The organism is Pseudomonas sp. EL_65y_Pfl2_R96 (genome assembly GCF_963970905.1).
Lineage (GTDB): Bacteria > Pseudomonadota > Gammaproteobacteria > Pseudomonadales > Pseudomonadaceae > Aquipseudomonas.
In genome coordinates this window covers 1-57671 of record NZ_CAXAQH010000013.1, presented here as the reverse complement: position 1 = coordinate 57671, position 57671 = coordinate 1, and the positions used below count along the sequence as shown (strand labels likewise).

Sequence of the window (57671 nt, the reverse complement as noted above, 5' to 3'; positions counted from 1 at the left end):
CTCGACAGCACGGCACTGCCGCGGCTGGCGCATTTGAGTGGCAAGGTGATTGCCGTCGACTGCCGCAGCCCGACGTTGCAACTGTTCATCCTGCCCAGCGATGAAGGCCTGATGCTGGCGTCCCACTGGGAAACCGGCGCCGACTGCACCTTGCGCGCACCGGCCTCAAGCCTGCTGAAGCTGGCGACGAGCAAAGACAAGACGTCGGTCCTGCATACCCCGGAAGTCGAACTCGACGGCGACAGCGGCGTGCTGCTGGAACTGGCGGCGATCCTTCAGGACCTCGAGCTGGACTGGGAGTACGAACTCTCACGCTGGCTGGGTCCGGTGGCCACGCAACTGGTCGGCGGTCATCTACGCAGTCGCGCCCGCTGGTATCAACAAGGGTTCGCCAGCCTGAACCAGAACCTGGGCGAATACCTGGCCGAAGAATCGCGCGCCCTTGTCGGTCAGCGCGAAGCCGAAGCCCGTTTCAGTGAACTGGACCAGATCAAGCTCGATCTTGAACGACTCGAGGCGCGTTTCGAGCGCCTTTCCCGATCCCTCGACCCAAGCGATAACGCATGAAGCTGCTTGCCGTCCGCCGTTTGTTGCGCATCCAGCGCGTCGTGATCCGCTACCGCCTCGATGACCTGCTGTTCGCCCTGCCGCTGCCCTGGTTTCTGCTGGCGCTGCGCTATGCCTTGCCGTGGCGCTGGTTCCCGCGCAAGCCGCTGGACCTGAGCCGTGGCTCGCGACTGCGCCTGGCCTTGCAGGACCTGGGGCCGATTTTCATCAAGTTCGGCCAGATCCTCTCGACGCGCCGCGACCTGCTGCCCGAAGACATCGCCGATGAGCTGATGATGTTGCAGGACCGCGTGCCGCCGTTCGACTCGCAAGTGTCGGTCCGGCTGATCGAAGAGCAGCTCGGCAAAAAGATCAGCGAAGTTTTCTCCCGCTTCGACGTCGAACCGCTGGCCTCGGCCTCGGTGGCGCAAGTGCATGCCGCACAGTTGAAAACCGGTGAAGAAGTCGTCGTCAAAGTGATCCGCCCGGGCCTGAAACCGATCATTGCTCAGGATCTGGCATGGCTGTTTATCCTCGCCCGAGCAGCGGAAAGGCTCTCCGCCGACGCCCGCCTGCTGCACCCGGTGGACGTGGTCAGCGACTACGAAAAAACCATCTACGATGAACTCGACCTGCTGCGCGAGGCGGCCAACGCCAGTCAGTTGAAGCGTAACTTCGACGGTTCGCCACTGCTTTATGTGCCGCAAGTCTATTGGGACTGGTGCCGGCCGAAAGTGCTGGTGATGGAGCGCATCTACGGGATTCAGGTCACCGACCTCGCGACCCTGGCCGACCAGCGCACCGACATGAAAATGCTCGCCGAGCGTGGCGTGGAGATCTTCTTCACCCAGGTGTTCCGCGACAGTTTCTTCCACGCCGACATGCACCCCGGCAACATCTTCGTCAGCACCGTGCAGCCATGGAGCCCGCAGTACATCGCCATCGACTGCGGCATCGTCGGCAGCCTGACCCCGGAAGACCAGGACTATCTGGCACGCAACCTGTTCGCGTTCTTCAAGCGTGATTACCGTCGCGTTGCGCAGTTGCACATCGATTCGGGCTGGGTGCCGGCGGAAACCAAACTCAACGAATTCGAAGCGGCGATCCGCACGGTGTGCGAGCCGATTTTCGAAAAACCGTTAAAAGATATTTCCTTCGGTCAGGTGCTGATGCGCCTGTTCCAGACCGCCCGCCGCTTCAACATGGAAGTGCAACCGCAGTTGGTATTGCTGCAAAAAACCCTGTTGAACATTGAAGGCCTGGGTCGTCAGCTGTACCCGGACCTCGATCTGTGGAACACCGCCCAGCCGTTCCTCGAACGCTGGATGCGCGAGCGCGTCAGCCCCAAAGCCTTGATCGGCAATGTGCAGAGCCAGTTCGAGCAGATCCCGCACCTGGCCAACATGGCCCGCGACCTGCTCGAGCGCATGTCCCAACCCCACGCCAACGCCCCGCCCCCCCCTTGGCACAAGCGCAAGGACGACTGGTTCCTGCGCCTGCTCGGCACCGCTCACCTGGCGGGTGGCACGATACTCGCAGCCGGTGGCCCGTTGCACGAACTGGGGCATTGGCCCGCCGGAATCATGGTGGCGGTCGGTTTGTATCTGGTCGTTCGCCGATAGCCAGAGCCCCCCCACGCTGGCACACTGTTTCAACGCCTGGGCTTAGCTATTGAAGTAGAGCCCGCTGTCGGAGTCGAAGATGAAAAACTGGCTGGACGAGATCAAGTGGGACGCCGATGGCCTGGTGCCGGCGATTGCCCAGGATCACAAGACCGGACGCGTCCTGATGATGGCCTGGATGAACCGCGAAGCACTGCAATTGACCGCCGCCGAGAACCGTGCCATTTACTGGTCACGTTCCCGTGGCAAGCTGTGGCGCAAGGGCGAAGAGTCCGGCCACGTGCAAACCCTGCATGAGATGCGCCTGGACTGTGACGCTGACGTGATCATCCTGATGGTCGAGCAGATCGGCGACATCGCCTGCCATACCGGCCGTCAGAGCTGCTTCTACCGCGTCTTCGAGAACGGCGACTGGAAAACCGTCGACCCGGTTCTGAAAGACCCGCACGCTATCTACTCCGCAGGACATACCCATGAGTGACACCCTGACCCGTCTGGCCCAGGTGCTGGAAGAGCGCAAAGGCGCCGCCGCCGACAGCTCGTATGTTGCCAGCCTGTACCACAAAGGCTTGAACAAGATTCTGGAAAAAGTCGGCGAAGAGTCGGTCGAAACCATCATTGCCGCCAAGGATGCCGCCATCAGCGGCGACTGCAGCGATGTGATCTACGAGACCGCCGATTTGTGGTTCCACAGCATGGTCATGCTCGCCCAACTGGGGCAGCATCCACAGGCTGTACTCGATGAACTGGACCGTCGCTTCGGTCTGTCCGGACACGCCGAGAAAGCCTCTCGCCCGTCCGCCTGAACAACTATTAGAGAGGAACGCAACATGGGCATTTTTGACTGGAAACACTGGATCGTCATCCTGGTTGTCGTGGTGCTGGTGTTCGGTACCAAGAAACTGAAAAACCTCGGCACTGACGTCGGCGAGTCGATCAAGGGCTTTCGTAAAGCCATGAACGACGACGAGAAACCGGCTGACCCGACAGCAACCCCGGCCCAACCGGTTCCACCTGTTCAGCCACAGACCACTCAGTCCGTGAACCCGCCGCACACCATCGACGTGCAGGCGCAAAAAGTCGAAGAGCCGATCCGCAAAGACTCGTGAGCACTGACTAATGTTTGGTATCAGCTTCTCTGAACTGCTGCTCGTCGGCCTCGTCGCCTTGCTGGTGCTGGGCCCCGAGCGTCTGCCGGGTGCTGCGCGCACCGCCGGCCTGTGGGTCGGGCGGCTGAAGCGCAGCTTCAACGCGATCAAACAGGAAGTTGAACGTGAAATCGGTGCCGACGAGATTCGTCGGCAACTGCACAACGAGCACATTTTGTCGCTTGAGCAGGAGGCGCGGAAGATTTTCACGCCGACTCAGCAGGAGGCTACTGCGGTTCAACCGGTTGAGCCAGTGATGGAGCAGACGATTCATGCTCCGGTAGCTGCAGAACCTGTACCTGTTGTTGCAACGACGCCAATTGAACCTGTTGCTCCTGCCGCCGCGCCGACAACGCCGGCGCCTCACGACACCACTTTGCCGCCGCGAGCCCCATGAGCGATCTCCCTGAAAACGACCAGCACATGCCGCTGGTTTCGCACCTCACCGAGTTGCGTACCCGTCTGCTGCGCTGCGTAGCGGCGATCTTCATCATCTTCGCCGGGTTGTTCGCCTTCACCCAGCAGATCTACACCTTCGTCTCCACGCCGCTGCGCCAGTACCTGCCGGCCGGCGCGACGATGATCGCCACCGACGTGTCGTCGCCCTTCCTGACGCCGCTGAAACTGACCATGATGGTCTCGCTGTTTCTGGCGATCCCGGTGATCCTGCACCAGATCTGGGGCTTCATCGCGCCGGGCCTGTACAAGCATGAAAAGCGCATTGCGGTGCCGTTGCTGGTCTCCAGCATTTTGCTGTTTTACACCGGCATGGCCTTCGCCTATTTCCTGGTGTTCCCGCTGATCTTCAAATTCTTCGCCGCCGCCACCCCGGCCGGCGTGGAAATGATGACCGACATTACCAGCTACCTCGATTTCGTCATGACGCTGTTCTTCGCCTTCGGCGTGGCGTTCGAGATTCCGGTGGCGGTGGTCCTGCTGGTGTGGATCGGCGTGGTCAACGTCGCCTACCTGAAGAAGATCCGCCCGTATGTCGTCATCGGCTGCTTCGTGGTCGGCATGATCCTGACACCGCCGGACATCTTCTCGCAGACGCTGTTGGCCGTACCGATGTGGTTGCTGTTCGAGATCGGCATCCTGTTCGGCAGCCTGATCAGCAAGCGTGGTGAGCACCCGGACGATCAGCCGGCTGACGATCACAACGACCAGCCGCCAGCGACCCAAGCGTGAACCTGCTGCTCCTTGAAGAGGCCGACTTCATTGCGGCCGACCGGGCGATCCTGCGCGATCGACGGTTGACTCATATGCAGGAAGTCCACCGCTGCGTCGTTGGTGACAGCATGCGCGTTGGCCGTATCGGCGGGTTGATGGGGTCGGCCGAGGTGCTGCGCCTGGAGGCTACAGAAGCCGAACTGCGTGTCACCCTCGACCAGCCTCCACCAGCCAAGCTGCCACTGACTCTGATACTGGCCCTGCCACGACCGAAAATGCTCCGTCGGGTATTCCAGACCGTGGCCACCATGGGTGTGCCGCGAATCGTGCTGGTGAACAGCTACCGCGTCGAAAAAAGCTTCTGGCAAACCCCGTTCCTGGAGCCGGAAGCGATTCGCGAGCAATTGATCCTGGGGCTTGAACAAGCCCGGGACAGCGTGCTGCCAGAGGTTATTATCGAGAAGCGCTTCAAGCCCTTTGTCGAAGATCGCCTGCCAGCGATCACCGAAGGCACCCTCGGCCTGGTCGGCCATCCCGGCAACTACCCGCCCTGCCCCCGCGGCCTGAACGAACCCGTGACCCTGGCCATCGGCCCCGAAGGCGGCTGGATTCCCTACGAAATCGACCTGCTGGCCAAGGCCGGCCTGCAACCGGTTCAGCTTGGCGAGCGCATCCTGCGGGTCGAGACCGCCGTCACTGCGTTGCTCGCACGCCTCTTCTAACCCCAGACACTTACCCTGTGGCGAGGGAGCTTGCTCCCGCTCGGCTGCGAAGCAGTCGTAAACCGGTGAGTGCAGTCTTGCTGGAAAAAAGCGGTGCCCGCTTCGCGCCCAAACGGGAGCAAGCTCCCTCGCCACAAGTGTTGACTCGCCTACAGAATCTCGTCTACCTGCCGATACAGCCCCCATAAAACCGATTAATGGTCCGAGGGAGTAGCAGCATGTACCGATGGCTGGCCGAGAAACTGGGAAACGTAAGCGTCAATCGCAAGCTGGGTGTCGGCTTTGGCCTCGTGCTGCTCATGACTCTCCTGATCACCTTCACTGGCTGGAATAGCCTGAGCAGTGTGATCAGTCGCGCAGACAAGCAGAGTCACATCGCCAGTCTCAACGACTTGAGCAAGGATTTGCGAACCGCCCGTGTCGACTACGAAATGCGCCGTGGCGAACAAGGTCCGGCAGCCGTCAGCGAACTCCTGGGCAAGCTCAATGATGGCGTACAGGTCGGCCTCAAACTGCTTGTGCTCCCCTCGAACCAGGAAATGCTCAATCAGCAACTGGTCGCCATCGGTGAGTACAAACGCGCCTTTACCGACATGACTCAAGCGACGCAGAACCGCGAATCGGCCCGATCCAAGCTCGGCGCCACCGCCGACAACGCCGTGGCCAGGGTCGCAGAAGTCGAAAAGTCCTTGCTGCAAGGTGACAGCGTCGTTCAATTCAACAGCGTGGTCGAGCTGAGCAAACTGATCCAGCAAGCGCGCTTCCAGGTTCGCGGTTACACCTACAGCGGCAAGGTCGAAGCCGAGCAACCGGCACTGGACGCCATCGACAACGCCCTGAAAGACCTTGAAAGCCTGCCGGGCAAACTGCCGGAACAGCACATCGCCAACCTGCAACAAGCCACCGAATCGCTTAAGGGCTACCGCGCCGCTGTCAGCCAGTTCCGCGACTCGCAGGTGGCCAGCGCCACAGCCCTCAAGAAGATGGTGGATCAAGAGATCCGTTTGAATGACCTGAGCGCACAATTGATTCGCTCGCAAACCGAGAGCCGTGACCAAGAGACGGCCCAGGCGAAAAGCACGCTGATCATCGTGACCGTCCTAGCGTTAGCGTTTGGCCTGCTCGCCGCCTGGGTCATTACGCGGCAGATCGTCGTTCCACTGCAACAGACTTTAACAGCTGTCGAACGTGTCGCCTCGGGCGACCTGAGCCATAACCTGGAGGTCACTCGCCGCGACGAGCTGGGTCAATTACAAAGCACCCTGCAGCGGATGGTCGTCAGACTGCGGGAACTGATCGGCGGCATCAGCGATGGCGTGACGCAAATCGCCAGCGCCGCCGAAGAACTGTCCGCCGTCACCGAGCAAACCAGCGCCGGGGTCAACAGCCAGAAGGTCGAAACCGATCAGGTGGCCACCGCCATGCACGAAATGACCGCCACCGTGCAAGAAGTCGCGCGCAACGCCGAGGAAGCGTCCGAGGCCGCCGTCGCCGCCGACCAGCAGGCCCGCGAGGGCGACAAGGTCGTCGGCGAAGCCATCGCCCAGATCGAACGCCTGGCCCTCGAAGTTGGCAATTCCACTGCTGCCATGGCCGACCTGAAGCGCGAAAGCGACAAGATTGGCAGCGTGCTCGACGTGATCAAATCCGTGGCCCAGCAAACCAACCTGCTGGCCCTCAACGCCGCTATCGAAGCCGCCCGCGCCGGTGAGGCCGGACGCGGCTTTGCGGTGGTCGCTGACGAAGTCCGCAGCCTGGCCCAGCGTACCCAGAAGTCCACCGAAGAAATCGAAGAGTTGATCGTCGGCCTGCAAACCGGCACGCAGCAAGTCGCGACCATCATGGACAACAGCCGCACCCTGACCGACAGCAGTGTCGAGCTGACCCGCCGTGCCGGTGGCTCGCTGGAAAGCATCACCCGCACTGTGTCGGCGATCCAGGCGATGAACCAGCAGATCGCCGCCGCCGCCGAGCAACAGAGCTCGGTGGCCGGAGAAATCAACCGTAGCGTGCTGAACGTGCGTGATGTGTCCGAGCAGACCTCTGCCGCCAGTGAAGAGACCGCGGCCTCCAGCGTCGAGCTGGCGCGGTTGGGGACGCATTTGCAGATGCTGGTGGGCAGGTTCAAGGTTTGAGGTGATACGAGTGCCTCGGTTCGCTTTGGACCGAGGTGATGCCATCGCGAGCAGGCTCGCTCCCACATTGATCAGCGCTGAACACAACATTTGTGTATGACGCATAACCCCTGTGGGAGCGAGCCTGCTCGCGATGGCGGTTCGACAGGCGCTGAATCTATAGAACCTGCCGCAAAAACGCCTGCGCACGCGGATCTTTCGGCGCATCGAAGAACTCGGCCGGCGAGGCGTCTTCCAGCAGTTTGCCGTGATCGAAGAACAGCACCCGATCCGCCACTTCCCGGGCGAAGCCCATTTCGTGGGTGACGCAAACCATGGTCATGCCTTCCACGGCCAGGGTCTTCATTACATCCAGCACTTCACCGACCATTTCCGGGTCGAGCGCCGAAGTCGGCTCATCGAACAGCATGACCTTCGGCTCCATGGCCAATGCCCGGGCAATGGCCACACGCTGTTGCTGACCACCGGACAGGCGCGATGGAAACTCTAGGGCCTTCTGAGCGATACCGACCTTCTCCAGCAACGCCAGGGCCTTGGCCTCGCGTTCCTTCTTGCCGCGCTTGCGCACGACTTTCTGGGCCAGGCAGAGGTTCTCCAGCACGGTCATGTGCGGGAACAGATTGAAATGCTGGAACACCATGCCGACTTCACGGCGGTAGGCGTTGACGTCGGTTTTCGGGTCGGCCAGTTGCAGGCCGTCGATGCTCACCGAGCCGGAATCGAATTCTTCCAGACCATTCAGGCAACGCAGGAAGGTCGACTTGCCGGAGCCGGACGGACCGATCACCACCAGCACTTCGCCCTTGGCCACTTGGGTGGTGACGTTATCCACCGCGCGAACTACATGGCCGCGGGTGTCGAAGACTTTTATCAGATCGCGGACTTCAATCACTTTGCGCGAGCCTCCGCTCAAGCCGGCTGGCGATTTTCGACAGCGGGAGGTTGATCAACAGGTACAGCCCGGCCACGCAGAACAGGATTTCGAACGGCGAGAACGAGGTAGTGATGACTTCGCGGCCGCTTTTCAGCAGTTCGGTGATGGCAATCACCGACACCAGCGAGGTGTCCTTGACCAGACTGATGAACTGCCCGGCCAGCGGCGGCAGCACGCGCTTGAACGCTTGCGGCAGCACTACGTGGCGCATCGACTGGCCGGCACTCAGACCCAGCGAACGTGCGGCTTCGTTCTGGCCGCGTGCAATTGATTGCACGCCGGAACGGATGATCTCTGCCACGTAGGCGCCGGTGAACAGCGACAAGGCGGCGATCCCGGCGAACTCCCGGGAAAGGTTCATCACGGTACCGATGAAGAAGTAGAAAATGAAAATCTGCACCAGCAGCGGCGTGCCACGCACCAGTTCGACGTAGATCGTCGAGAGGTCGCGCAGGGTCGGGTTGTTCGACAAACGGCAAAGGCCGGTGGCCAGGCCGATCAGCAACCCGAGCACGCCAGATACCACCGACAACCACAACGTGGTCCAGAGCCCCCACATCAGCGGTCCTGCGGCCCAATGGCGGGTCACACCGATGACGTCGCCTTCAGCCACGTCATCGCCTTGGGCGACTTGCAGGCTGTTGTCGTCAACGATCACCCGCTGCTCGTCTCCGGCGTCATTGCGCAGAGTGACTTCGGCTTCATCGCCCTTGCGCACCAGTTCGCTGACGGTGGAGATGTCGGCGGCGCGCAGGGACTCTTCGGCGTGGTAGGCGAAGTACTGCGGCACGCGATTCCAGCGCCATTCGTAGGACATCAGCGAGGTGGCGTAGTACAGCGCACCGGCCAGGCCGATCAGCATCAGCACGGTTAATACGTGCCACGGCCATTGGGCTTTTTTCTGTTTCATTGGGTTTGCAGGTTCCGAGTTTTGTGTCGCCAGGAAGGCCGTCTTCGCGGGCAAGCCCGCTCCCACATTTGATCTTCAGTGAATACAGATTCTGTGTTCGACCGAGATCCAGTGTGTGCGGGCTTGCTCGCGAATGAGGCGACGCGGTCTATCTGACCGGTCGCCGTCCGTCAGCCTTATTCCATATCCTTGAGCCAGGCGGTGTCCTTGAACCACTTGTCATGGATGCGATCGTAGGTGCCGTCTTCGTGGATCTGGTGCAGGAAGTTGTTGATGAAATTGATGCTGTCGTAGTCACCCTTCTTCAGACCAAAGGCCAGCGGCTCGTAGGTGAACGGCTTGTCGAGGAACAGCAGTTTGCCGTTGCCGACCTTGTTCACCGCCACGACGTTGTACGGCGCGTCATAGATGAAGGCATCGGCCTTGCCGTTGACCACGTCGAGCACGGCTTCCTGCTCGTTGTCGTAACCGTGGTACTTGGCTTTGGAGATGAGTTTTTTGGCGACCATTTCACCGGTGGTGCCGAGCTTGGAGGTGATGCGGTAGTCGGCGGTGTTCAGGTCTTTATAGGACTTGATAGTGCCTTCCAGCTCCTTGCGGATCAGCAGTGTCTGGCCGACCACGATGAACGGTTCGCTGAAGTTCAGGCGCAGGTTGCGCTCCTGGGTCAGGGTCATGCCGCTGCCGATCATGTCGAACTTGTCGGTGAGCAGGGCCGGGATGATGCCGTCGTATCCGGTGGAAACCAGTTCCAGCTTGACGCCCATGGCCTTGGTCATGGCTTTGAGGATGTCGACTTCGAAGCCGATGATCTCGCCGCGCTTGTTGGTCATTTCGAACGGCATGTAGGTCGGGTCCATGCCGACTTTCAGCGTGCCGCGCTTGACCGCCTCATCGATGGCACCGGCCTGCGCCGCGCTGACTGCAACCAATGCCGTGACGCCGACCAGCAGCATCGCCAGATACTTCTTCATCATCAAGTCCCCAAAACCATCACGTTGTGAGGCACGCAAACCACGGGTTTCCCTCGGAAAACCGGCGGATACGAACAGAAAATTGTCCGGGCGCACCAATTCGGGGACGGATGCTAACGCACTCGGCCGTTTGCACAAGGGTTTTACAGAGGATTTTGATCAACACAAAAAAACCCCGCTTTCGCGGGGTTTTTCATTATGCCAACTGAGGCTGCGTGCTCACAGGCTTGAGCGGCAACAGCGGCGCATGGGGATCGGCATCCACCGATGTGCGCCAGGCTTGCAGCCACTCGGCGTGGCCTTCGCTCCAGACCTGCTCATGCAAGCGACCCAGCGCCACCGGATCACTCAGCAGGGCCACACGCTCGTTGTTGGTCAGCCCTGTTGGCCCGGCCTTCATCGCATGGCGAACCCGCTCGACCCGCAGCCATTCGATCGGCTCGGCCTGACGGTGACGGGACGTCGCCAGCGCGCACGCCAAGGCGTTCTGCTGTGGATCGACCACTGCCCGGATGAAGCCGTCGTTCAGCGCATGCCAACGGTTTTCGTGGGTGTACTGATCAGTTGCCAGCAACGCCTGTGGCGGATTGTATTCCTCAGGGATCAGGAACAGGCTTTCATCGCGGGACTTGAGGCCCAGACCCACACGACTGGAGATCACCGACACCGGGATCGACAGCATCAGCGAACCGACGATCGGCACCAGCCACCAAAGGAAGCTCGGGTTCAGCCAGATCACCAACAGCGCCCAGAAGAAGCCCAGCAAGGTTTGTGGACCGTGGCGCTTGACCGCTTCGCTCCACGGTGTGGAGTCGTCATCACGTTGCGGCGAGTTCCAGGTCGCGGCCCAGCCGAGGAACGCGGCGAGCACGAAACGGGTGTGGAAAATCATCCGCACCGGCGCCAGCAGCATGGAGAACAACATCTCCAGCAGCATCGACAGCGTCACCTTGAACCTGCCACCGAACTCTTTCGCGCCCTTGGCCCAGATCAGGATGATGCTCAGCAACTTCGGCAGGAACAGCAGCACGATGGTCGTCGAGAACAGCGCAATCGCCTTGTCCGGGTGCCATTGCGGCCACAGCGGATAGAGCTGACGCGGCTCCAGGAAGTATTGCGGCTCCATCAGTGTGTTGACCGCCAGCAGGGCCGTCGACAGCACGAGGAAGAAGAACCACAACGGCGCTGACAGATAAGACATCACGCCCGTCAGGAACACCGCACGGTGCACCGGGTGCATGCCTTTTACCAGGAACAGCCGGAAGTTCATCAGGTTGCCGTGGCACCAGCGACGGTCACGCTTGAGTTCGTCCAGCAAGTTCGGCGGCAGTTCTTCGTAGCTGCCCGGCAAGTCGTAGGCAATCCACACGCCCCAACCGGCACGGCGCATCAGCGCCGCTTCGACGAAGTCGTGGGACAGAATCGCACCGGCGAACGCGCCTTTACCGGGCAACGGCGCCAGGGCGCAGTGCTCGATAAACGGTTTCATGCGGATGATCGCGTTGTGGCCCCAGTAGTGGGATTCACCCAACTGCCAGAAGTGCAGGCCGGCGGTGAACAACGGACCGTACACACGGGTGGCGAACTGCTGCATGCGCGCATACAAAGTGTCCATGCCCGACGCACGTGGCGCGGTCTGGATGATCCCGGCGTCCGGCGTGGCTTCCATCAGGCGCACCAGACTGCTCAGGCATTCGCCGCTCATCACGCTGTCGGCGTCGAGCACGACCATGTATTTGTAGTCACCGCCCCAACGACGGCAGAAGTCGTCGAGGTTGCCGCTTTTACGTTTCACACGGCGACGGCGGCGGCGATAGAAGATCTTGCCGAAGCCCTTGGCTTCACGGCAGACGTCCAGCCAGGCCTGCTGTTCGGCGACGCAGATATCGGCGTCGTTACTGTCGCTGAGCACGAAAAAGTCGAAGCGATCCAGGTTACCCGAGGCCGCGACCGATTCGAAGGTCGCCCGCAAACCGGCGAACACCCGCGGCACGTCTTCGTTGCAGATCGGCATCACCAATGCGGTGCGCGCGTCCTTGGCGATCGGCTCGTTGCCGGCACTGGCGCCGGAAATGCGGTATTTGTCACGACCAGTGATCAGCTCGAGAAAGCCCATCAGCGCCGTCCAGAAACCGGCCGACACCCAGCAAAACAGAATCCCGAACATAATCAGGATGGTGGTTTGCAAGGCGTAAGGCAGCACCTGGGCCGCGGTTTGCAGGAGCGGTTGGTGCAGGACTTCTTCAAGATCGACGAACGACCAGCCCTGGTACGGCATGATGCCCTTCATGTACCAGCCGGCGACGATCGTTTGACCGAGCATCAGCACCAACAGAATGTAGCGACGGATCGAACCGACGGTGCGCCAGCGAGCGGCCGGCAGCACGTTCTCATCCTTCGGCGGGGCCGGCGGGTTGGTGCGCCCGGTCAGCCGACGCCAGCCACGCACCAGAATGTTGGTGCGCCACGGCTCGGGCACGACTTTGGTCCGACGGATCGGCGGGGTTGCCTTGAGGCAAACCCGACCACTGGCGTCGAGCACCAGCATTTCCGCATCCGCCAGCTCTTCGGCGGTGTTCAGGGTCAGGCGCCGGCCGACCGAGGCTTGAGCAGCCTCGGTCGGCGCGTCGAACGTCGAGGACGACAGACGTTCGTGCAGTTCACTGAAGGACTTGCAGCCCGCGAGTTCCGCGCGCTGCTCGTCGGTCATGGGCAAATGCGCCAGGTACTCGGCAAGCGTTTGTGGCTGTACGTGTGAATTACTCATCGGCAGGCAACTGATAGCTCCAGGTCTCGGTCAGGACTTGTTCAGTCGGTGCCGATTCCGGTGTGGCTGGGGCCGCTTCGGCAGCGACAGGCTGCTTGGCGTCTTTGTTGTCCTTGTCCTTGGTGTCCTTGACTTGCTGGGCTTGTGCTTCAGCCTGCTTGGCTTCCTTGTCCTTCTTCTCTTGCTGGCGGGCGGCGATCTTGTCGGCCTTGGCAACGGAAGAACTGGACGCTGGCGCCGCGGTCTTGATCGTCTCGGCAGGCGTGATGGTCTTGACCAGCGCAGCCCGCATTTCGGTAGCCTTGCTCGGATCCTTGATCTTCATCCGCAAAGTCAGGCGCCAGCCCTTGGTTTCAGGGTTGTAACGGACGCTGTTCTCGACCAGCTCCGCGTTGTCGCCAACGCTCACCTGGCTGCGCACTTCGGCATTTTCCGACAAGTCTTGCAAGGACGGACCTTCGAAATCCACCAGGTAGGCCACGCTGCCGTCCGGCTGACGAATCAGGTTCGACTGCTTCACGTCACCTGTGGAACGCAGGGTCTGTTGAACCCAGGCGCTGTCCGGCGAATGCAGGGAGGCTTCGTCGATGGTCCAGTGCATGCGGTAGGCAACGTCCAGGGACTGGCCAGGCTCAGGCAGTTTTTCCGGGCTCCAGAAAGCGACAATATTGTCGTTGGTTTCATCGGCGGTAGGAATCTCTACCAGATCGACGGAGCCTTTGCCCCAATCGCCTTTCGGTTCGATCCAGGCACTTGGGCGCTTGTCGTAGCGGTCATCGAGGTCTTCGTAGTGGCTGAAGTCACGGCCACGTTGCAGCAAGCCGAAACCGCGCGGGTTCTCGATCGAGAAGTTGCTCACGGCCAAGTGTTTCGGATTGTTCAGTGGGCGCCAGATCCATTCGCCGTTGCCGGCATGGATCGACAGGCCGCTGGAGTCATGCAGTTCACGACGGTAGTTCAGCACTTTCGACGGCTGGTTGGCGCCGAACAGGAACATGCTGGTCAGCGGCGCAACGCCGAGCTTGGTGACCTTGTCACGCAGATACATCTTGGCCTTGACGTCGACGACCGTGTCGCTGCCCGGACGCAGGGTCAGGCGATAGGCACCGGTGGCACGTGGCGAATCCAGCAGGGCGAAGATCACCAGATGCTTGTCGCCCGGCTTGGGCTGTTGAATCCAGAACTCGGTGAAGCGCGGGAACTCTTCGCCGGACGGCAACGCGGTATCAATGGCCATGCCGCGAGCGGACAAGCCATAGGTGTGCCCCTTGCCGATGACGCGGAAGTAACTCGCGCCGAGCATGGTCATGATTTCGTCTTGCTTGTCGGCCTTGTTGATCGGGTACAGCACACGGAAGCCGGCATAACCCAACTGTTCGGTGGCTTTAGGATCGAACTTCACGTCGCCGAAATCGAAACGACTCGGGTCGTATTTGATCTCTTCGACGGTGTTGGCCGTGATTTCGTTGATTTTCACCGGCGTATCGAAGTGCATACCCTGGTGATAGAAGGACAGCTTGAATGGGGTTTTCTGGTTCGCCCATTCGGCTTTTTCAGTGAGGAACCGGATTTTTTGATAGTCCGCGAATTTCATCTCGCGAAACTCATTCGGCAGGTTACTGCGCGGGGCTTCGTATTTTTGCCCGGCCAGCTCTTTTGCCTTGACCGATACGTCATCCAGATTGAATGCCCAAAGTTGGCCGGCGCTGAACAGGCAAAGCAGTGCAGAGCCTGCTACCAGAGCGCTTCGAAACCGTTTGGCAGACAATTTTGGTGCATTACAGGGACTAACAATCACGAGCAACCCTCGCCGAAAACAGATCAAAAAACCAACGGCCAGTTAAAGTGCCAGCACGGTGTGCGGTGGAAAAAAACCGACCCTGCGAACCACTCTTGCCAAGTTGGCGAGCATTGTTCCGACTCCTATGGGGCAAAATGATTCCCCAACAGGTTCCGGACAAGTCTCTACCTAAGTCAAAATGGACCAACGAACGCTGATCCCCGTAGCGCGCGATTATCTAGTAGGCCGCGTTACAACGCATCAGGGGAAACCAAGTATTTATCGGGAAAAGCCCCTGTTTTCAGCCGAAATGCCCTTAAAAACATGTTTCAAGCACTTTCACGTCTGTAACAGGAAGGTTACCGGGCCATCATTGACCAGGTGCACCTGCATATCCGCGCCGAATCTACCTGATGCCACAGTGCCATGCACCTGTTTCGCTTTGCCCAATAAATAGTCGAAAAGCGCCTCGCCCAAGGCCGGAGGGGCCGCCGTCGAAAAACTCGGACGCAATCCGTTTTTGGTATCAGCGGCCAGGGTGAATTGCGAGACCAGCAATAACCCGCCGCCCACATCCGCCAAGGACAGATTCATCTTGCCCTCGGCGTCACTGAATACTCGATAGTTAAGCAGTTTATGCAGAAGTTTGTCGGCGCTGGCCTGCGTGTCGTCGGGTTCGACCGCCACCAGCACCAGCAACCCCTGATCTATCGCACCAACCACCTCTCCCGCTACCTCGACTCGCGCGCCACGCACGCGTTGCAGCAGGCCCTTCATGCTTCGTCAGGCGACAAGTCGAGCAGTCGACGTGCCATCTGATCAGCGGCGCGTACCAATGCATCGGTGATGCCCGGCTCGGACGCGGCATGGCCAGCGTCGCGGATCACCTGCAATTCGCTGTTCGGCCAGGCCTGATGCAGTTCCCAGGCGTTGTCCAGCGGACAGATCACGTCATAACGACCATGGACGATGACACCGGGCAAATGGGCGATCTTGCCCATGTCGCGGATCAGCTGGTTCGGCTCCAGGAAAGCGTTATTGGTGAAGTAGTGGCATTCAATACGGGCGATGGACAACGCACGTTGAGGTTCGGAGAAACGGTCGACCACCAGCGGATTTGGACGCAGGGTCGCGGTACGGCCTTCCCAGATGGACCAGGCCTTGGCCGCATGCATCTGGGCGATCTGGTCGTTGCCGACCAGGCGTTTGTGGAATGCCGTGAGCAAGTCGTCGCGTTCGTCCAGCGGGATCGGCGCGATGTAGTCCTGCCAGTAATCGGGGAACAGACGACTGGCGCCACACTGGTAGAACCATTCGATTTCCTGGGGACGGCAGAGAAAAATCCCGCGCAGAATCAGACCGTGCACGCGCTCCGGATGGGTTTGCGCATAAGCCAGGGCCAGGGTCGAACCCCAGGAACCGCCGAACAGCACCCATTTGTCGATACCCAGGTGTTTGCGAATCCGCTCAAGGTCGGCGACCAGATCCCAGGTGGTGTTGTTTTCCAGGCTGGCGTGGGGCGTGGAGCGACCGCAACCGCGCTGGTCGAAAGTAACGATGCGATAAAGGTTCGGATCGAAATACCGGCGGCTCTGGGCATCACATCCGGCGCCAGGGCCGCCGTGAATGAACACCACCGGCAAACCTTCCGGCGAACCGCTTTCGTCGACATACAGCGTGTGGGTTTTATCGACAGCCAGATCGTGCCGGGCGTGGGGTTTGATCTGCGGGTACAAAGTCTGCATTGCGCGCTCCGTAAGGGGTCGAGGTCATCCCTGGGGGGACTTCTATTATTCTGCCGTCCGGCATCATAAACCCGAATTACGTCTATGAGCATGCCCCTCGCAGCGTCAGCGTTTGTCAGCCTGTCTTCTCAGCCAAATAGTCGAGCAGGGTTTCATAGAGTCGGTCGACCTCGGCGACCTGCCCCCGCGCGCGCAGACAGCCGTGAACCAGCCCCTCCCCGTAGTAAAGCGTTGCACCGACGCCGGCGGCGTTGAGTCGCTCGGCGTAAAGCACGCCGTCATCGCGCAGCGGGTCGAACTGCGCGACGGCGATCAACGCCGGGGGCAGACCGCTGAAATCGTCGGCAAGCAAGGGCATCGCATAGGCACCCGGTTGTCGGGTGCCGCGCAAGTACAGCGCCTGATAACAATCCAGATCGCTGCTGCTGAGTAACGGCGCGTCGGCGCATTCAGTACGTGACGGCAATCGGTGATCACCGCCCAGGCCCGGATAGATCAGAACCTGCGCGCAAGGCGCCGGTTCGCCGGCATCGCGCAAGGCGAGACACAACGCAGCGGCGAGGTTGCCGCCAGCGCTGTCCCCTGCCACCAGCGTCCGCGCAGGGTCTAGCTGAAACGGTCCGGTGCGCAGCGCGCGCCAGACACTCAGGCAGTCCTTGAACGCCGCCGGAAACGGGTGCTCCGGTGCCAGTCGATAATCAATGGCGATCACCAGCGAGCCAAGCACCGACGCCAGTTCGGCGCAGATAAAGGCGTGGGAATCCAGATCCCCCACCACCCAACCGCCGCCATGCAGATACACAATGCATGGCCAACCGTTGGTCGGCGGCGGAACCGAGGGTTGCCAGGCGCGCACCGCCACGCCCGCCAACTTGAGATCGATCACTTCAAGCCCTGCGGGACATGGCGGGGTAAACGCCCGGCACATCTCGCTGTAGGCCTGACGCAAACCGGGGAGGCTGCTGTCAGTGCTGTTGAAGCTGAGGGTTTTCTCGACGAAAGCCGCCATGTGTTCGGAAATCGAGTAAGGAGCCATGAGCCTGGAGCCAGTCAGTCAACGGTTTGGGATTGGAACTCAGTCCTGTGGCGAGGGAGCTTGCTCCCGCTGGGCTGCGTAGCAGCCCCAAAACCACTCACGACCAGCCGGGTTCACGACGGCTTCGCCGCCGAACGGGAGCAAGCTCCCTCGCCACAGACAGCATACTTTGCGAAGAAATGGTGATCAGTTTTTCAAACTGGCCTGAACGGTTGCCACACCCTCCTTGCCATCAACACTGCTGACACCCGCCAACCAGCGCTGAAGATCTTCGGGATGATCGCGCAGCCACTGTTTGGCAACGTCCTGCGGCGTCTTGCGCTCCATGATCGGCACCATCAACTGGCTTTCCTGAGCGGCGGTAAAGGTCAGGTTTTCCAGCAGGCGGTTCACGTTCGGGCAACGCTCGGCATAGTCCGGTGCGGTCACGGTGGAAACGGTCGCCGCGCCTTCGTTCGGGCCATAGACGTCTTCGCTGCCGGTCAGGTAGGCGATGTTCATGTTGATGTTCATCGGATGCGGGGTCCAGCCGACGAACACCACGAACTCCTTGCGATTGACCGCCCGTTGCACGGCGGCGAGCATCCCGGCCTCACCGGACTCGATCAGTTTGAAATCCTTCAAGCCAAAGCGGTTGGTCTCGATCATGGTCTTGATGGTGGTGTTGGCGCCGCTGCCCGGCTCGATACCGTAGATCTTGCCGCCGAGCTGGTCCTTGAATCTGGCGAGATCGGCGAAGGTTTTCAGGCCGGCGGCAGCCACGTAGTCAGGTACGGCGAGCGTTGCCTGGGCGTCGGCCAGGCTCGGTTTGTCCATGACCTTCACTTGATTGGCGGCCACGAACGGAGCGATGTTCTTGTCCATCGCCGGTTTCCAGTAACCGAGGAAGATATCCAGACGTTTGTCGCGGATGCCGGCGAAGACGATTTGCTGCACGGCACTGGTTTGCTTGCTTTCGTAGCCGAGGCCGTTGAGCAATACGTCAGCCATGCCGCTGGTGGCGATGACGTCGGTCCAGTTGACCACGCCCATACGCACAGTCTTGCAGGAAGCGGGGTCGTTGGCGAAAACGCTGGTGCTCAGAAGAGCAGTGCCACAGAGGATTGAGAGACAGCAGGTGCACAGTCTTTTCATCGGGAGAGTCTCGTGCGGCAGATTATTGTGGGGTTCGGTGTCTTCGTGCACCGTGCCCAGAACATTACGCAGCGTCGAGCGGGTAAAAGCGAACTGTAGCGACCGAGATTTGCACGGTGGCGACTGTCTCAACCGATCGTTCCCATGCTCTGCGTGGGAATGCAGCCCGTGACGCTCCGCGTCACTGGACGCGGAGCGTCCCTAGAGGCATTCCCACGCGGAGCGTGGGAACGATCAGTCAGCCGTAGTGCTTTGCGCCCCACGCCAACAGCCCTTGCAACAACTCCTTGAGCACCACTTGCGTCGGCTCAGCCAAATCCTGGCGGTAACGGAACGGCTCGAACTCTTCCATGTACGTGCACTGCCCCAACTCCAGCTGCACGGCATGAATGTTTTCGGCCGGGTTGCCGTAATGCCGGGTGATGTGCCCGCCCTTGAAGCGACCGTTCAGCACATGGCTGTAATCGAGGTGCTTCGCGCAGATCGCTTCCAGTTGAGTGGCCAACTGTGGATCGCAACTGGCGCCATTGAAGGTGCCGAGGTTGAAGTCCGGCAATTTGCCGTCGAACAGGTGCGGGATGATCGAGCGGATCGAGTGCGCATCGAACAGCAGCGCATAGCCGAACTCAGCCTTCAATCGTGCCAGCTCCTCCTGCAAGGTGCGGTGGTACGGCGTCCAGATTTGCTCCAGATAAGTCGCTCGTTCCGCCGCGGACGGCTCCATGCCCTCACGGAACAACGCAATACCGTCGAACAGCGTCGCCGGATACAGACCGGTGGTGGCGCCGACATACAACGGCTTGTCGTCGGACGGCCGGTTCAGATCGATGACAAACCGCGAGTACTCGGCCGCCAGGGTGCTGGCGCCCAGCTCGGCGGCGAATTCGTAAAGCCTTGGGATGTGCCAGTCGGTGTCCGGCAGGCTTTTCGCGTCGGGAATCAACCCGGCTTCGACCGCCGGGGTCAGGCGCAGGCCGGCGTGGGGCATGCTGATCAGCAGCGGCACACGGCCTTGTTTGAAGTTCAGAACCTTATCCACAACTGCTCTCCTAAACGCTTGTTTCGACGCCGTGACGCACGACGCGTTTTTCCAGGTCGCCGCCCAACCAGTACGACAGGTCGGCCGGTCGATCAATCTGCCAGGCGACGAAGTCTGCGACTTTGCCGGCTTCCAGCGAACCATGAGTCTCGCCCATGCCCAGCGCGGTAGCGGCATGAATAGTCGCGCCAGCCAGGGCCTCTTCCGGGGTCATGCGCAAACAGGTGCAGGCCATGTTCAGCATCAAGCGCAACGACAACGCCGGCGAAGTGCCCGGGTTGAGGTCGCTGGCGATGGCAATTTTTACGCCGTGTTTGCGCAAGGCTTCCATCGGCGGCAATTGGGTTTCCCGCAGGAAGTAGAACGCGCCGGGCAGTAATACCGCGACGGTGCCGGACTTGGCCATGGCGATGGCGTCGTCTTCGGTCATGAATTCCAGATGATCGGCGGACAGTGCATGGTAGCGCGCCGCCAGACTCGAACCGTGCAGCGACGACAATTGCTCGGCATGCAGCTTCACCGGCAAGCCGAGTTTCTGTGCGGTAATGAACACCCGCTCGACCTGCGCCGGCGAAAACGCCAGGTATTCGCAGAAAGCATCCACCGCATCCACCAGCCCTTCGGCGGCCAGGGCCGGGAGCATTTCGCTGCAGATATGATCGATGTAGTCGTCGGCCCGATCCGCGTATTCCGGTGGCAAGGCATGAGCGGCCAGGCAGGTGCTGCGCACGCTGAGCGGGAGCTCGACGCCGAGACGACGGATGACCCGCAGGATCTTGCGTTCACTGGCCAGGTCCAGGCCGTAGCCGGACTTCATCTCGACCGTGGTGACGCCATCACGCATCAGGCTTTTAAGACGCTTGGCGGCGCTGGCGAACAGCTCGTCTTCACTGGCGGCACGGGTGGCGCGCACGGTGCTGGCGATGCCACCGCCAGCCGCGGCGATTTCCGCGTAGCTGACGCCTTGCAGACGTTGCTCGAATTCGCCGCTGCGATTACCGCCGAACACCGTATGGGTGTGGCAGTCGATCAGGCCCGGGGTGACCCAGGCCCCGTTGAGGTCATTGACGGCCGGGTACTCGCCCGACGGCAGTTCGCCGCGCGGACCAAGCCACTCAATGTGCGCACCTGACGTCACAATGGCCGCGTCCTCGATGATCGAGTAGACGCCTTGCGCCATGGTTGCGACGTGGCAGTGTTGCCAGAGAGTTTTCATCCGTGGCCTCCGTTAGGTTATCGATGAGAAAAAGAAGGTTCCCGCTCCACCGGTACTGCCTTGCCCGCCGCCGGTTTCACCCACGTCAGGTAGGCCAGCACCAGCAATACAATCCAGACCACACCGACGATCAGAGCCGCCTGGGTGTCCGGGAAATAGCCCAGCACGCCAAAGATGAACAACATGAAGGCAATCGCCGCCATCGGCGCGTAGGGCCAGAACGGCACCGGGAATTTCAGTTGGGCAACCTGTTCGCGGCTCATGGAACGACGCATGGCCACTTGGGTGAACAAAATCATCAACCAGACCCACACCGTCGCAAAGGTGGCGATGGAGGCGATCAACAGAAAGACGTTTTCCGGAATCAGGTAGTTCAGCAGCACGCCCAGCAACAGCGCGGCACTCATGACCACCACGGTCATCCATGGCACGCCATTGCGCGACAAGCGGGCAAAGCCTTTGGGTGCGTGCCCTTGCTGAGCCAACCCGTACATCATCCGGCCAGCGCCGAAGATGTCACTGTTGATGGCCGACACCGCCGCCGAGATCACCACGATGTTGAGGATGGTAGCCGCCGAGCTGATACCCAGATTGTCGAAAATCTGCACGAACGGGCTGCCTTGGCTACCGATCTGCTGCCACGGGAAGATCGACATCAGCACCAGCATCGTCAGCACGTAGAACAGCAAGATACGCAACGGTACGGCATTGATCGCCCGCGGCAGCACGCGCTGTGGGTCTTTGGCTTCACCAGCCGTTACGCCGATGATTTCAATGCCGCCAAACGCAAACATCACCACGGCAAACGAAGCGATCAGGCCGCCCACGCCATTGGGCATGAAGCCGCCATGGCTCCAGAGATTGCTGATGTCGGTCGCCTGGGCGCCGGGCGCATTGCTGATGCCGAACAGCATGATGCCGAAACCGCCCAGGATCATCGCGACGATGGCTGCCACCTTGAGCAGCGACAGCCAGAACTCCATTTCACCGAATACTTTCACGTTGCACAGGTTCAAGCCGCCGACCACCGAAACGATACCCAGCACCCAGATCCAGCGGGAGACTTCCGGAAACCAGAAACCCATGTAAATACCGAACGCGGTCACGTCGGCCATGCCGACGATGACCATTTCGAACGCATAGGTCCAACCGAGGATGAAGCCCGCCATCGGCCCCAGATAAGTGCTGGCGTACTGGCCGAATGAGCCGGCCACCGGGTTATGCACCGCCATCTCGCCGAGGGCGCGCATGACCATGAACACCGCCGCGCCACCAATCAGATAAGCGAGCAGGACCGCCGGGCCGGCCATTTGAATGGCCGAGGCAGAACCGTAAAAAAGCCCGGTGCCGATAGCCGACCCCAGCGCCATGAAGCGAATATGTCGGGCAGAGAGCCCGCGTTTCAAACCTTTTGCTGGCTGTTGCATTTCTCGTCCTTAATTATTTTTATTGGCGACTGATCGTTCCCACGCTCCGCGTGGGAATGCCTCTGGGGACGCTCCGCGTCCAGTGACGCGGAGCGTCACGGGGCTGCGTTCCCACGCAGAGCGTGGGAACGATCATCAGAGAAGAAGCCGTTACAGGCTCGGCAGCAACTTCGCCGAGACCAGTTCGCTCAGGCAACGGGTCGCCAACAACTCGCTCGCTGCGTTGATATCAGGAGCGAAGAACCGGTCCTTCTCATAGAACGGCACTTCGGCACGCAGGATGGCGCGGGCCTTTTCCAGTTTTGGCGAAGTCTTCAGACCATCGCGCAGATCCAGACCTTGGACCGCAGCCAACCATTCCACCGCGAGAACGCCGCGAGTGTTTTCTGCCATTTCCCACAGACGCTTGCCTGCCGCCGGAGCCATGGACACGTGGTCTTCCTGGTTTGCCGATGTCGGCAAACTGTCCACTGAGTGCGGATGAGACAGCGCCTTGTTCTCGCTGGCCAATGCCGCCGCGGTCACCTGGGCGATCATGAAGCCGGAGTTCACGCCGCCATTGGCCACCAGGAATGGCGGCAGTTGCGACATGTGTTTGTCCATCATCAGCGAGATGCGGCGTTCACTCAGGGAGCCGATTTCGGCGATGGCCAACGCCATGTTGTCGGCGGCCATGGCCACCGGCTCGGCGTGGAAGTTACCGCCGGAGATCACGTCGCCTTCAGCGGCGAACACCAGCGGGTTGTCGGAGACAGCGTTGGCTTCGATCGCGAGTACTTCGGCGGCCTGACGGAACTGGGTCAGGCAGGCGCCCATGACTTGCGGCTGGCAGCGCAGGGAGTACGGATCCTGGACCTTTTCGCAGTTCTGGTGCGAGTCGGACACTTCGCTGCGCTCGCCCAACAGATCGCGGTAAGCGGCAGCGGCGTCGATCTGGCCTTTCTGGCCGCGAGCAGCATGAATGCGCGCGTCGAATGGCGAGCGCGAGCCCAGTACCGCTTCGACCGTCAGGCCGCCAAGGGCCAGAGCGCCGGCAAACAGATCTTCGCCTTCGAACAGGCCACGCAGGGCGTAGGCGGTGGAAACCTGTGTGCCGTTAAGCAGCGCCAGGCCTTCTTTCGCCGCCAGAGTCAGCGGCGTCAAACCGGCGACTTTCAGCGCTTCGGTGGCGGGCAGCCATTCGCCTTTGTAGCGCGCCTTGCCTTCGCCCAGCAACACCAGCGACATGTGCGCCAACGGCGCCAAATCGCCGGATGCACCGACCGAACCTTTCAAAGGAATGTGCGGGTAAACCTCGGCGTTGATCAGCGCGATCAGTGCGTCGATCACCTGGCGACGAATGCCGGAAAAACCACGGCTCAGGCTATTGACCTTGAGCACCATGACCAGCCGCACCAGGGCGTCGCTGATCGGCTCACCGACGCCAGCGGCGTGGGACAGCACCAGCGAGCGCTGCAGGTTTTCCAGGTCTTCGCTGGCGATACGGGTCGAAGCCAGCAGGCCGAAACCGGTGTTGATGCCGTAAGCCGTGCGGTTCTCGGCGAGGATCTGTTCCACGCAGGCAACGCTGGCTTCGATCTGGCTCGAGGCGCTGTTGTCGAGGGTGATTTTGACCGGTTGCTGATAAACATCACGCAGTTGGGCAAGGCTCAGTTGGCCGGGAATCAGGTTAAGTGCAGTCATTTTGTGCTCCTTTTGAGAGTTTGTTATTTAACTCACCAGACGCTCCGGAGATGTCCGTTGTCCGTCGCGTCTGCCTTTTGGGGAGCCGCGCCTTGGCACGCTGGTGTTGTGGAAATCAGTTCAATTCTGGAAAAGCCTTGTGCAACAAAATCGGGTCTTTCAAAACACTGGCAGCGGCAGCAATGTCCGGTGCCAGCCAGCGGTCCTGGTCGTAGGCCGGAACCCGCTCACGCAGCAGACGCCATGCGGCATCGGTGCCCGCGCCAAAGCGTTGCTCTTTGAGGAATTCAAAAGCCTGGGATGCCAGCAAATATTCAATCGCGAGAATCTGCGTGCAGTTTTCCAATGCGCGATGCAACTTCAGCGCCGCGTTGGTGCCCAGGCTCAGGTGATCTTCCTGCAAGCCCGAGGTGACGTAGTTGTCGAGCACCGCCGGTTGCGCCAGTTGACGATTTTCCGCACACAGGGAAGCGGCAACGTACTGGACGATCATCATCCCGGAATTCACCCCGGGATTGGCCACCAGAAACGCCGGCAGACCGCTGACGTGCGGGTTGATCAAGCGATCCAGGCGACGCTCGGCGATGGAACCGATTTCTGCCATGGCGATGGCGAGCAAGTCAGCGGCCAACGCAACCGATTGGCCGTGGGGGTTGGCCTGGGACACGACGCGGTAGTTGTCCGGCGTGCCCAGCAGCATCGGGTTGTCGGTGACAGCGTTGAGTTCGGTTTCGATCTGCTTTTTCGCGTGCTCAAGCTGATCGCGAGCCGCACCGTGAACTTGCGGGATCGAGCGGATGCTCAGCGCATCTTGAGTACGAATGCCCTTGCTGCTGGCAATCACTTCACTGCCGTCGAGCAACGCCCGCAGATTGATGCCGACTTGCTGCATGCCCGGGTGAGGCTTGAGCGCGATGATCTCGGCATCGAACGCGGCGATCTGACCACGCTGAGCTTCGAAGCTCATGGCACCGATCACATCGGCCCACTGCACCAGACGCGTCGCATCGGCAATTGCCAGACAGCTGAGACCGGTCATGCACGGCGTACCGTTGACCAGGCACAAACCATCTTTGGCGCCCAGTTGCACCGGCTGCAGACCTTCTTCGGCCAAGGCTTGCTGGGCGGAAACGATCTGCCCGCGATAGCTGACATTACCGACACCCAGCAGCGTGATTCCGATATGGGCCATGTGGGTCAGGTAGCCCACCGAACCCTGGGAAGGCACTTGCGGGGTGATGCCACGATTGAGCAGCGCCAGCAGGGCTTCGACCACTCGACGATGAATGCCGGATTTGCCATGGCTGTAATTCCGGATTGCCGCACACATGATCGCGCGGGTCTGTTCGTCGGCCAGTGGTGCGCCAACGCCACAGGCGTGACTGAGCAAGGTGTTGCGCGACAATTGGCTGAGTTGTTCACCTTTGAGCGAGACGTTGCACAAGGCGCCCAGGCCGGTGTTGACGCCGTAGGCGCGCTCGCCGCTGGTGACGATGCGCTGGACGATCGCCTGGGCATTCTCGATCCGCGCCCAGATCTGGGGCGACAGCTCGAGCTGTGCGCCGTGACGAGCGACTGCGTCCACATCCTGCCAACGCAATGGAGCGTCGGCGATAACGATTTTTTCAGCCTGGGACATCATTAACCTCTTGAACTTGATCGTTCCCACGCTCTGCGTGGGAATGCCGCCTGGGACGCTCCGCGTCCCGTTGTCAGCGCAAGGCTCTAGCCCTGCGCATGTGTGACGCGGAGCGTCACGGGATGCATTCCCACGCAGAGCGTGGGAACGATCGGCCTTTAAACCACCGCCGCCCGCCGCTGTACGAACCGGTCTACATACTCATCCGCCGGCGAATGCAGGATCTCTCGTGGCGTGCCGACCTGAATCAGCCGGCCATCCTTGAGGATCGCGATGCGATTGCCGATGCGCACGGCCTCGTCGAGGTCGTGGGTGATGAACACGATGGTCTTGTGCAGGGTCTTTTGCAGTTCCAGCAACTGGTCCTGCATTTCGGCGCGGATCAGCGGGTCGAGGGCGCTGAAGGCTTCGTCCATCAGGATGATGTCGGTATCCGCCGCCAGGGCGCGAGCCAGGCCCACACGCTGGCGCATGCCGCCCGAGAGCTGGTGCGGGTATTTGTTTTCGTAGCCCTTCAGGCCCACGGTGTTGATCCAGTGCAGCGCACGCTCGGCGCACATCTGCTTGCTCTCGCCACGCACTTTCAGGCCGTAAGCAACGTTATCCAGCACGGTCTTGTGGGGCAGCAGGCCGAAGCTCTGGAACACCATGCTGATCTTGTGCCGACGAAATTCGCGCAGGGCTTCCATGTCGTATTGCAGGATGTCCACGCCGTCCACCAGGATCGCGCCGCTGGTGGGGTCGATCAGGCGATTGAAGTGGCGCACCAAAGTCGACTTGCCAGAACCGGACAGACCCATGATCACGAAGATCTCGCCGGTGCTGATGCTCAGCGACAGGTCGTTCACACCGACCACGCAGCCGGTTTCAGCCAGCACCTGGTCTTTGGTTTTGCCCTGGCCAATCATGCCCAGCGCTTCCTTGGAGCGGTTGCCGAAAATCTTGAAGACGTTTTTGACTTCGATCTTGCTGATGGCTGCGTTGCTCATTTGCTCACCTCATGCCGTGCACGACCGTACGCCTGTGTAATGCGGTCGATCACCACTGCCAGAATCACGATCGCCAGACCGGCTTCAAGGCCACGTCCGACGTTGAGGGTCTGAATCCCCACCAACACGTCTTCACCCAAGCCACGGGCACCGATCATCGAGGCGATTACCACCATCGACAGGGCCATCATGGTGGTCTGGTTGATCCCGGCCATGATGCTCGGCAGGGCCAGCGGCAGTTGCACGCCGAACAGTTGCTGCCAGCGGTTGGCACCGAAGGCGTTGATCGCTTCCATCACTTCACCGTCGACCTGACGAATGCCCAGATCGGTCAGGCGGATCAGCGGCGGCGCGGCGTAGATCACCGTGGCAAAAATCGCCGGGACCTTGCCCAGACCGAACAGCATCAGCACCGGAATCAGGTACACGAAGCTCGGCATGGTCTGCATGATGTCCAGCAGCGGCATCAGCACCGAACGCAGGCGATTGCTGCGCGCCGAGAGAATGCCCAGCGGAATGCCGATCAGCACCGAGATGACCGTCGCCACCATCATCAGCGCCAGGGTCTGCATCAGCTTGTCCCAGAGACCGACCGCGCCCACCAGGAACAGCAAGCCGACGATAACCGCCGTGGTCACGACTTTGCGGGTCGCGTGCCAGGCCACGCCCGCCACGATCGCCAACATCAGCCACCAGGGCGCCGCGCGCAGCAGCCCTTCTAGATTGACGATGGCCCACAACAGGGTGTCGGAGATGCTGCGGAACACGTCGCCGTAGTTGGTGACCAGCGAATCGACCCAACCGTTGACCCAGTCGGCGATGGAAAAGGTAAAGCTTTCGGGAAACATAAGAGGCTCTCAATCAAGGGGTTGCGATCAAGCATCCGACTGCCGTCGCCGACAGTCGGAGAGGCTCAACCTACAAGGCCGCGTCGATTTTCTTGGCTGCGTCGTCGCTCACCCATGCGTGCCAGACTTCAGGATGTTCCTTCAAGAAGATCTTGGCCAGTTTTGGCGACTCGATCCGCTCCTTGGCCATACGCCCCAGGTTCTGGTTCAGCAGGTCGATTGGCAGGTTGACCTTTTCCAGCACAGCCACCAGTTCCGGGGCTTGCTCGTGGAAGGTCTTGGACAGGCCGACCTTGATGGTCACGCGCTTGTCCACGCCCGGTTTTTCTTCCAGTTTGACCACGTCGATCTGGCCCATCAGCGGGGTTGGCGACCAGTAGTAGAACAGGATCGGCTCGCCACGCTTGTAGCTCGACAGCACCGCCGCATCCAGCGCCGGGCCGGTGCCTGGACGGAAGTTGGTGTAGCTGTTTTCCAGGCCATAGCTTTTCAGCATTTCGCTGTTATCCAGCTCGCAAGTCCAGCCGGCCGGGCAGTTGTAGAAGCGGCCCTTGGAGGGTTCTTCCGCATCCTTGAACACAGCGGAATATTTGGCCAGATCGGCAATGTTTTTCAGGTCCGGTGCTTTGGCTTCCAACTTACGCTTGGCGTCGCCTTCAACCACATAGCGCGGCACGTACCAGCCTTCGACGGCACCCACCACCGGCGCACCGACACCGACGACTTTGCCGGCCTTCTCGGCCTTGTTCCAGACTTCGCTGCGGCCGACCCACTCTTCGGCGAACACTTGGATGTCGTTGCTGCTCAGGGCGTTTTCCATGGTGATGGAGTTGCCCGGCAGGCTGTCGGTCTTGCAGTCGTAGCCTTTCTCCAGCACGACTTGCAGCACGTCGGTCAGCAGCATGGCGCTTTCCCAGTTCAGGCCGGCGAATTTCACCGGTTTGCCCGATTCGCACCAGCCTGCCGCCTGAGTGGCGCCGGCACTGGCCAACAGGCCCATGGAAAGCAATGTGGTCAGCAGGGTCTTGTTCGATTTCATTGTGTGACGCTCCTAATCATGAATTGGCTTACGGCAGTCAAGAGGCATCCGGCCCTGTCCACGTCCAATCAGGTCTGCGCAACCGCGCGACCCGCCCTGCTTGTTGTTGGGTCTGCAACATCGTCCTGCTCGACCGGCAAGATCAAACACTCGGGTACTGCGCTATGGTTCAATCAGGAATTCGCTGTGAAACCGTTTTCCATGGAACTGCTTTTTTTGTGAGAGCGGGCTTGCTCGCGAAAGCGGCGTATCAGCCAGCACAGATGTTGAATGTGGCGGCCTCTTCGCGAGCAAGCCCGCTCCCACATAAAGCAGTTTCCACAGGTTCGTTTTATTTGCCGGTAATCATCGGCAGGTTCAGCCCCTGCTCCTTGGCGCAATCGATCGCGATCTGGTAACCGGCATCGGCGTGACGCATAACGCCAGTCGCCGGGTCGTTGTGCAGCACGCGAGCGATACGCTCGGCCGCTTCATCCGTACCGTCGCAGACAATCACCATGCCCGAGTGCTGGGAGAAGCCCATGCCGACGCCGCCGCCGTGGTGCAGGGAAACCCAGGTCGCGCCGCTCGCGGTGTTGAGCAAGGCGTTGAGCAGTGGCCAGTCGGACACGGCGTCGGAACCGTCCTGCATCGATTCGGTTTCGCGGTTCGGGCTGGCAACAGAGCCGGAGTCCAGGTGATCGCGACCGATCACGATTGGCGCGGACAATTCACCGCTGCGCACCATTTCGTTGAACGCCAGACCCAGCTTGGCGCGCAGGCCCAGGCCAACCCAGCAGATACGTGCCGGCAGACCCTGGAAGCTGATGCGCTCGCGGGCCATGTCCAGCCAGTTGTGCAGGTGGGCGTCGTCCGGGATCAGTTCTTTGACCTTGGCGTCGGTCTTGTAGATGTCCTGCGGGTCGCCCGACAGTGCAGCCCAACGGAACGGGCCGATGCCACGGCAGAACAGCGGACGGATGTAAGCTGGTACGAAGCCTGGGAAGTCGAATGCGTTCTCGACGCCTTCTTCCTGCGCCATCTGACGGATGTTGTTGCCGTAGTCGAAGGTCGGCACGCCCATTTTCTGGAAGTCCAACATCGCCTTGACGTGCACAGCCATCGATTGCTTGGCAGCTTTGATCACTGCGGCGGGTTCGGTCTTGGCGCGAGCACGGTACTGGTCCCAGGTCCAGCCGGCCGGCAGGTAGCCGTTGAGTGGGTCGTGGGCGCTGGTCTGGTCGGTGACCATGTCCGGGCGCACACCGCGCTTGACCAGTTCCGGCAGGATTTCTGCCGCGTTGCCCAGCAGGGCAATGGAAATCGCTTTGCCTTCCTTGGTGTATTTGGCGATGCGGGCCAGCGCGTCGTCGAGGTCGGTGGCTTGCTCGTCGACATAGCGGCTTTTCAGGCGGAAGTCGATGCTCACTTGCTGGCATTCGATGTTCAGCGAGCAAGCGCCGGCCAGGGTTGCGGCCAGAGGCTGGGCGCCGCCCATGCCGCCGAGGCCTGCGGTCAGGACCCAACGACCTTTCAGGTCATCGTTGTAGTGTTGGCGACCGGCTTCGACGAAGGTTTCGTAGGTGCCCTGAACGATGCCCTGGCTGCCGATGTAGATCCAGCTGCCGGCGGTCATCTGGCCGTACATGGCCAGGCCTTTGGCGTCCAGTTCGTTGAAGTGTTCCCAACTGGCCCAGTGTGGTACCAGGTTGGAGTTGGCGATCAGTACACGCGGGGCGTTGCTGTGGGTCTTGAATACGCCGACCGGCTTGCCGGATTGCACCAGCAGGGTCTCGTCGTCGTTCAGGTTGGTCAGGCTTTCGACGATCTTGTCGTAGCATTCCCAGTTACGTGCCGCACGACCGATACCACCGTAAACCACCAGTTCTTTAGGGTTCTCGGCAACTTCCGGGTCAAGGTTGTTCATCAGCATGCGCAGCGGCGCTTCAGTCAGCCAGCTCTTGGCGGTCAGCTTGTTACCGCGAGCAGCGCGGATTTCGACATTGCGGTATTTAGTAGGTTTCTGGGTGTTGTCAGTCACGAAAAAGACTCCTCAGCGATCAAATCCAAACCAACCCTGGCGGTGGGCGAGCCAGCCTGTGCGCATCGTTGCGCCACAAGCGAATCAGTGGACGTTACGAGGAGTCTCGATCGACTCATACGCATACGTCTTTACTTGTACATACAAGCATATGCAATCAAACGGCCAACTTGCCGGATAAGCATTCAAGAAAAATTCTGAAAGGGCTGGAAAGCGCCTGGATCAAGGGCTCTGGCGCAGATGAAATTTTTCGAGGGGATTTGGCGGAAGGGGCGAAGGCTGTTACTTGAGCGGGGTTTTGCGCCACGCTGGGGCGTTCGGTAACAAAGTGGTGCGCGATGGGAAACGAGGTTCAGGCCCTGAAAAGCATCGCGGGCAAGCCCGCTCCCACAAGTACGATGATGTCCCTGTGGGAGCGGGCTTGCCCGCGATAGAGGCGACTCGGTGCTGGATCAGCGTGCAATCAGCTCGATCACACAGCACTGACCCTTGATAGAGATATCCAGCAGCCCGGCGTTACCATCCAGTTGCAGGCAATCATGGCGACCGAGTTGCGATGCGCTGTTACCGACCTTCACTTCAAGCGCTTCACTGACACTGAATACCAGCAGAGTCCCGGCCTCACTAAAAAACCGCTGCTTACCTTCCAGCCACTGCAACCGCGCGCGGTAACGATCCGGCGCATAAATCAGGTTGAAATCGCGAATCGGTCCGCCGAGCAATGCGCAGAACACGTGACTCTCGCCACTGAAAGCAAACGGGTCCAGCGGTAACAACGCCCGCGTGTCCTGACCATCGACGCGCAAGGTCATGCCCTCGCCTTGCAGCACGGTGATCACCCGCTCATAACCGGCAAAAGTGGAAAACCCGCCCGACTCGCCGATGTCGGCAATCGACAGGCGCCAGCCAAAACCATCAAGCCCCACACCGGTATCGCGGGTGATTTCTTCGGTGCTGCCGCCGCCGTTTTTCCACGGCATGCGCGGGTAATCTTCAGCGCGTAAAACCTTCAACTGACCCATTTGTATCTCTTTGTTATTGATGGCTCTTTATTTATGAAACCGTCCTTCCAGACGATGACGGGAACCGGGGTGGATCAAACGGGCGGCGGTCACTGGCTGACGGCCAGACCAGGTGCGACGACGAATCAGCAGGCACGGCTCGCCCTTTTCAATCTGCAGCAACTTGCACTCGGATGGCTCAGCCAGAATCGCTTCGACCACGTGCTCGCCTTCGGTCAACGGCGCAACCTGATTCAGATAGGCGTAAGGCGTTTGCAGGGTAAAGTCTTGCTTGAGGTAGTCCGGTGCCACCAGCGCGTTGACGAAACGGTCTTCGATTTGCACCGGAATATCGTTTTCGAAATGCACGATCAGCGAGTGGAACACTTTCTGGCCTTCGCGCATGTCCAGGGCCAGGGCCCGCTCGGAACCGGCGGCCTCTTCTTCAAGGGTGATCACCTTGCAAGTGTGACGATGGCCACGGGAGGCGATCTCGTCGGCGATGTTGTGCACTTCAAACAAGGCAGACTGACTTTTCGGCTCGGCGACGAACGTACCGACACCCTGCATACGCACCAGCAGGCCATCGGCAGTCATCTCGCGCAGGGCGCGGTTGATGGTCATGCGACTGAAACCCAACTGGCTGACCAACTCGCTTTCCGACGGAACGCGGTAGTGCGGCGGCCAGTTTCCACTGTCGATTTGCTGGGTGATCATTTGTTTTACGCGGGCGTACAAGGGCGCCGGACTGTCGCCCAGATTGGCGCTCAGATTGGCATTCGGCGGCAATGTGGCAGAGGGAGTCGGCACGGTTAATCCTTGTTCATTCGTTAGAGGTTGCTAGCTTGCCGGAGTTTACCGAGCAGGCAAACGTCTGTATATGTATATACAAATAACACACGATGGGGTGCTGAACCATGTCCGCCTTCTTTGCCGAACGCGCGCTGCTGCCTAGTGGATGGGCCAACAATGTACGTCTTGAGGTCAGCGCCGATGGCGTACTGACCCATGTCCAGGCCGATTCCCACGCAGATGGCGCCGAACGGTTGAGCGGCCCGCTGCTGCCGGGGATGCCGAATTTACACTCCCACGCCTTCCAGCGGGCCATGGCCGGGCTGGCGGAAGTGGCGGGAAATCCGAACGACAGTTTCTGGACCTGGCGTGATTTGATGTACCGTCTCGTCGGAAAAATCAGCCCGGACCAACTCGGCGTCATCGCCCGTCAGCTGTACATCGAAATGCTCAAGGCCGGCTACACCTCGGTCGCGGAGTTTCATTACGTACATCACGACAATAACGGCCAGCCTTATGCAGACCCGGCCGAACTGGCGCTGCGCATCAGCCAGGCGGCCAGCTCTGCCGGTATCGGGTTGACCCTTTTGCCCGTGCTCTACAGCCACTCCGGTTTCGGTGGCCAGGCCCCGAATGAAGGCCAGCGCCGCTTTATCAACAGCACCGAAAACTACCTGAAACTTCAGTCGCGCTTGCAGCCGATCCTGGCGCAGCAACCGGCGCAGTCGCTCGGCCTGTGTTTCCACTCGTTACGCGCGGTCACACCGCAGCAGATCAGCGAAGTGCTGGCGGCCAGCGACAAGCAGTGCCCGGTACACATTCACATTGCCGAACAGCAGAAAGAAGTCGACGACTGCCTGAGCTGGAGCGGTCGTCGTCCGCTGCAATGGCTGTACGAAAACACCGAAGTCGATCAGCGCTGGTGCCTGGTCCACGCCACTCACGCCAACCCGGAAGAAGTCACGCTCATGGCCAAAAGCCGCGCCATCGCCGGCCTGTGCCTGACCACTGAAGCCAACCTCGGTGACGGGATTTTCCCGGCGGTGGACTTCCTGGCTCAGGGTGGGCGCATGGGCATCGGTTCCGACAGCCATGTGTCGTTGAGCGTGGTGGAAGAGTTGCGCTGGCTGGAATATGGCCAGCGTCTGCGCGATCAGCGGCGTAATCGGTTGTATGGCGCGGATCAGCCGATGGTCGGCCGCACGCTGTACGACGCGGCGCTGGATGGCGGTGCCCAGGCATTGGGCCAACCGATTGGTGGCCTGGAAGTCGGCAAACGTGCCGACTGGCTGGTGCTGGACGGCAACGATCCGTACCTGGCGACGGCCAGTGGCGACGGAATTCTCAATCGGTGGTTGTTTGCCGGCGGCGATCGCCAGGTGCGGGATGTGCTGGTCAACGGCCAATGGGTCGTGCGTGACGGGCGACATGCCGGTGAAGAAGAAAGCAACCGCGCATTCACCCAAGTCCTGCGCAACCTCTTGGGCTGACACAAAAAAATGTGGGAGCGAGCCTGCTCGCGATAGGGCCGTCAAATTCAACAGATATGTTGACTGACATTCCGCTATCGCGAGCAGGCTCGCTCCCACCATTTTTGATCTTCAGCGACAGCCTAATTCGAAGTCTTCGCCATCTTGGTATCCGACGTGCGCCAGATCAGCCGCGTCGTGTCATACCCCTGCTGACGCGCCTTGCTCAGCAGTTCTTCACGCACCACGCCATTGACCGTCGGGGTCCGTGACAGCAGCCAGAGATGATGGCGGCTCGGGTCGCCGACAATCGCGGTCTTGTAGTCATCGCTGACGTACAACACCCAGTATTCTCCCTTCGACACACCGGGTATCAGTCGCGAGAACCAGGTATCGAACTCGACCCACAGCTTGTCGGCCTTGCCGGGCACCTGTGGATAAGCCGTGCCTTTGGCCTCTTCCCATTGCCAATCCGACGTCAGACAGCGGTTCAGCACCGCCATTTCACCGTCAGGTTTGAGGCTGTAATGGGCTTCGGATTGCGCGCAGTTACGCTGGAAATACACCGGCAGACGCGCCAACTCGTACCAGGTTCCCTGGTAGCGCTTGAGATTGACCGTGTTGACGGTCTTGGGTGCCAACGGATCTACGCCAGAAGTGGCGCAGCCGGCCAATACCAGGCCGGCAAAAAGAACGATCAATAACCGCTTCATTATTTTTTTCTCCCGTGGGCGCGTAGCCCCGGTTTATTTCAGGCCTTGGCCAGAGAACATCAGCACTTTGTCACCGGCGTACTGCACGCTGATAAAGCTGTTTTTGTCACCCCAGGTGCAGCTGGACATGCCGAGCGCGCCCGAGCAGTCGGTGGGTTTGCCCAGCAAGGTTTCAACCTCGGCCTTGGGCATGCCGGTCGACAGCTTCGAGTAGTTTTCCTGATTGATCTTGCCGCACGCGGCCAACAACACGCAGAACGAGAGCAAGGCGATAGATCGCAGCGACATGGTGTAACTCCTGGTGCGAAGGGAATGGCATGGCTGCCAAGCTGAAGCTTAGAAGAGAAAACCCCTGTCTGGTTCCCTGACCCTCCGGCTATTTGTTCGGCCGCCCGTCAGGCTTTTGCCGATAAATCAGCCACTTTCTCGTGTCGTTGAGTATTTCGTCGGTTTTCGTCAAACCCGGCTAATCTTTGGCGCTGGCCAGTCGACATAAAAGCAGCGCCAAGCCTTCTACTGTGGCAAATTGACGCCTCTTTGCTGACCAGCCCCTGCGCGGTAGATCATTTAATGACCAGAAATATGAAATTCAGCCACAAGATCTTGCTGGCAGCCGCTCTCGTGGTGGCCGTCGCATTTGCCTGTTTCATCCTGTTCAACGATTACCGCCAGCGGCAGACCCTGCGCAGCAGTACCGAATCCTCGATGCAGGAACTCGGCAGCCTGACCACCAGCAACATCCAGACCTGGCTGGAAAGCCGCATCCAATTGCTGCAATCGCTGTCCCAGCAGATCGCGGTGGACGGCAGCGCCCAAGCCAACCTCAAGCGCGCCATCGACCTGCCGGCCTACACCAGCAACTTCCAGCTGAGCTACTTCGGCGGCACCGATGGCGTAATGTTCTCGGTCCCGGCCGGCAATCGCGCCGCGGACTACGACCCGCGTGCCCGTGGCTGGTACAAAGCGGCCAATAGCGCACAACAGACCATCGTCACCGAACCCTATATCGCGGCCTCGTCGGGCAAACTGGTGATCACCGTGGCCACGCCGGTGAAGCACCAGAGCCAGATGATTGGCGTCGCCGGCGCGGATATTGACCTGTCCAGCGTCAGCGCGATCATCAACTCGCTGAATTTCGGCGGTCATGGCCATGCGTTCATTGTCAGCGCCGACGGCAAAATCCTGATCCACCCCGACAGCAAACTGGTGCTCAAGAACCTGGCCGATGCCTACCCCAACGGCGCGCCAAAAATCAGCCCGGAGCTGAAAGAAGTCGAAGTGGACGGCAAAGCCCAGTTCATCTCCTTCACCCACATTAACGGTGTGCCTTCGGCGGACTGGTACGTAGCACTGGTGCTGGATCAGGAAACCGCCTTCTCGATGCTCAGCGAATTCCGTACTTCGGCGATTATTGCCATGGTCATCGCCGTGGTGATCATCATCGCGCTGCTGGGCATGTTGATCCGCGTACTGATGCAACCGCTGCTGATCATGGGCCGCGCCATGCATGACATCGCCGAGGGCGAAGGTGACCTGACCAAACGCCTGACCATCCACGGCCAGGACGAATTCGGTGCACTGGGCACCTCGTTCAACCGTTTCGTCGAGCGTATCCATACCTCGATCCGGGAAGTGTCCTCGGCCACCGGCCAGGTCAACGAAGTGGCCTTGCGGGTAGTGGCCGCCTCCAACTCGTCGATGTTCAACTCCGACCAGCAAGCTTCGCGCACCAGCAGCGTGGCAGCGGCGATCAACGAACTGGGCGCCGCCGCCCAGGAAATCGCCCAGAACGCCGCCCTCGCCTCCCAGCACTCCAGCGACGCGCGGGCCCTGGCCGAAGACGGTCAGCAAGTAGTGGATAAAACCATCGCCGCGATGCAGCAACTGTCAGCGAAGATCAGCGATTCGTGCGGCAACATCGAAACGCTCAACAGCAACACGGTGAACATCGGTCAGATTCTGGAAGTGATCACCAGCATCTCGCAACAGACCAACCTGCTGGCGCTCAATGCGGCCATCGAGGCGGCCCGTGCCGGTGAAGCCGGCCGTGGTTTTGCCGTGGTCGCCGATGAGGTGCGCAACCTCGCCCACCGCACTCAGGATTCGGCGCAGCAAGTGCAGAAGATGATCGAGGAGCTGCAAGTCGGCGCCCGAGAAGCGGTCAGCACCATGACCGACAGCCAGCACCAGAGCGAAAGCAGCGTCGGCATCGCCAACCAGGCCGGCGAACGCTTGGGCAGCGTGACGCAGCGCATCGGTGAGATTGACGGGATGAACCAGTCGGTGGCCACCGCGACCGAAGAGCAGACGGCCGTGGTTGAGTCGATCAACGTCGACATCACCGAAATCAATACGCTGAATCAGGAAGGTGTGGAGAACTTGCAGTCGACCTTGCGTGCGTGTGCCGACCTTGAGCAGCAGGCGGCGCGATTGAAGCAGTTGGTGGGTAGCTTCAGGATCTAAGGCGCTCTTGATGGCCTCATCGCGAGCAGGCTCGCTCCCACAGTGGATCTCCAGAGCGACAAAGATCCATGTGGGAGCGAGCCTGCTCGCGATGGCGGTATCAGCAACAACGAAAAGCTAGAAGCGGGATCCGGGACCTGAAAGAAACTCCAGCTCCTCAGCAGTAGACTCACGCCCCAACACCACATTGCGATGGGGAAACCGCCCAAACCGCGCAATGATCTTCTGATGCCGCTCGGCATAATCCAGGTTATCGGCAAACACCGCCCGATCCGCCTCCGGTTGCTGTTCAACCAGATCAAGAAACCGCGAAACCGCTTCGTTCTGCACGGCCAGATTTTCGCAATGCTCGAACACCAGGTAGATAAACACCCGCTGGATCGGTCGTAGTTGCCGATCGAAATCCGCGGCAATGCCCTGCGCTACCAGTGCCTGAGCCCTGAGATCGCCGGAAAAGGATTTGGGGGTATCGCGAAAGATCATACGCGGCAGTTGATCGAGCAACAGCACCAGAGCCAGCCAACCTTCGGGGCGTTGCGCCCACTCGGTCAATCCACCGGCCAGTGCCTGCTCGACCAGGTCCCCGAAACGCATCCGCGCTTCGAGGTCCTGACTGTCACGCTTGCCGAACCATAACTTGCCCTTGTCAGCCGCTATTTCGTTGGGTGATTCGAAAGATCCGAACCACCATTCGAGTAACGGCTGCCAGGGCGCGGTCATGGTTTATTCCTTGTGGTAAGCCGTGACGCGGGCAACTTCTTCTTTCGAACCGAGGAACACCGCAACACGCTGGTGCAGGCCTTCCGGCTGGATGTCGAGGATGCGCTGGTGGCCGTCGGTGGAGGCGCCGCCGGCTTGCTCCACCAGGAACGACATCGGGTTGGCTTCGTACATCAGACGCAGTTTGCCCGGCTTGGACGGCTCGCGGCTGTCGCGTGGGTACATGAACAGGCCACCACGGTTCAGGATGCGGTGCACGTCGGCGACCATCGCGGCAACCCAGCGCATGTTGTAGTTCTTTTTCAGCGGGCCTTCGTCGCCTGCCAGCAATTCGCCGACGTAGCGCTGTACCGGTGCCTCCCAGTGACGCTGGTTGGACGCGTTGATGGCAAATTCCTGGGTGGTTTCAGGAATGGTGATGTTTTCGTGGGTCAATACGAAGCTGCCCATTTCACGGTCCAGGGTGAAGCCTTTCACGCCGTCACCCAAAGTCAGGATCAGCATGGTCTGCGGACCGTAGATCGCATAACCGGCGGCCACTTGCTGGGTACCTGGCTGCAGGAAGGCCTTTTCATTCAAGGGTTCGTTCTGGGTCAGGTATTCGTTCGGGCAACGCAGTACCGAGAAGATGGTGCCGACCGGGGCGTTGATGTCGATGTTCGACGAACCGTCCAGCGGGTCGAATACCAGCAGGTACGCGCCTTTCGGGTATTTGCCCGGGATCTGGTAGGCATTGTCCATTTCTTCGGACGCCATGCCGGCCAGGTGACCGCCCCATTCGTTGGCTTCGAGCAGGATCTCGTTGGAGATTACGTCGAGCTTCTTCTGCACTTCGCCCTGGACGTTTTCAGTGCCCATGCTGCCCAGAACGCCACCCAGGGCGCCTTTGGACACGGCGTGGTTGATCTCCTTGCAGGCACGCGCCACCACTTCGATCAGGAAGCGCAGATCGGCAGGAGTGTTGTTGCTGCGGGTCTGCTCAATCAAATAGCGACTCAGGGTAACGCGGGACATGGAAGGCTCCGGAGGAATGGGGGGGCTAAAAACCCGTGCAGTTTAACGCGAGTCAGGGCGCATTTCCTCCTATCAGACGTGATACACCCAATAGAGTTCATGCGCGGGGTTGAGCGTAGTTCGAAAAGGGGCCGATGTGGCTTGTGGATCAGCGGCGGATTGAGGTTTTTTTGTGGCTGACAGACCGCTTTCGCGGGCTTGCTCGCGAATGGCGTGCAGCGCCAGCCATCCTCAGGGTTTAGCAGCAGGCTTGCGCAGCAAACTGAACGCCATGCCCCCCAGAAACAGCACACTGAGCAACAACACCGCCCACAACCCGAACTTCTTCCAGTTCATGCCCACCAGCGCGGGCGCTGTCGCCACCGGGGTCACCACTGCGGCTCCATCCACCGTCGCCTTGCCCAACGTCGCCAGCTTCGCCGCGCTGTAATCCGGAATCAGCGTCGACAACGGCAAGCTCGCCGCCTTCACCGTCGCACTCCCCAGCGCCAGCGTATAAGGCCCGGCCCCGCGCGCCAGGAACACCAGTTGCGTGGAGCGCACGGCAAACCGCACGGTTGGCGCTTCAGCGCCCAGGCCACCGCCGCGCTCATCCACCGTCAGCTTCAATTGCTGCACAGTCTGGCCCGACAACTGCAATTCGTTCTGCACCACGTCCTGGCCATTCTGGGTCAGGCGATACAGCAAACCGCTGGTCAGCGGTTGCCACGGCAGGCTGGTCTCCCGCCGCCCCGACAACGTCACCGGGGCCAGGCTGTTGGGCTGACTCAGCTCGATCTGCAGCCGCTGGACGTTCAATCCCATCGGCAATTGCCAGATGTACTCACCGGCCTTCACGCTGGTGCCGGCCAACGGTTGCGACCAGACCAACGGCAGCGGCAAGGTGCGCGGGCTGGCGCTTTCCAGTTGCGCCGACGTCAGCATCGGCGCCGACTGAGGCGAATTCCATAGCAAGCGCAAATAGCGCGCCGATTGCCCCGGCAGGCCGACTTCATGTTGCTCGACCCGTTCGTCGGCAAACGTCAGACGCGCCACCTGCCCTTCACCCCACGACTGCCAATGCTGCAAATCGTCGCTGGCTTCGATGCTGAAACGCTGGAAACCGTCGCGTTCGCTGGTCCAGTCGAGAATCAATTGCTGCAACGGCGCCTTGATGCTGCTGGCATCGAGCAACCAGCCGCGCAGCTCTTCTTCGCCCGCCTCCAACTGGCTGGACGGCTGCACTTCGATCAACGTGCCGTTGGTGTTCGATTGCACGCGCACACTCGGCGCATGTTCGGTGGCATCCGCCGAGTTATACAACGGGAACCACTTCACGTCGGTTTGCGTGCGGTTTTCGCGGGTCTGCGCGGGTTCCCGGGCCAGGGCGTACGCCTGAGCCTCACCGGCCGCATTGAAGACGCGTAGATCGCTGAGATCGGTCTGTCGCGCTTTCAATTGCACGCCCAAGGGCAATTCCAGGCGATACCACGGGCCCTCGCCACTCACGGACAACGGCACCTGTGCGGCAAAGTCCGCCGGTTTCTCCTGAGCGCCGGCCGACAGCGTCACACCCAGCACCACAGCACCCCACCAGCCCAGGTTCAGCTTCTGACTCAAGACGACACTCCTTCGGTTTCAGGGGCCGGTTTTTCAGCTTCCGGCACAGCCTCGGCACGCTTGGGTGGCAACGGGGCGAAATAGCCCACCACCAGCAGCAATACGCCAACGCCGATAAACGACACGATCCGCGCCAGCCCGCCGCGGTTACTCAATTCAACGAAGAACAATTTGGCGACCACCAGCGCGATCAACGCCGCGCCAATCAGCCAGACTTCGCGACGATGACGCAGATGCCCACCGATCATCAGACTCAAGGCCATCAGGGTCCAGACGATGGACAGGCCCGCCTGCACCAGCATCGATTCAAGCAGCAGATCCAGCGCGAACGGCACGCCGCCCCAATGGTGAGCCGCGCGCATCACCAGCGCGGTGAAGAAGGCGAACAGCGATACACCGGCAATCACTTGCGTGGCGTTATCGGCGTAATCCTTGCGGATCGCCAATTGCGTGACCGCGTTGCGGGACCACACGTACACCCCGAACAGGGCAAACAACAGGCCCAGCTCCAGAGGGTTGATCAGCGGCACATACGGCAACGGCTCGGCGGTGCCGTCACTGGCGATGTTCGCCAGCCAGAACCAGCCGAGCATCAACAACGCCAGAGGCGCAGCGGCATAGACCCGGTACTCGCGGGAATAAGCCGACACCGGCCATGGCCACGCGCGCGGTGCAGCCATCAGCACCAGATACAGGCTCGGCAGAATCGCCCAGCCCAACCAGCGCCAGGCGTTGTACTGTTCCGACAACAGCAGCAAGCCGTAACGCAACTCCAGGGCCAGCACGCCGATCAACAGCCAGCTGCCGAGCACATGGGCGGTGCTCAGGGCGCTTGCAGGCAGCATCGGCGCCAGACGCCGCAGGGAGAAGAAATGCACGACGAACACCGCAGCCCAAACCAGCCAGCCGAAGTTGCCTGCCGGGTGATATCGCGAATGCCAAGCGGCGAGTAATACCAGACCGGCAGCGGGAATCAGCAAGGTGCAGAGCAAGCCCAGCGACGACCACTTCAGACGCAGCGCCAATACCGCCCACAACGCAACACTTACGGCTGCGACTGCCAGCAACAACGTCGCTTGCAGATTCACCGGCGCAAAGCGCAGCACTTCGCTGACCCACGCCAGTGCCCACCAACCCGTGCCCCACACCAGCAACACTTCGGACAAGCGCTGCAAGCTCAACCTATCGAAGGCCGAAGCATGATTACCGAGCTGCAAACGCCAGGCGCCGACGAATGCGGCCAGACCCAGCACCAGCGGCGTCCAGAAACCGCTATGCGCCAGCGGTCGCAGCCCTTCGCTGAGCAGCGGCCCGAGCAAGTCCGGCCCGGCGAACAGGAACGCAGCGCCGCCGATCACCTGCAACAGCAGACCAAAGACAAAACTCACGCGCTGCTTCAGGTACAGGCTCAGCCAGATGATGAACAAACCACTGGCGGCCCACACCGCGCTCGCGGTTTGCCATGGCAACACGAACAGCACGGCGAGGTTGATCAGCACCAGACCGGCCAGTAACACCACTGACAAGCCACGCAGCAAACGCACGTCACTGCGCACCATTTCGTCGCGGGCCGCCAGCAACATCCCGGCAATCAATGCCAGCCCGATCAGGGACGCGCTGAGCAAGCCGCTCCAACCCGCGCTGAACACGGCGGCAGAATCACCGTTGGCCCCTTGCAGCCGCAACAGGAACAACACACCACCGAGCAACTGCACAGCGAACGCGGTGAACAGGAACGCCCGCGATTGCAGGCGCAGGCCAATGAACAGCGTCGCCAACCCGGCCAGCGCCCAACTGATCGCCGTGCCGTGGGTGAAGAAGAACAGCGGCGCCAGCAAATAGAGAAAAGTCAGCCCCAGGCAGGCCAGCACTGGCAACCCTTGGCGCTCCCACTTTGATGCCTGTTCGGGCAACGCTTTGCGCAATTGGTAGAAGCTGAACAACAGCGCCACGCCGAGCATCAACGCCCCCAGTGGCGCGCCATCGAGCAGGCTGCTCTCGCCGCTGCGCAGCTCACTGAGGAAGGCCAGGGCCGAGCCCAGTTGCAGCAGCAAGGCGAAGGCTCGCGCCAGCGGTCGCTGTTGACGCAGGCCGAGCCAGAAAATCCCCGCGCCTTCCACCGCCCAGGCTGCGGCGGTCCAACGTGCGTCGAGCCCCAAGGGGATCGCCAGGCTGGCGAAGATCACCCCCAGCGCCAGACAGGTTTCCGCCAACAACAGCGCTCGACCGCCCATCAACAACCGGGCCAGGCCCATGTAAATCATGCCCAGTGCCAAGGCGCTGAAGGCGGCGGCAAACTCCAGATGCTCCACCAACGCGAACTGCAAACCGAAGCCCACCAGCGGTGGCGCGAACAGCATCGTGCCATCGACGTAATCGCCCTTGCGCGCTGACCAGTGCAGCAGTGCATCGCGGCTGTCGTCCTCGGGTGCATCGCTCATTTCCAGCAGTTTGCGCCGGGCGAACAGCAGGCCGATGGCCAGGTACATCAGGAAAAACAGAATCAGGAACGGCTCGGTGCTCCACAGCAATTCGGGCTTGTAGGAACGCAGGCCCCAAGCCAACCCGATGCCGAAGGTGCCGACAAAACCGATCAGGTTGAGTAGCCGCCAGGCCTTGAACCATGCGATGGCGAGGATGCCGGCGTTGAGCAGGGCGAAATAGCTGAACAGCGCGACATGATTGCCAGCCCCGGTGGAGGTCAGGATCGGCGCGGCGAAACCGCCGAGCGCGGCAGCGGCGGCCAGGCCCATCGCGTTTTGGGTAATGGCGAGAATCGCCGAGAACACCGTCACCACCACCAGCAAGCCCAGCGCCGCCGTGGGGTCGAGCAATGGATGCAGACGCATCGCGGCAAATACCGTGAGGTACAACACCGCAATCCCGGTGCCTTGCAGCATCAAGGCGTAATTGCTGTTGCGCAATCGCAGCCACCAGCCCAGAGCGAGCAAGCCCAAGGCCGTCGCCGCGACACCGGCGTAACGCAGCTCGACCGGCACCACCATGCCTTCAGTGGCATAGCGCAACAGGAAGGCCAGGCCGAGGAACAACAGCACCACGCCGACCCGCAGCACGGTATTGCCGCCGAACAACCAGTTGCGCGCGCCGCTGATGGCCCGCTCGATGAAGTTCGGACCGCGAGGCGCCGCCGGTTGCTGTGGTTCGCGGGCGATCGGTTCGGGTTTCCACGCATCATCGGGCAGAGGACGACTAGCTTCGGTAGCGGCCGCCGTGATGGGTTCGAGTTCGGGCGGTAGTTCCCAGATCAGCTCCGGGGCTACGACAGGGGCTTGCTCGAGAATGATTTCAGGGGACGGAACGGGCTCGCTGGTCGCAGGTTCACTGGTTTCGGGCGTTTTGACGCCAGACACCTCCAGCAACGCCAGACGTTGCTGCACCGCGTTCAGCGCAACCTGCGTCTGCTCCAGCAGAAGGTGCTGTTCGGCAGCTTTTGAACCCAAACGGGCAATGCCAATGGCCTGGCCAATACCTAACCCAAGCAACGCACCCAACAGCGCATCGCTGAACGACTCGTCGAGTATCCAGCCCAGCACCAGCCCAATCAGCATGAAAATCCATTGCATGGTCGATATCCCTAAGCGGCCCATTGCCTTGTGGCGCCTGCACGGACGTCATCGCGGGCAAGCCACGCTCCCACAGGATTTACATGCGCCGTAAGAACGACATATGACCTGTGGGAGCGTGGCTTGCCCGCGATGGCGTCCGTGAAGCGCTCACAGAAACTGGCGCTTAGTATATCGGTCCGGCCCAACAACCGTCGGGCCTGACTCGCAATTATTGCTAAAAGTTACTCCAACGCCTTCCAAATATCCGTGGCGTACTCGCGAATGGTCCGGTCGGACGAGAACCAACCCATCCGCGCGCTGCTCAATACCGCCGAGCGCCACCACTCTTTGGAGTCGTGCCAGTGAGCTTCGACCCGCATCTGAGCGTTCCAGTAAGCGTCGAAATCGGCGCAGACCAGGAAGCGGTCGTAGTCCACCAGCGAATCGATCAGAGCGGTGTAACGGGACGGATCGTCTGGCGAGAACACCCCGCCGCGAATCGCTTGCAGCACGTCGTTGAGTCGATGGGAGGCGGCAATGTCCGGCGCCGCGCTGAATTCATGGTTGCGCTTGCGCGCTTCCACTTGCTCGGCGCTGAGACCGAAGATGAACATGTGCTCGGCGCCGATGCGCTCGCACATTTCCACGTTGGCGCCGTCCAGGGTGCCAATGGTCAGCGCGCCGTTGAGGCCGAATTTCATGTTGCTGGTGCCCGAAGCTTCAAAGCCTGCGGTGGAAATCTGCTCCGACAAATCCGCCGCCGGAATGATGCTTTCGGCCAGGCTCACGTTGTAGTTGGGCAGGAACACCACTTTGAGCAAACCACGCACGGTCGGGTCGTTGTTGACCACCCGGGCGATGTCGTTGGTCAGTTTGATGATCAGCTTGGCCTGGTGATAACTGGCCGCCGCCTTGCCGGCGAAGATTTTCACCCGTGGTACCCAGTCGATTTCCGGTTCGGCACGAATCGCCTGATACAGCGCGACGGTGTGCAGCAGGTTGAGCAACTGACGTTTGTATTCGTGGATCCGCTTGACCTGCACGTCGAACATCGCCGCCGGGTTGATCGCGATCCCCAGCCGCTCATGAATCAGGTACGCCAGGGCTTTCTTGCTGTGCAGCCGCTGTTCGGCGAACTGTTTGTGGAATGCAGTCTTCTCGGCAAACGGCTCCAGAGCCAGCAAACGCTCCTCGGGGTTGTCCAGCACACCCTGGCCGAGGGCATCGACCAGCATGGAGGTCAGCTCGGGGTTGGCCTGGTAGAGCCAGCGGCGGAAGGTAATGCCGTTGGTCTTGTTGTTGATCCGCTCCGGGTAGAGCTTGTGCAGTTCGGAGAACACCGTGCTGCGCATCAGTTGCGTGTGCAGACCGGACACACCATTGACGCTATGGGAGCCAAGGAATGCCAGGTTGCCCATACGCACACGACGCCCGTTGTCTTCCTCGATCAGCGACACCGCACGCAGCACGTCAAAATCGTGAATGCCCTTGGCCCGCAGCGAGTCGATGTGCTGGGCGTTGATCAAATAAATGATCTGCATGTGCCGTGGCAGCATTCGCTCCATCAAACCGACCGGCCAGGTCTCCAGCGCTTCCGGCAACAGCGTGTGGTTGGTGTACGACAGCGTGTCGACGGTGACCTGCCACGCCGCATCCCACGCCACGTCATAGACGTCGACCAACTGACGCATCAGCTCGGCCACGGCAATCGAGGGATGGGTGTCGTTCAGTTGAATGGCCGCGTGATCACCCAGGGTCAGCACCGAGGTGTGCATGTTGCGATGGCGACGCAGCAAATCCTGCAGGGACGCGGCGACGAAGAAGTATTCCTGGCGCAAACGCAGTTCCTGGCCGGCCTCGGTGCTGTCCGCCGGGTAGAGCACCCGGGAGATACTTTCGGCCCGGGCCACTTCAGCTACCGCGCCCAGGTGGTCGCCAGCGTTGAAGCGTTCCAGGTGCAACTCTTCCATGGCCCGGGCACGCCACAGCCGCAGCGTGTTGACACTCGCACCTTTCCAACCGACCACCGGGGTGTCATAGGCAATGGCCCGCACGGTTTCCGCCGGGGACCAGACTTGCCTGGACTTGCCGCTTTCATCGGTCACGGTTTCAACACTGCCGCCGAAGCCGATCGGGTAGGCGACCTCCGGCCGTTCGAACTCCCAGGGGTTGCCGAAATCCAGCCAGTGTTCGGTCTGCTCCTGCTGCCAACCATCGACGATGGCCTGGCGGAACAAACCGTGTTCGTAACGAATGCCGTAACCATGGCCGGCGATGCCCAGGGTCGACATGCTTTCCATGAAGCACGCCGCCAGACGCCCGAGGCCTCCGTTACCCAGTGCCGCATCGGGTTCCAGCAGACGGATGCGTTCCATGTCGACGCCGAGTTCGGTCATGGCCTCGCGGGCCACATCGAGCAGGCCGAGGTTGCTCAGGCTGTCGTAGAGCAAGCGGCCGATGAGGAATTCAAGGGAGAGGTAATAGACCCGTTTCTGGCCTTTGCGGTAAATCTGCCGGGTGTGGTCCATCCAGTGCTCGACCATGTGATCGCGCGCCGCCAGGGCAATGGCTTCGAACCAGTCGTGGTCGAAGGCGTGATCCGGGTCTTTGCCCACCGCGTAGGTGAGCTTGGTCAAGACGGCGTCGCGGAATGCGGCCACCTCTGCTTCGCGAACAAGTGGTTCTTGAGTCATCGATAGGACCTCGAGCGAGCGTGAAGTTGTCTGAGCCTAGTCGGTCTGACAGACCTTAGAGACTCTGGTTCGGCAGTTTTCCCTGTTAGTGCGAGATAGATCGACATTAGGTTATCGCGTGCCTGAAACAATGCAGGGGCCGTGCCGGACACAGTGCCTATTTTGCGACAAGCAAAAAAAATCTGGCGAAAGGTTGTTCAAAAATCCACCAGTCCCGGTATGATCGCGCGCCCTGATGCACACGCTGGTAACAACCGATGATGAAGCCCAACCTGATTGCCGCCGCGGAGATCGATCGCCTCGATACCTGGGCCAAGTACTCTGCCCCGATGTGCGGCGCCTGCGTGTCCAGCTGCTGCACCTTGCCGGTCGAGGTCAAGATCAAGGATCTGATCCGTATCGGCATCGTCGACGAATTCGAGCGTGGCGACCCGCCGAAGAACATCGCCAAGCGTTTGCAAAAGGAAGGGATCGTCGAGCGCTATAACCAGAAGTCCGAGATCTTCACCCTCCAGCGCATGAGCAACAACGATTGCCTCTACCTGGATCGTAAAAGCCGTCTGTGCACTATTTATGATAAGCGCCCGGACACCTGCCGCAACCACCCGAAGATCGGACCGCGGCCGGGGTATTGCGCGTACAAGCCCAAAGAAGTGGTGCGCGAGAACAATCCGCGGACGCTGGACAAGTTCTGATCCAGAATCCCGCTGTCTGACGGGGCCTCATCGCGGGCAAGCCCGCTCCCACAGGGTTCGGCGCTGAACACAGATTATGTGAACACCACAAATCCCTGTGGGAGCGGGCTTGCCCGCGATGGGGCCCGAACTGACACCGCAAAAAAACCCAGACAAACAAAAACGCCCCCGACCTTGCGGTCGGGGGCGTTTTTTTAGCTGCTAACTAAGTCGAAACTCAGTTACCGCTTTTCTTGGCAGCGCGGGTACGCTCGCTTTCGCCCAGGATCTTCTTGCGAAGACGGATGGACTTAGGAGTGACTTCACACAGCTCGTCTTCCTGTACGAACTCCAGAGCTTGCTCCAGAGTGAACTTGACAGGCGGAACCAGAGCGATGGTTTCGTCTTTACCCGAAGCACGCATGTTGTCGAGCTTCTTGCCTTTAGTCGGGTTAACACCCAGGTCGTTGTCGCGGCTGTTCAGACCAACGATTTGACCTTCATAGATGTCCTGGCCGTGTTCTACGAACAGCTTGCCACGCGCCTGCAGGGTTTCCAGCGAGTAAGTCAGTGCCTTACCGGTCGCTACCGACACCAGTACACCGTTCTGACGGCCGGACATGTCGCCGGACTTCATCACGTCGTAACGGTCGAAGATCGAGGTCAGGATGCCGCCACCGGAAGTGAGGGTCAGGAACTCGTTACGGAAACCGATCAGGCCACGTGCCGGGATGTTGTACTCAAGGCGCACACGGCCCTTGCCATCCGGAACCATGTTGGTCAGGTCGCCTTTACGCAGGCCCATTTGCTCCATGATCGCGCCCTGGGATTCTTCCGGCAGGTCGATGGTCACGTTTTCGTACGGTTCGTGCTTGACGCCGTCAACCATGCGGATGATCACTTCCGGACGACCAACACCCATTTCGAAGCCTTCGCGACGCATGGTTTCGATCAGTACCGAGAGGTGCAGCTCACCACGGCCGGAGACTTTGAACTTGTCAGCCGAGTCGCCTTCTTCAACACGCAGAGCAACGTTGTACAGCAGCTCTTTGTCCAGACGTTCCTTGATGTTACGGCTGGTCACGAACTTGCCTTCTTTACCGCAGAAAGGCGAGTCGTTTACCTGGAAGGTCATGGAAACGGTTGGCTCGTCGACGGTCAACGGCTTCATCGCTTCAACGTTCAGTGGGTCGCACAGCGTGTCGGAGATGAACAGTTGCTCGAAGCCGCTGATGCAGACGATGTCGCCGGCAGCTGCTTCTTCAACGTCGATACGGTGCAGACCGTGGTGACCCATCAGCTTCAGGATACGACCGTTGCGTTTTTTGCCGTCGGCGTCGATAGCGACAACCGGAGTGTTCGGCTTGATGCGGCCACGAGCGATACGGCCAACACCGATAACACCCAGGAAGCTGTTGTAGTCCAGAGCGGAGATCTGCATCTGGAACGGACCGTCACGGTCAACAGCCGGAGCTGGAACGTTGTCGACGATCGACTGGTACAGCGGGGTCATGTCTTCAGCCATGTCGGTGTGGTCCAGACCGGCAATACCGTTCAGGGCCGAGGCGTAGACGACTTTGAAGTCCAGCTGTTCTTCGGTGGCACCCAGGTTGTCGAACAGGTCGAAGATCTGGTCCAGAACCCAGTCCGGACGCGCGCCTGGACGGTCAACCTTGTTGATCACCACGATTGGACGCAGGCCGGCTTCGAAAGCCTTCTTGGTCACGAAACGGGTTTGCGGCATAGGGCCGTCTTGAGCGTCAACCAGCAGCAGAACGGAGTCGACCATCGACATAACGCGTTCAACTTCGCCGCCGAAGTCGGCGTGGCCCGGGGTGTCCACGATGTTGATGTGGTAGCCGTTCCAGTTGATGGCGGTGTTTTTCGCCAGAATGGTAATACCGCGCTCTTTCTCCTGGTCGTTGGAGTCCATCACGCGCTCGTCGTTGAGCTCGTTGCGCTCCAGGGTGCCGGATTGACGCAAGAGTTTGTCTACCAGGGTGGTTTTACCATGGTCAACGTGAGCAATGATGGCGATGTTGCGTAGATTTTCGATCACTTGTGTATCTCGATCAGAGGATTCGGTGTGCTGACAAGTCTTGGCAGCGATTTACAGTAGAGTCAGGCCTTGCCGTTACAGCTTGACGGCAGAGTCGGGGGGCCGGTGACGCAGGCCACAGGCAAACAGCCCCGGGCTCTTAGCTCGGTCGATAAACGCGCACATTGGCATGCCCCTCACTGAGCAAATGGTGAGCATGCAGGCGACTCATCACGCCTTTGTCGCAATACAGCAGGTACTGGCGAGTAGGGTCCAGTTCCTTGAAACGAGCGTTCAGTGCATAAAACGGCATCGCTTGTACCTCGATGCCAGCAAGCACCAGCGGGTCGTCTTCGGCGGCATCCGGGTGACGGATGTCAATGATGATCTGGCCCGCCAGCGCTTCGCTGACTTCTTCAATCTGCAAGTCCTGGCCCAATTCGTCGATCACGCGATCGATCGGCACCAGCTTGGCGTTCTCGAGCGCACGCTCGAGCACCGCCATGTCGAATTCTTTCTCTTCATGCTCCACGCGCGGACGCTTGGCGTGTGTCTTGGGGTTCACCGAGATGACCCCGCAGTATTCCGGCATGTGCTTGGCAAAGTCGGCGGTGCCGATTTCGTTGGCCAGGTCGATGATGTCCTGCTTGTGACTGGCGATCAGCGGACGCAACACCAGCTTGTCGGTCACACAGTCGATCACGGACAGGTTCGGCAGTGTCTGGCTCGACACCTGGGAAATCGCTTCGCCGGTGACCAGCGCTTCGATGTCCAGCCGATCGGCAATACGGGAAGCAGCGCGCAACATCATACGCTTCAAAACTACACCCATATGACTGTTATCGACTTTCCCGAGAATTTCTCCCAGTACTTCCTCGAACGGCACACTGACAAATAACACGCGTTGGGAGCTGCCGTACTTCTTCCAGATGAAGTGCGCGACTTCCATCACGCCCAGTTCGTGGGCACGTCCGCCCAGATTGAAGAAGCAGAAATGGCTCATCAGCCCGCGGCGCATGATCTGGTAGGCGGCGACGGTGGAATCGAAGCCGCCGGACATCAGCACAAGTGTCTGCTCCAGGGCACCCAGCGGATAACCACCGATGCTGTTGTGCTGGCTGTGGATCACGAACAACCGTTTGTCGCGAATTTCGATGCGAACTTCGATTTCAGGCTCTTTCAGGGAGATTCCGGCGGCGCCGCACTGACGACGCAACTGGCTGCCGACGTATTTCTCCACGTCCATGGAGCTGAATTCGTGCTTGCCGGCGCGCTTGCAGCGCACCGAAAAAATCTTCCCGGCCAGCGCATCGCCGAAGTGCAGCTTGCACTTCTCGACGATGTCGTCGAAGTCGCCCAACGGGTATTCATCCACCTGCAGGAAATGCGCGATGCCCGGCATGCAGCTCAGGCGCTCAGTCATCTCCTTCAGGGCTTTCGGGTCGCTGACGCGGGTTTCCAGCTCGAGATTGTCCCACACACCGTTCACCACCACGGCCGGGTCCAGATCGCGGAGCACGGTGCGGATGTTTTTGGCCAACTGGCGGATGAAACGCATCCGTACCGGGCGGCTCTTGATGGTGATCTCGGGGAAGACTTTTACGATTAGTTTCATGAAAACAACGCGCGCAGGGCCAGCCGAAAAAGGGGGGCGCGGATTATAGCGGAAATTGCTCAAGGTTTAACCAGTTAATGTGCAGAAGGTTTTGCGCGCACCAAAACAGGTCATTTACGGAGTTAGACGCTACATTACAGGGCGATATTTTGCGCTTTCTGGCGCCTTGCACCGTTATAAGCGCGATATAGGGGCAAAAAACCCATGGTGGGGCACTGGCATGCAATTTGCTCCCTTGTGAGGCAGGTTGCCATGGCAGAGTATTCGCGCCGGCATCACCCACATTCTAAGGGCATCCATTACTAAGCCCGAAGCCACCCGGAGGACACTATGTCGAAGTCGGTTCAACTCATCAAAGATCATGACGTCAAGTGGATTGATCTGCGCTTCACGGACACCAAAGGCACTCAGCACCACGTGACCATGCCGGCTCGCGATGCGCTGGATGAAGCTTTCTTCGAAGAAGGCAAAATGTTCGACGGTTCCTCCATCGCAGGCTGGAAAGGCATCGAAGCTTCCGACATGATCCTGATGCCGGACGACAGCACTGCCGTTCTCGACCCGTTCACCGAAGAGCCGACCCTGATCCTGGTTTGCGACGTGATCGAACCTTCGACCATGCAAGGCTACGACCGTGACCCACGTGCGATCGCCAAGCGTGCCGAGGAATACCTGAAGTCGACCGGTATTGGCGACACCGTATTTGTGGGCCCGGAGCCTGAGTTCTTCATCTTCGACGAAGTGAAGTTCAAGTCCGACATCTCCGGCTCGATGTTCAAAATCTACTCCGAACAAGGTTCGTGGATGTCCGACCAGGACGTGGAAGGCGGCAACAAAGGCCACCGTCCAGGCGTCAAAGGCGGCTACTTCCCTGTTCCGCCGTTCGATCACGACCACGAAATCCGTACCTCCATGTGCAACGCCATGGAAGAAATGGGCCTGACCATCGAAGTTCACCACCACGAAGTGGCGACTGCCGGTCAGAACGAAATCGGCGTGAAGTTCAACACTCTGGTTGCCAAGGCTGACGAAGTTCAGACCCTGAAGTACTGCGTACACAACGTTGCTGACGCCTACGGCCGCACCGCGACCTTCATGCCCAAGCCTCTGTACGGCGACAACGGCTCGGGTATGCACGTTCACCTGTCCATCGCCAAAGATGGCAAGAACACCTTCGCTGGCGAAGGCTATGCCGGCCTGTCCGATACCGCTCTGTACTTCATCGGCGGCATCATCAAGCACGGTAAGGCCCTGAACGGCTTCACCAACCCTTCGACCAACTCCTACAAGCGTCTGGTCCCAGGTTTCGAAGCTCCAGTGATGCTGGCCTACTCGGCTCGCAACCGTTCCGCTTCGATCCGTATTCCTTACGTGTCCAGCCCTCGCGCTCGCCGTATCGAAGCCCGCTTCCCGGATCCGGCAGCCAACCCGTACCTGGGCTTCGCTGCACTGCTGATGGCTGGCCTGGACGGCATCCAGAACAAGATCCACCCAGGCGACGCGGCTGACAAAAACCTGTACGACCTGCCGCCTGAAGAGGCGAAAGAGATCCCACAAGTTTGCGGCAGCCTGAAAGAAGCCCTGGAAGAGCTGGACAAAGGTCGTGCGTTCCTGACCAAAGGCGGCGTTTTCAGCGACGACTTCATCGACGCTTACATCGCCCTGAAAAGCGAAGAAGAAATCAAGGTTCGCACCTTCGTACACCCACTGGAATATGAGCTGTACTACAGCTGCTGATCCGGTAGCGCCGCGGTACGCGGCGTGACAAAAGAGAGGCCTCCTTCGGGAGGCCTTTTTTGTGGGCGAACGTCTGTCATCGGATACCCGGTTGCGTGCATCATGCCCTTCATCCGATAAAGCCGAGATCCCCCATGCGCCTACGCCCATGCCTTGCCTTGCTCACTGCCTTACTGACCAACAGCGCTTTTGCCGGCTCGGCACCTGCCGCCCTCGCCCCATTACTTGGCACCATCGAGGAGCGCCTGGCGATTGCCGATCAGGTCGCGTTGAGCAAATGGGACAGCGGCAAACCGGTCGAAGACCGTCAGCGCGAGCGCGAGGTAATTGCCGGTGCCGTCACCCTGGCACCTGCCTATAAATTGAGCAACGAAGCTGTCGAGCAATTTTTCTCGGCGCAGATCGAGGCCAATAAACTGGTGCAGTACGCGCACCTGTCTGACTGGCATGCCCAAGGCAAGGCACCCGACGCCCCTCGCCCCGATCTCGTCGGGCAGATCCGCCCACAACTTGATCGGTTACAAAAACGCCTGCTGCAACAACTGGCCGACTTCAGCCCTTATCGCAACGACCCGCAGTGCCCCTCCTGGCTGGCCAAGGCCAATAAAACCGGCGCCCAAGTGTCGCTGCGCGAACTCGCCAAGGTGCGCGCCACCGCTGAGTTGTGCAGCACCAGCCGCTGAGCCGGCCTGCCGACATGCGCTGATGTGCTCTATGCTCAGCGCTTAGTCGCCATGAACGGAACAGGGCCGGACACTTGCCCAACGGCCAATGGAAGCCTGCAATGCGCTCATTGTTGTTATGCCTGCTCGTACTGATCGCCCTGCCCGCCGCCGCGCAGATCTATAAGTACACCGATGCCAACGGCAACACTGCCTACAGCAATCAACCGCCCGATGGCGTTAAAGCTCAACCGGTCGAATTGCCACCGCTCAACAGTGTCGAGCGTCAGTCGCCAAGCGAGCCGGTAGCACCTGTACAAGCCAGTAGCCGCGACCAGCCCCACAGCGCCTATCAAGTGTTGGAGCTGACTGGCCTGCCCACCGAAGAAGCCTTGCGCGCCAACAACGGCACGTTCACCGTCAGCGTATTGATCAATCCGCGCCTGCAAGGCTCTCACCGATTGAGGCTGTTACTGGACGATCAACCCTACGGCCAGCCGAGCAACGTACCGATTCTGCAATTGGTGAACATCGACCGCGGCGAACACCGCTTTGCGGTTCAGGTGATCGATGGGCAAAACGTCGTACAGCAGAGCCCCACCGTGACTCTCACCGTACAACGGGTGCATAAGCCTTGAGGGCCTGGTTGTTGGCCGCGTGCCTGATCAGCCTGCCGGCAATAGCCGAGGTCTTCACCTACATCGACGCCCAGGGCAATCGGGTCTTCACCGATCAACCGGGCACCCGTAACGCCAAGCGTGTGCCACTGGCAACGAGCAATCGAATGTCGGCCAACCCGAGCGGCGCGGTGCCCATGACCGCCGCGAAACAGAACCCGGCCAAACCACTGTTTCATTACGACATGCTCCGTGTGCTGGTGCCAGAGCCGGATGCCACGATCCGTAGCAATGCCGGTGAACTGATCGCCAGCGTTACCAGCGAACCCGCCCTGCAACGGGGCCATCGTTACCGTTTGCTGCTGGACGGCCAGCCCACCGCCGAACCCGGTCCGAGCCCGGTGTTCGCCCTGAGCAACATCGACCGTGGCACCCATAACCTGTCGGTGGAAATCCTCGACGAACAGGGCCGTATCGTCGAACGCACGGCCAATCAACCGTTCCACATGCTGCGCATTTCCCTGGCACAGAAACGCCAGGCCAAACCCTGCGTGCTCACCGACTACGGCCAACGGCCGGAATGCCCTCTCAAAGACAAACCCGAAGAAGAAAAGAGCTTCTTTTAACTTCGTTCAGGCTCACGCACTATATTGGTGCAAATATCCGCACCGCACTCATGCCTTCAACCCATTTTGGTTCGAAAGCACGTGCAAAAACTGGCAGAGCGCCACGCAAACGAGCGTAAAACGCCTATTTCAGGCTCTAAACGCTTCTTTTCGGAGCCTTGGTTTGGTTTTTGCATTTTCCTCGTATCAGCGCGTTATCCACGCGCATGCCCTGCTCCAAAAGAGGTCCTGATGACCATTAGCGACGCACTACACCGCTTGCTACTCGACAACCTGACCACCGCAACCATTTTGCTCGACGCCGAACTGCGCCTCGAGTACATGAACCCCGCGGCGGAGATGCTCTTGGCCATCAGCGGCCAGCGAAGCCATGGGCAGTTCATCAGTGAGTTGTTCACCGAATCCACAGAAGCGCTGAACTCCCTGCGCCAGGCGGTCGAGCAGGCGCATCCGTTCACCAAGCGCGAAGCGATGCTCACCGCCCTCACCGGCCAGACCCTGACCGTCGATTACGCGGTGACGCCGATCCTGAGCAATGGCGACACGATGCTGCTGCTGGAGGTTCACCCTCGTGACCGCTTGCTGCGAATCACCAAGGAAGAGGCGCAGCTGTCGAAGCAGGAAACCAGCAAGATGCTGGTGCGCGGCCTCGCTCACGAGATCAAGAACCCTCTCGGAGGGATTCGCGGCGCAGCTCAGTTGCTCGCCCGTGAATTGCCGGAAGAAAGCCTGCGCGATTACACCAACGTGATCATTGAAGAGGCCGACCGCCTGCGCAATCTGGTGGATCGCATGCTCGGTTCCAATAAGTTGCCGTCACTGGCGATGTGCAACGTCCACGAAGTTCTGGAACGCGTTTGTCATCTGGTGGAGGCCGAAAGCCAGGGCTGCATCACTTTGGTGCGCGACTACGACCCAAGCATTCCCGACGTGTTGATCGACCGCGAACAAATGATTCAGGCGGTGCTGAACATTGTGCGCAACGCGATGCAGGCCATCAGCAGCCAAAACGAGCTGCGCCTTGGCCGCATCAGCCTGCGCACCCGCGCCATGCGCCAGTTCACCATCGGCCATGTGCGCCATCGCCTGGTGACCAAGATCGAAATCATCGACAACGGCCCGGGGATCCCCGCCGAGCTGCAGGAAACCATCTTCTTCCCCATGGTCAGCGGCCGCCCGGACGGTACCGGGCTGGGCCTGGCCATTACCCAGAACATCATCAGCCAGCACCAGGGCCTGATCGAATGTGACAGCCATCCAGGCCACACCACGTTCTCGATCTTTCTGCCACTGGAACAAGGAGCCACATCGACATGAGCCGTAGTGAAACCGTGTGGATCGTCGATGACGACCGTTCTATCCGTTGGGTCCTGGAAAAAGCCTTGCAGCAGGAAGGCATGACCACGCAAAGCTTCGACAGCGCCGATGGCGTGATGAGCCGCCTGGCGCGCCAGCAGCCGGACGTGATCATCTCCGACATCCGCATGCCGGGTGCCAGCGGTCTGGACCTTCTGGCGCGGATTCGCGAACAACACCCACGGCTGCCGGTCATCATCATGACTGCCCACTCTGACCTGGATAGCGCTGTCGCGTCCTATCAGGGCGGCGCATTCGAATATCTGCCCAAGCCGTTCGATGTCGACGAGGCTGTGTCGCTGGTCAAGCGCGCCAACCAGCACGCTCAGGAACAGCAAGGCCTGGAAGTCGTCCCGACGCTGACCCGCACCCCGGAAATCATCGGCGAAGCGCCGGCGATGCAGGAAGTGTTTCGCGCTATCGGGCGTTTGAGTCACTCCAACATCACCGTGCTGATCAACGGCGAATCCGGTACCGGTAAAGAACTGGTAGCCCACGCCCTGCACCGCCACAGCCCACGGGCGGCGTCGCCGTTCATTGCGTTGAACATGGCAGCGATCCCCAAGGATCTGATGGAGTCCGAGCTGTTCGGCCATGAGAAAGGCGCGTTCACCGGCGCGGCCAACCTGCGTCGCGGGCGTTTTGAACAGGCCGACGGCGGCACGCTGTTCCTCGATGAAATCGGCGACATGCCGGCGGATACTCAGACGCGCTTGCTGCGGGTACTGGCGGACGGTGAGTTTTACCGCGTCGGCGGTCATACGCCGGTGAAAGTCGATGTGCGCATCATCGCAGCGACTCACCAGAACCTGGAAACCCTGGTCCATGCCGGAAAATTCCGTGAGGACTTGTTCCACCGCCTCAACGTGATCCGCATCCACATTCCACGGATGTCTGACCGTCGCGAAGACATCCCGACCCTGGCCAAGCACTTCCTCAGCCGCGCCGCGCAAGAACTGGCGGTGGAACCGAAGCTGCTGAAAAGCGAAACCGAGGAATACCTGAAAAACCTGCCGTGGCCGGGCAACGTGCGTCAGTTGGAGAACACCTGCCGCTGGATCACCGTAATGGCTTCGGGTCGCGAAGTGCACATCAGCGACCTGCCACCCGAGCTGCTGAGCCTGCCGCAGGATTCGGCACCGGTGACCAACTGGGAGCAAGCGCTACGTCAGTGGGCCGATCAGGCGTTGGCGCGCGGTCAGTCGAGCCTGCTCGACAGCGCCGTGCCGGCTTTCGAGCGGATCATGATCGAAACCGCCCTCAAACACACCGCCGGCCGCCGCCGCGACGCCGCCGTGTTGCTGGGCTGGGGCCGTAATACCTTGACGCGCAAGATCAAGGAATTGGGGATGAAGGTAGATGGTGGGGATGATGATGAGGGGGATGAGGGTTAAACACCCTTTAGCTCTTCGTTGACCGCAAGATCCAATCGCGGGCAAGCCCGCTCCCACAGGATTTGTGCCAAGCCCATCTTTTGTGGCTGACCGAACCCATGTGGGAGATTCTATGGTTGAGGGGAAGCCCTCAACCGGCTTTTGGTTGGTATTCGCTCTGCCCTTTCAGCAGAGCGAATACGATCCGAGCAAGCTTGCGAGCCAGTATCACCAGCGCCTGAGTGGTGCTGAAGCCTCGAGCTCTTTGCTCTTCGTAAAAGCCTTTCCAGGCGGGCGTACGGCTGGCCGACATGGCTGCATTGTGCAAAAGCCGGCGGGCTTCCGGGTCACCTCGCTTGGTCAGACTCCGACGACCATCCTTTTGTCCTGACTTCGACACGCGCAGATCCATTCCCAGGA

General features: G+C 60.3%; 48 protein-coding genes and 2 pseudogenes (1 of these 50 running past the window's edge). 20 read left to right on the top strand and 30 right to left on the bottom strand.

Annotated elements, in window-relative coordinates; translation table 11 throughout:
• The 10 genes and pseudogenes from AACY49_RS15300 to AACY49_RS31855 form a co-directional block, all read left to right on the top strand.
• On the top strand, positions 1–567 hold the 3' portion of the coding sequence (locus tag AACY49_RS15300; protein ID WP_339524822.1) for a ubiquinone biosynthesis accessory factor UbiJ. The gene continues 57 nt to the left of window position 1, outside the view; the window shows 567 of its 624 coding nt (coding positions 58–624); its start codon lies beyond the left edge, outside the window; it ends in the stop codon at positions 565–567.
• A complete protein-coding gene (ubiB, locus tag AACY49_RS15295) occupies positions 564–2168 on the top strand; it encodes a ubiquinone biosynthesis regulatory protein kinase UbiB (protein ID WP_339524821.1) in 1605 nt (534 codons plus the stop codon). Before AACY49_RS15300 ends, ubiB begins: the two co-directional genes overlap by 4 nt.
• A 79-nt stretch (positions 2169–2247) precedes the next feature.
• On the top strand, positions 2248–2649 hold the full coding sequence (gene hisI, locus AACY49_RS15290; protein ID WP_007936797.1) for a phosphoribosyl-AMP cyclohydrolase: 402 nt from the start codon (positions 2248–2250) through the stop codon (positions 2647–2649).
• Entirely contained in the window at positions 2642–2974 is a 333-nt protein-coding gene (locus tag AACY49_RS15285; RefSeq protein ID WP_007899279.1) for a phosphoribosyl-ATP diphosphatase, read from the top strand. The genes hisI and AACY49_RS15285 overlap by 8 nt, the downstream gene beginning before the upstream one ends.
• Positions 2975–2998: 24 nt before the next feature.
• Positions 2999–3277, top strand: coding sequence for a twin-arginine translocase TatA/TatE family subunit (locus AACY49_RS15280; RefSeq protein WP_123358799.1), 279 nt, complete (start codon positions 2999–3001; stop codon positions 3275–3277).
• 10 nt (positions 3278–3287) lie between these two features.
• On the top strand, positions 3288–3713 hold the full coding sequence (gene tatB / locus AACY49_RS15275) for a Sec-independent protein translocase protein TatB (RefSeq protein WP_258697954.1): 426 nt from the start codon (positions 3288–3290) through the stop codon (positions 3711–3713).
• The gene (gene tatC / locus AACY49_RS15270; RefSeq protein WP_258697955.1) at positions 3710–4504 is read left to right on the top strand and encodes a twin-arginine translocase subunit TatC; all 795 of its coding nucleotides are present in this window, start codon (positions 3710–3712) and stop codon (positions 4502–4504) included. The genes tatB and tatC overlap by 4 nt, the downstream gene beginning before the upstream one ends.
• Positions 4501–5208 carry a 16S rRNA (uracil(1498)-N(3))-methyltransferase gene (locus tag AACY49_RS15265; protein ID WP_258697956.1) on the top strand — a complete coding sequence of 236 codons (708 nt, stop codon included), beginning with the start codon at positions 4501–4503 and terminating at the stop codon, positions 5206–5208. The genes tatC and AACY49_RS15265 overlap by 4 nt, the downstream gene beginning before the upstream one ends.
• 197 nt (positions 5209–5405) lie before the next feature.
• A pseudogene (locus tag AACY49_RS31860) lies at positions 5406–6488 on the top strand (methyl-accepting chemotaxis protein); the annotation flags it as partial.
• The gene (locus AACY49_RS31855) at positions 6480–7343 is read left to right on the top strand and encodes a methyl-accepting chemotaxis protein (RefSeq protein ID WP_408980648.1); all 864 of its coding nucleotides are present in this window, start codon (positions 6480–6482) and stop codon (positions 7341–7343) included. The pseudogene AACY49_RS31860 and the gene AACY49_RS31855, both read left to right, overlap by 9 nt.
• A 157-nt stretch (positions 7344–7500) precedes the next feature.
• Here the strand turns inward: AACY49_RS31855 and AACY49_RS15255 are convergent, their stop codons facing one another.
• The 20 genes from AACY49_RS15255 to hutC all read right to left on the bottom strand — a co-directional run bounded on the left by AACY49_RS15255 (position 7501) and on the right by hutC (position 32241).
• Positions 7501–8235 carry an amino acid ABC transporter ATP-binding protein gene (locus tag AACY49_RS15255; RefSeq protein WP_258697958.1) on the bottom strand — a complete coding sequence of 245 codons (735 nt, stop codon included), beginning with the start codon at positions 8233–8235 and terminating at the stop codon, positions 7501–7503.
• Positions 8228–9187: an amino acid ABC transporter permease gene (locus tag AACY49_RS15250; RefSeq protein WP_258697959.1), complete on the bottom strand. Its 960-nt coding sequence runs from the start codon at positions 9185–9187 to the stop codon at positions 8228–8230. Before AACY49_RS15250 ends, AACY49_RS15255 begins: the two co-directional genes overlap by 8 nt.
• A gap of 176 nt (positions 9188–9363) precedes the next feature.
• Positions 9364–10161, bottom strand: a complete 798-nt coding sequence (locus AACY49_RS15245) for a transporter substrate-binding domain-containing protein (protein WP_258700803.1) — start codon at positions 10159–10161, stop codon at positions 9364–9366.
• 196 nt (positions 10162–10357) lie between these two features.
• A complete protein-coding gene (mdoH, locus tag AACY49_RS15240; RefSeq protein ID WP_258697960.1) occupies positions 10358–12928 on the bottom strand; it encodes a glucans biosynthesis glucosyltransferase MdoH in 2571 nt (856 codons plus the stop codon).
• Entirely contained in the window at positions 12921–14726 is a 1806-nt protein-coding gene (locus AACY49_RS15235) for a glucan biosynthesis protein G (RefSeq protein WP_258697961.1), read from the bottom strand. Before AACY49_RS15235 ends, mdoH begins: the two co-directional genes overlap by 8 nt.
• A 321-nt stretch (positions 14727–15047) precedes the next feature.
• Entirely contained in the window at positions 15048–15485 is a 438-nt protein-coding gene (dtd, locus tag AACY49_RS15230) for a D-aminoacyl-tRNA deacylase (protein WP_253417173.1), read from the bottom strand.
• Complete coding sequence (gene pip / locus AACY49_RS15225; protein WP_018929173.1) at positions 15482–16453, bottom strand: prolyl aminopeptidase; 972 nt, start codon at positions 16451–16453, stop codon at positions 15482–15484. Before pip ends, dtd begins: the two co-directional genes overlap by 4 nt.
• A gap of 115 nt (positions 16454–16568) precedes the next feature.
• The gene (locus AACY49_RS15220) at positions 16569–17489 is read right to left on the bottom strand and encodes an alpha/beta hydrolase (RefSeq protein WP_339524799.1); all 921 of its coding nucleotides are present in this window, start codon (positions 17487–17489) and stop codon (positions 16569–16571) included.
• 186 nt (positions 17490–17675) lie between these two features.
• The gene (locus tag AACY49_RS15215; protein WP_339524797.1) at positions 17676–18623 is read right to left on the bottom strand and encodes a choline ABC transporter substrate-binding protein; all 948 of its coding nucleotides are present in this window, start codon (positions 18621–18623) and stop codon (positions 17676–17678) included.
• 238 nt (positions 18624–18861) lie between these two features.
• Positions 18862–19662, bottom strand: a complete 801-nt coding sequence (gene hutG, locus AACY49_RS15210; RefSeq protein WP_339524795.1) for an N-formylglutamate deformylase — start codon at positions 19660–19662, stop codon at positions 18862–18864.
• Positions 19663–19672: 10 nt separating this feature from the next.
• Positions 19673–20878 carry an imidazolonepropionase gene (gene hutI, locus AACY49_RS15205; protein WP_339524793.1) on the bottom strand — a complete coding sequence of 402 codons (1206 nt, stop codon included), beginning with the start codon at positions 20876–20878 and terminating at the stop codon, positions 19673–19675.
• Between the two features lie 17 nt (positions 20879–20895).
• The gene (locus AACY49_RS15200; protein WP_339524791.1) at positions 20896–22305 is read right to left on the bottom strand and encodes an amino acid permease; all 1410 of its coding nucleotides are present in this window, start codon (positions 22303–22305) and stop codon (positions 20896–20898) included.
• A gap of 150 nt (positions 22306–22455) precedes the next feature.
• On the bottom strand, positions 22456–23988 hold the full coding sequence (hutH, locus tag AACY49_RS15195; RefSeq protein ID WP_258697967.1) for a histidine ammonia-lyase: 1533 nt from the start codon (positions 23986–23988) through the stop codon (positions 22456–22458).
• 115 nt (positions 23989–24103) lie between these two features.
• Positions 24104–25627: a histidine ammonia-lyase gene (gene hutH, locus AACY49_RS15190; RefSeq protein ID WP_339524788.1), complete on the bottom strand. Its 1524-nt coding sequence runs from the start codon at positions 25625–25627 to the stop codon at positions 24104–24106.
• A gap of 158 nt (positions 25628–25785) precedes the next feature.
• A complete protein-coding gene (locus AACY49_RS15185) occupies positions 25786–26616 on the bottom strand; it encodes a quaternary amine ABC transporter ATP-binding protein (protein ID WP_258697969.1) in 831 nt (276 codons plus the stop codon).
• Positions 26613–27464, bottom strand: a complete 852-nt coding sequence (locus AACY49_RS15180) for an ABC transporter permease (protein ID WP_008058061.1) — start codon at positions 27462–27464, stop codon at positions 26613–26615. Before AACY49_RS15180 ends, AACY49_RS15185 begins: the two co-directional genes overlap by 4 nt.
• Positions 27465–27534: 70 nt before the next feature.
• Positions 27535–28503 carry an ABC transporter substrate-binding protein gene (locus AACY49_RS15175; protein WP_258697970.1) on the bottom strand — a complete coding sequence of 323 codons (969 nt, stop codon included), beginning with the start codon at positions 28501–28503 and terminating at the stop codon, positions 27535–27537.
• Positions 28504–28834: 331 nt separating this feature from the next.
• The gene (hutU, locus tag AACY49_RS15170; RefSeq protein WP_258697971.1) at positions 28835–30523 is read right to left on the bottom strand and encodes a urocanate hydratase; all 1689 of its coding nucleotides are present in this window, start codon (positions 30521–30523) and stop codon (positions 28835–28837) included.
• 452 nt (positions 30524–30975) lie between these two features.
• Positions 30976–31545 (bottom strand): HutD/Ves family protein, encoded by a 570-nt coding sequence (locus AACY49_RS15165; RefSeq protein ID WP_258697972.1) that lies wholly within the window; start codon positions 31543–31545, stop codon positions 30976–30978.
• A gap of 27 nt (positions 31546–31572) precedes the next feature.
• The gene (gene hutC, locus AACY49_RS15160; RefSeq protein ID WP_244858324.1) at positions 31573–32241 is read right to left on the bottom strand and encodes a histidine utilization repressor; all 669 of its coding nucleotides are present in this window, start codon (positions 32239–32241) and stop codon (positions 31573–31575) included.
• A gap of 200 nt (positions 32242–32441) precedes the next feature.
• Here hutC and AACY49_RS15155 point away from each other — a divergent pair, with 200 nt between their 5' ends.
• Positions 32442–33806, top strand: a complete 1365-nt coding sequence (locus tag AACY49_RS15155) for a formimidoylglutamate deiminase (RefSeq protein WP_339524783.1) — start codon at positions 32442–32444, stop codon at positions 33804–33806.
• A gap of 122 nt (positions 33807–33928) precedes the next feature.
• On the opposite strand, the gene AACY49_RS15150 is transcribed toward AACY49_RS15155, so the two are convergent.
• On the bottom strand, positions 33929–34498 hold the full coding sequence (locus tag AACY49_RS15150) for a lipocalin family protein (RefSeq protein WP_320392522.1): 570 nt from the start codon (positions 34496–34498) through the stop codon (positions 33929–33931).
• 33 nt (positions 34499–34531) lie between these two features.
• A complete protein-coding gene (locus AACY49_RS15145; protein ID WP_007907841.1) occupies positions 34532–34786 on the bottom strand; it encodes a hypothetical protein in 255 nt (84 codons plus the stop codon).
• A gap of 282 nt (positions 34787–35068) precedes the next feature.
• Here AACY49_RS15145 and AACY49_RS31850 point away from each other — a divergent pair.
• Positions 35069–36103 (top strand): annotated as a pseudogene (locus AACY49_RS31850) (HAMP domain-containing protein); the annotation flags it as partial.
• 93 nt (positions 36104–36196) lie between these two features.
• Complete coding sequence (locus AACY49_RS31845; RefSeq protein ID WP_408980649.1) at positions 36197–36961, top strand: methyl-accepting chemotaxis protein; 765 nt, start codon at positions 36197–36199, stop codon at positions 36959–36961.
• 117 nt (positions 36962–37078) lie between these two features.
• On the opposite strand, the gene AACY49_RS15135 is transcribed toward AACY49_RS31845, so the two are convergent.
• From AACY49_RS15135 to AACY49_RS15115, 5 genes are all read right to left on the bottom strand, one after another.
• Positions 37079–37681 carry a DUF924 family protein gene (locus tag AACY49_RS15135; RefSeq protein ID WP_320392523.1) on the bottom strand — a complete coding sequence of 201 codons (603 nt, stop codon included), beginning with the start codon at positions 37679–37681 and terminating at the stop codon, positions 37079–37081.
• Between the two features lie 3 nt (positions 37682–37684).
• Positions 37685–38695: a class 1 fructose-bisphosphatase gene (locus AACY49_RS15130; protein ID WP_038978569.1), complete on the bottom strand. Its 1011-nt coding sequence runs from the start codon at positions 38693–38695 to the stop codon at positions 37685–37687.
• Positions 38696–38926: 231 nt separating this feature from the next.
• Positions 38927–40294 carry a DUF3999 domain-containing protein gene (locus AACY49_RS15125; RefSeq protein WP_339524778.1) on the bottom strand — a complete coding sequence of 456 codons (1368 nt, stop codon included), beginning with the start codon at positions 40292–40294 and terminating at the stop codon, positions 38927–38929.
• Entirely contained in the window at positions 40291–43878 is a 3588-nt protein-coding gene (locus tag AACY49_RS15120) for a DUF2339 domain-containing protein (protein WP_339524776.1), read from the bottom strand. Before AACY49_RS15120 ends, AACY49_RS15125 begins: the two co-directional genes overlap by 4 nt.
• 224 nt (positions 43879–44102) lie before the next feature.
• Positions 44103–46553: a glycogen/starch/alpha-glucan phosphorylase gene (locus AACY49_RS15115; protein WP_258697979.1), complete on the bottom strand. Its 2451-nt coding sequence runs from the start codon at positions 46551–46553 to the stop codon at positions 44103–44105.
• Positions 46554–46810: 257 nt separating this feature from the next.
• On the opposite strand from AACY49_RS15115, the gene AACY49_RS15110 reads away from it, so the two are divergent.
• A complete protein-coding gene (locus AACY49_RS15110; RefSeq protein WP_258697980.1) occupies positions 46811–47248 on the top strand; it encodes a YkgJ family cysteine cluster protein in 438 nt (145 codons plus the stop codon).
• Between the two features lie 217 nt (positions 47249–47465).
• Here the strand turns inward: AACY49_RS15110 and typA are convergent, their stop codons facing one another.
• Together typA and thiI are read right to left on the bottom strand one after the other, a co-directional pair.
• The gene (typA, locus tag AACY49_RS15105) at positions 47466–49286 is read right to left on the bottom strand and encodes a translational GTPase TypA (RefSeq protein WP_258697981.1); all 1821 of its coding nucleotides are present in this window, start codon (positions 49284–49286) and stop codon (positions 47466–47468) included.
• A gap of 139 nt (positions 49287–49425) precedes the next feature.
• Positions 49426–50880, bottom strand: coding sequence for a tRNA uracil 4-sulfurtransferase ThiI (thiI, locus tag AACY49_RS15100; protein WP_258697982.1), 1455 nt, complete (start codon positions 50878–50880; stop codon positions 49426–49428).
• A 330-nt stretch (positions 50881–51210) separates the two neighbouring features.
• Here thiI and glnA point away from each other — a divergent pair, with 330 nt between their 5' ends.
• From glnA to ntrC, 6 genes are all read left to right on the top strand, one after another.
• Positions 51211–52617, top strand: a complete 1407-nt coding sequence (glnA, locus tag AACY49_RS15095; protein ID WP_258697983.1) for a glutamate--ammonia ligase — start codon at positions 51211–51213, stop codon at positions 52615–52617.
• A gap of 134 nt (positions 52618–52751) precedes the next feature.
• Positions 52752–53300 carry a chorismate mutase gene (locus AACY49_RS15090; protein ID WP_339524770.1) on the top strand — a complete coding sequence of 183 codons (549 nt, stop codon included), beginning with the start codon at positions 52752–52754 and terminating at the stop codon, positions 53298–53300.
• 101 nt (positions 53301–53401) lie between these two features.
• Complete coding sequence (locus AACY49_RS15085) at positions 53402–53917, top strand: DUF4124 domain-containing protein (RefSeq protein WP_258697985.1); 516 nt, start codon at positions 53402–53404, stop codon at positions 53915–53917.
• Complete coding sequence (locus tag AACY49_RS15080; protein ID WP_258697986.1) at positions 53914–54522, top strand: DUF4124 domain-containing protein; 609 nt, start codon at positions 53914–53916, stop codon at positions 54520–54522. The genes AACY49_RS15085 and AACY49_RS15080 overlap by 4 nt, the downstream gene beginning before the upstream one ends.
• Before the next feature lie 231 nt (positions 54523–54753).
• Positions 54754–55839 (top strand): nitrogen regulation protein NR(II), encoded by a 1086-nt coding sequence (gene glnL, locus AACY49_RS15075; RefSeq protein WP_057712404.1) that lies wholly within the window; start codon positions 54754–54756, stop codon positions 55837–55839.
• Positions 55836–57272: a nitrogen regulation protein NR(I) gene (gene ntrC, locus AACY49_RS15070; protein WP_258697987.1), complete on the top strand. Its 1437-nt coding sequence runs from the start codon at positions 55836–55838 to the stop codon at positions 57270–57272. The genes glnL and ntrC overlap by 4 nt, the downstream gene beginning before the upstream one ends.
• Before the next feature lie 130 nt (positions 57273–57402).
• Here ntrC and AACY49_RS15065 read toward each other — a convergent pair.
• Positions 57403–57671: transposase (locus AACY49_RS15065; RefSeq protein ID WP_339524759.1), on the bottom strand; the 269-nt coding region annotated here is incomplete at its 5' end.

What these genes read in the sequence shown, in the direction of transcription:
- AACY49_RS15155 (WP_339524783.1), top strand. Translation starts at nt 32,442, where the DNA reads ATGTCCGCCTTCTTTGCCGAACGCGCGCTGCTGCCTAGTGGATGGGCC.
- ntrC (WP_258697987.1), top strand. Translation starts at nt 55,836, where the DNA reads ATGAGCCGTAGTGAAACCGTGTGGATCGTCGATGACGACCGTTCTATC.
- AACY49_RS15250 (WP_258697959.1), bottom strand. Translation starts at nt 9,187, where the DNA reads ATGAAACAGAAAAAAGCCCAATGGCCGTGGCACGTATTAACCGTGCTG.
- AACY49_RS15285 (WP_007899279.1), top strand. Translation starts at nt 2,642, where the DNA reads ATGAGTGACACCCTGACCCGTCTGGCCCAGGTGCTGGAAGAGCGCAAA.
- ubiB (WP_339524821.1), top strand. Translation starts at nt 564, where the DNA reads ATGAAGCTGCTTGCCGTCCGCCGTTTGTTGCGCATCCAGCGCGTCGTG.
- AACY49_RS15220 (WP_339524799.1), bottom strand. Translation starts at nt 17,489, where the DNA reads ATGGCTCCTTACTCGATTTCCGAACACATGGCGGCTTTCGTCGAGAAA.
- hisI (WP_007936797.1), top strand. Translation starts at nt 2,248, where the DNA reads ATGAAAAACTGGCTGGACGAGATCAAGTGGGACGCCGATGGCCTGGTG.
- AACY49_RS15085 (WP_258697985.1), top strand. Translation starts at nt 53,402, where the DNA reads ATGCGCTCATTGTTGTTATGCCTGCTCGTACTGATCGCCCTGCCCGCC.
- AACY49_RS15245 (WP_258700803.1), bottom strand. Translation starts at nt 10,161, where the DNA reads ATGAAGAAGTATCTGGCGATGCTGCTGGTCGGCGTCACGGCATTGGTT.
- AACY49_RS15185 (WP_258697969.1), bottom strand. Translation starts at nt 26,616, where the DNA reads ATGAGCAACGCAGCCATCAGCAAGATCGAAGTCAAAAACGTCTTCAAG.
- AACY49_RS15180 (WP_008058061.1), bottom strand. Translation starts at nt 27,464, where the DNA reads ATGTTTCCCGAAAGCTTTACCTTTTCCATCGCCGACTGGGTCAACGGT.
- AACY49_RS15150 (WP_320392522.1), bottom strand. Translation starts at nt 34,498, where the DNA reads ATGAAGCGGTTATTGATCGTTCTTTTTGCCGGCCTGGTATTGGCCGGC.
- AACY49_RS15145 (WP_007907841.1), bottom strand. Translation starts at nt 34,786, where the DNA reads ATGTCGCTGCGATCTATCGCCTTGCTCTCGTTCTGCGTGTTGTTGGCC.
- AACY49_RS31845 (WP_408980649.1), top strand. Translation starts at nt 36,197, where the DNA reads ATGTTCAACTCCGACCAGCAAGCTTCGCGCACCAGCAGCGTGGCAGCG.
- AACY49_RS15280 (WP_123358799.1), top strand. Translation starts at nt 2,999, where the DNA reads ATGGGCATTTTTGACTGGAAACACTGGATCGTCATCCTGGTTGTCGTG.
- hutH (WP_339524788.1), bottom strand. Translation starts at nt 25,627, where the DNA reads ATGTCCCAGGCTGAAAAAATCGTTATCGCCGACGCTCCATTGCGTTGG.
- mdoH (WP_258697960.1), bottom strand. Translation starts at nt 12,928, where the DNA reads ATGAGTAATTCACACGTACAGCCACAAACGCTTGCCGAGTACCTGGCG.
- AACY49_RS15110 (WP_258697980.1), top strand. Translation starts at nt 46,811, where the DNA reads ATGATGAAGCCCAACCTGATTGCCGCCGCGGAGATCGATCGCCTCGAT.
- glnL (WP_057712404.1), top strand. Translation starts at nt 54,754, where the DNA reads ATGACCATTAGCGACGCACTACACCGCTTGCTACTCGACAACCTGACC.
- hutC (WP_244858324.1), bottom strand. Translation starts at nt 32,241, where the DNA reads ATGATCACCCAGCAAATCGACAGTGGAAACTGGCCGCCGCACTACCGC.
- AACY49_RS15120 (WP_339524776.1), bottom strand. Translation starts at nt 43,878, where the DNA reads ATGCAATGGATTTTCATGCTGATTGGGCTGGTGCTGGGCTGGATACTC.
- dtd (WP_253417173.1), bottom strand. Translation starts at nt 15,485, where the DNA reads ATGAAGGGCCTGCTGCAACGCGTGCGTGGCGCGCGAGTCGAGGTAGCG.
- pip (WP_018929173.1), bottom strand. Translation starts at nt 16,453, where the DNA reads ATGCAGACTTTGTACCCGCAGATCAAACCCCACGCCCGGCACGATCTG.
- AACY49_RS15115 (WP_258697979.1), bottom strand. Translation starts at nt 46,553, where the DNA reads ATGACTCAAGAACCACTTGTTCGCGAAGCAGAGGTGGCCGCATTCCGC.
- AACY49_RS15200 (WP_339524791.1), bottom strand. Translation starts at nt 22,305, where the DNA reads ATGCAACAGCCAGCAAAAGGTTTGAAACGCGGGCTCTCTGCCCGACAT.
- AACY49_RS15130 (WP_038978569.1), bottom strand. Translation starts at nt 38,695, where the DNA reads ATGTCCCGCGTTACCCTGAGTCGCTATTTGATTGAGCAGACCCGCAGC.
- AACY49_RS31855 (WP_408980648.1), top strand. Translation starts at nt 6,480, where the DNA reads ATGGTCGTCAGACTGCGGGAACTGATCGGCGGCATCAGCGATGGCGTG.
- AACY49_RS15135 (WP_320392523.1), bottom strand. Translation starts at nt 37,681, where the DNA reads ATGACCGCGCCCTGGCAGCCGTTACTCGAATGGTGGTTCGGATCTTTC.
- AACY49_RS15175 (WP_258697970.1), bottom strand. Translation starts at nt 28,503, where the DNA reads ATGAAATCGAACAAGACCCTGCTGACCACATTGCTTTCCATGGGCCTG.
- thiI (WP_258697982.1), bottom strand. Translation starts at nt 50,880, where the DNA reads ATGAAACTAATCGTAAAAGTCTTCCCCGAGATCACCATCAAGAGCCGC.
- tatC (WP_258697955.1), top strand. Translation starts at nt 3,710, where the DNA reads ATGAGCGATCTCCCTGAAAACGACCAGCACATGCCGCTGGTTTCGCAC.
- hutH (WP_258697967.1), bottom strand. Translation starts at nt 23,988, where the DNA reads ATGACTGCACTTAACCTGATTCCCGGCCAACTGAGCCTTGCCCAACTG.
- hutI (WP_339524793.1), bottom strand. Translation starts at nt 20,878, where the DNA reads ATGAAAACTCTCTGGCAACACTGCCACGTCGCAACCATGGCGCAAGGC.
- tatB (WP_258697954.1), top strand. Translation starts at nt 3,288, where the DNA reads ATGTTTGGTATCAGCTTCTCTGAACTGCTGCTCGTCGGCCTCGTCGCC.
- AACY49_RS15165 (WP_258697972.1), bottom strand. Translation starts at nt 31,545, where the DNA reads ATGGGTCAGTTGAAGGTTTTACGCGCTGAAGATTACCCGCGCATGCCG.
- AACY49_RS15090 (WP_339524770.1), top strand. Translation starts at nt 52,752, where the DNA reads ATGCGCCTACGCCCATGCCTTGCCTTGCTCACTGCCTTACTGACCAAC.
- glnA (WP_258697983.1), top strand. Translation starts at nt 51,211, where the DNA reads ATGTCGAAGTCGGTTCAACTCATCAAAGATCATGACGTCAAGTGGATT.
- AACY49_RS15215 (WP_339524797.1), bottom strand. Translation starts at nt 18,623, where the DNA reads ATGAAAAGACTGTGCACCTGCTGTCTCTCAATCCTCTGTGGCACTGCT.